Annotated in this window: 51 protein-coding genes, 1 tRNA gene and 2 CRISPR repeat arrays (1 of these 54 only partly in view); of the genes, 23 read left to right on the top strand and 29 right to left on the bottom strand. The window is 70.2% G+C overall.

Going from position 1 to position 56,649, the window contains the following annotated elements:
- Both ABZS51_RS12135 and ABZS51_RS12130 read right to left on the bottom strand, forming a co-directional pair.
- Positions 1-35, bottom strand: the beginning of a protein-coding gene (locus ABZS51_RS12135) for a hypothetical protein (protein WP_355439032.1). 169 nt of this gene lie to the left of the window's left edge; the window shows 35 of its 204 coding nt (coding positions 1-35); it begins with the start codon at positions 33-35; its stop codon lies off the left edge, out of view.
- A gap of 397 nt (positions 36-432) precedes the next feature.
- Positions 433-1,083: a TetR family transcriptional regulator gene (locus ABZS51_RS12130; protein ID WP_355439029.1), complete on the bottom strand. Its 651-nt coding sequence runs from the start codon at positions 1,081-1,083 to the stop codon at positions 433-435.
- An 81-nt stretch (positions 1,084-1,164) separates the two neighbouring features.
- On the opposite strand from ABZS51_RS12130, the gene ABZS51_RS12125 reads away from it, so the two are divergent.
- Both ABZS51_RS12125 and ABZS51_RS12120 read left to right on the top strand, forming a co-directional pair.
- Positions 1,165-2,055 (top strand): hypothetical protein, encoded by an 891-nt coding sequence (locus tag ABZS51_RS12125; RefSeq protein ID WP_355439026.1) that lies wholly within the window; start codon positions 1,165-1,167, stop codon positions 2,053-2,055.
- Positions 2,052-3,299 carry an isoprenylcysteine carboxylmethyltransferase family protein gene (locus tag ABZS51_RS12120; RefSeq protein ID WP_355439023.1) on the top strand — a complete coding sequence of 416 codons (1,248 nt, stop codon included), beginning with the start codon at positions 2,052-2,054 and terminating at the stop codon, positions 3,297-3,299. Before ABZS51_RS12125 ends, ABZS51_RS12120 begins: the two co-directional genes overlap by 4 nt.
- On the opposite strand, the gene ABZS51_RS12115 is transcribed toward ABZS51_RS12120, so the two are convergent.
- The 4 genes from ABZS51_RS12115 to ABZS51_RS12100 form a co-directional block, all read right to left on the bottom strand.
- Positions 3,265-4,026, bottom strand: a complete 762-nt coding sequence (locus ABZS51_RS12115; RefSeq protein WP_355439019.1) for a class I SAM-dependent methyltransferase — start codon at positions 4,024-4,026, stop codon at positions 3,265-3,267. The two genes, ABZS51_RS12120 and ABZS51_RS12115, sit on opposite strands and share 35 nt — an antisense overlap.
- A 128-nt stretch (positions 4,027-4,154) precedes the next feature.
- On the bottom strand, positions 4,155-5,648 hold the full coding sequence (locus ABZS51_RS12110) for an ATP-binding protein (RefSeq protein ID WP_355439016.1): 1,494 nt from the start codon (positions 5,646-5,648) through the stop codon (positions 4,155-4,157).
- A 51-nt stretch (positions 5,649-5,699) separates the two neighbouring features.
- Positions 5,700-6,347 (bottom strand): response regulator transcription factor, encoded by a 648-nt coding sequence (locus ABZS51_RS12105; protein ID WP_355439014.1) that lies wholly within the window; start codon positions 6,345-6,347, stop codon positions 5,700-5,702.
- On the bottom strand, positions 6,347-7,480 hold the full coding sequence (locus tag ABZS51_RS12100; protein ID WP_355439012.1) for a histidine kinase: 1,134 nt from the start codon (positions 7,478-7,480) through the stop codon (positions 6,347-6,349). The genes ABZS51_RS12105 and ABZS51_RS12100 overlap by 1 nt, the downstream gene beginning before the upstream one ends.
- Before the next feature lie 96 nt (positions 7,481-7,576).
- Here ABZS51_RS12100 and ABZS51_RS12095 point away from each other — a divergent pair, with 96 nt between their 5' ends.
- Entirely contained in the window at positions 7,577-9,340 is a 1,764-nt protein-coding gene (locus tag ABZS51_RS12095; RefSeq protein WP_355439010.1) for a gamma-glutamyltransferase family protein, read from the top strand.
- A gap of 167 nt (positions 9,341-9,507) precedes the next feature.
- Here the strand turns inward: ABZS51_RS12095 and ABZS51_RS12090 are convergent, their stop codons facing one another.
- Positions 9,508-9,690, bottom strand: coding sequence for a hypothetical protein (locus ABZS51_RS12090; protein ID WP_310709474.1), 183 nt, complete (start codon positions 9,688-9,690; stop codon positions 9,508-9,510).
- Positions 9,691-9,793: 103 nt separating this feature from the next.
- On the opposite strand from ABZS51_RS12090, the gene ABZS51_RS12085 reads away from it, so the two are divergent.
- Both ABZS51_RS12085 and ABZS51_RS12080 read left to right on the top strand, forming a co-directional pair.
- Positions 9,794-10,573, top strand: a complete 780-nt coding sequence (locus tag ABZS51_RS12085; RefSeq protein ID WP_355439008.1) for an SURF1 family protein — start codon at positions 9,794-9,796, stop codon at positions 10,571-10,573.
- 4 nt (positions 10,574-10,577) lie between these two features.
- Positions 10,578-10,898, top strand: coding sequence for a DUF3817 domain-containing protein (locus ABZS51_RS12080; RefSeq protein ID WP_355439006.1), 321 nt, complete (start codon positions 10,578-10,580; stop codon positions 10,896-10,898).
- A 27-nt stretch (positions 10,899-10,925) separates the two neighbouring features.
- On the opposite strand, the gene ABZS51_RS12075 is transcribed toward ABZS51_RS12080, so the two are convergent.
- Both ABZS51_RS12075 and ABZS51_RS12070 read right to left on the bottom strand, forming a co-directional pair.
- Positions 10,926-11,117, bottom strand: coding sequence for a hypothetical protein (locus ABZS51_RS12075; protein ID WP_310709471.1), 192 nt, complete (start codon positions 11,115-11,117; stop codon positions 10,926-10,928).
- A 129-nt stretch (positions 11,118-11,246) separates the two neighbouring features.
- Positions 11,247-11,903 carry a protein kinase gene (locus ABZS51_RS12070; protein WP_355439004.1) on the bottom strand — a complete coding sequence of 219 codons (657 nt, stop codon included), beginning with the start codon at positions 11,901-11,903 and terminating at the stop codon, positions 11,247-11,249.
- Between the two features lie 149 nt (positions 11,904-12,052).
- Between ABZS51_RS12070 and ABZS51_RS12065 the strand changes: the two genes are divergently transcribed.
- The 6 genes from ABZS51_RS12065 to ABZS51_RS12040 all read left to right on the top strand — a co-directional run bounded on the left by ABZS51_RS12065 (position 12,053) and on the right by ABZS51_RS12040 (position 20,308).
- Positions 12,053-12,736: a response regulator transcription factor gene (locus ABZS51_RS12065; RefSeq protein ID WP_310709469.1), complete on the top strand. Its 684-nt coding sequence runs from the start codon at positions 12,053-12,055 to the stop codon at positions 12,734-12,736.
- A complete protein-coding gene (locus ABZS51_RS12060) occupies positions 12,733-15,933 on the top strand; it encodes a DUF4153 domain-containing protein (protein ID WP_355439002.1) in 3,201 nt (1,066 codons plus the stop codon). Before ABZS51_RS12065 ends, ABZS51_RS12060 begins: the two co-directional genes overlap by 4 nt.
- 98 nt (positions 15,934-16,031) lie before the next feature.
- On the top strand, positions 16,032-17,579 hold the full coding sequence (locus ABZS51_RS12055; RefSeq protein ID WP_355439000.1) for an amidohydrolase family protein: 1,548 nt from the start codon (positions 16,032-16,034) through the stop codon (positions 17,577-17,579).
- Between the two features lie 44 nt (positions 17,580-17,623).
- Entirely contained in the window at positions 17,624-18,700 is a 1,077-nt protein-coding gene (locus ABZS51_RS12050) for an alanine racemase (RefSeq protein WP_355438998.1), read from the top strand.
- Positions 18,701-18,709: 9 nt separating this feature from the next.
- On the top strand, positions 18,710-19,090 hold the full coding sequence (locus tag ABZS51_RS12045; RefSeq protein ID WP_355438996.1) for a Rid family detoxifying hydrolase: 381 nt from the start codon (positions 18,710-18,712) through the stop codon (positions 19,088-19,090).
- Between the two features lie 21 nt (positions 19,091-19,111).
- On the top strand, positions 19,112-20,308 hold the full coding sequence (locus tag ABZS51_RS12040) for a hypothetical protein (protein WP_310709464.1): 1,197 nt from the start codon (positions 19,112-19,114) through the stop codon (positions 20,306-20,308).
- A gap of 10 nt (positions 20,309-20,318) precedes the next feature.
- Here the strand turns inward: ABZS51_RS12040 and ABZS51_RS12035 are convergent, their stop codons facing one another.
- Together ABZS51_RS12035 and ABZS51_RS12030 are read right to left on the bottom strand one after the other, a co-directional pair.
- Positions 20,319-20,867: a TetR/AcrR family transcriptional regulator gene (locus ABZS51_RS12035; protein WP_355438993.1), complete on the bottom strand. Its 549-nt coding sequence runs from the start codon at positions 20,865-20,867 to the stop codon at positions 20,319-20,321.
- A 4-nt stretch (positions 20,868-20,871) separates the two neighbouring features.
- Positions 20,872-21,489: a LysE family translocator gene (locus ABZS51_RS12030; RefSeq protein WP_355438991.1), complete on the bottom strand. Its 618-nt coding sequence runs from the start codon at positions 21,487-21,489 to the stop codon at positions 20,872-20,874.
- Positions 21,490-21,591: 102 nt separating this feature from the next.
- Here ABZS51_RS12030 and ABZS51_RS12025 point away from each other — a divergent pair, with 102 nt between their 5' ends.
- The gene (locus tag ABZS51_RS12025) at positions 21,592-24,357 is read left to right on the top strand and encodes an AAA family ATPase (RefSeq protein WP_355438989.1); all 2,766 of its coding nucleotides are present in this window, start codon (positions 21,592-21,594) and stop codon (positions 24,355-24,357) included.
- Between the two features lie 31 nt (positions 24,358-24,388).
- Here the strand turns inward: ABZS51_RS12025 and ABZS51_RS12020 are convergent, their stop codons facing one another.
- Positions 24,389-24,754, bottom strand: coding sequence for a response regulator (locus ABZS51_RS12020; RefSeq protein ID WP_310709460.1), 366 nt, complete (start codon positions 24,752-24,754; stop codon positions 24,389-24,391).
- Positions 24,755-24,891: 137 nt separating this feature from the next.
- Here ABZS51_RS12020 and ABZS51_RS12015 point away from each other — a divergent pair.
- From ABZS51_RS12015 to cas2, 8 genes are all read left to right on the top strand, one after another.
- Positions 24,892-24,963 (top strand) — tRNA-Arg (locus ABZS51_RS12015).
- Positions 24,964-25,253: 290 nt separating this feature from the next.
- Positions 25,254-27,027: a CRISPR direct-repeat array (repeat unit 37 nt; unit sequence GTTGCGATCCTCGGCCACCCCGGAGGGTGGCCGCCAC).
- 380 nt (positions 27,028-27,407) lie between these two features.
- Positions 27,408-29,582, top strand: coding sequence for a CRISPR-associated helicase Cas3' (gene cas3 / locus ABZS51_RS12010; RefSeq protein WP_355438987.1), 2,175 nt, complete (start codon positions 27,408-27,410; stop codon positions 29,580-29,582).
- A complete protein-coding gene (gene cas5c, locus ABZS51_RS12005) occupies positions 29,579-30,268 on the top strand; it encodes a type I-C CRISPR-associated protein Cas5c (protein ID WP_355438985.1) in 690 nt (229 codons plus the stop codon). Before cas3 ends, cas5c begins: the two co-directional genes overlap by 4 nt.
- Before the next feature lie 4 nt (positions 30,269-30,272).
- Positions 30,273-32,006, top strand: coding sequence for a type I-C CRISPR-associated protein Cas8c/Csd1 (gene cas8c, locus ABZS51_RS12000; RefSeq protein WP_355438983.1), 1,734 nt, complete (start codon positions 30,273-30,275; stop codon positions 32,004-32,006).
- A 36-nt stretch (positions 32,007-32,042) separates the two neighbouring features.
- Positions 32,043-32,903, top strand: coding sequence for a type I-C CRISPR-associated protein Cas7/Csd2 (gene cas7c / locus ABZS51_RS11995; RefSeq protein WP_355438981.1), 861 nt, complete (start codon positions 32,043-32,045; stop codon positions 32,901-32,903).
- A complete protein-coding gene (cas4, locus tag ABZS51_RS11990) occupies positions 32,900-33,565 on the top strand; it encodes a CRISPR-associated protein Cas4 (RefSeq protein ID WP_355438979.1) in 666 nt (221 codons plus the stop codon). The genes cas7c and cas4 overlap by 4 nt, the downstream gene beginning before the upstream one ends.
- Positions 33,558-34,586, top strand: coding sequence for a type I-C CRISPR-associated endonuclease Cas1c (cas1c, locus tag ABZS51_RS11985; protein WP_355438977.1), 1,029 nt, complete (start codon positions 33,558-33,560; stop codon positions 34,584-34,586). The genes cas4 and cas1c overlap by 8 nt, the downstream gene beginning before the upstream one ends.
- Positions 34,586-34,876 (top strand): CRISPR-associated endonuclease Cas2, encoded by a 291-nt coding sequence (cas2, locus tag ABZS51_RS11980; RefSeq protein WP_355438975.1) that lies wholly within the window; start codon positions 34,586-34,588, stop codon positions 34,874-34,876. The genes cas1c and cas2 overlap by 1 nt, the downstream gene beginning before the upstream one ends.
- Before the next feature lie 130 nt (positions 34,877-35,006).
- Positions 35,007-37,238: direct repeats of the CRISPR family, unit length 37 nt; unit sequence GTGGCGGTCGCCCTCCGGGGCGACCGAGGGTCGCAAC.
- Between the two features lie 92 nt (positions 37,239-37,330).
- On the opposite strand, the gene ABZS51_RS11975 is transcribed toward cas2, so the two are convergent.
- The 11 genes from ABZS51_RS11975 to ABZS51_RS11925 all read right to left on the bottom strand — a co-directional run bounded on the left by ABZS51_RS11975 (position 37,331) and on the right by ABZS51_RS11925 (position 46,431).
- On the bottom strand, positions 37,331-38,695 hold the full coding sequence (locus ABZS51_RS11975) for a tyrosine-type recombinase/integrase (protein WP_355438973.1): 1,365 nt from the start codon (positions 38,693-38,695) through the stop codon (positions 37,331-37,333).
- Positions 38,696-38,703: 8 nt separating this feature from the next.
- Positions 38,704-38,898 (bottom strand): helix-turn-helix domain-containing protein, encoded by a 195-nt coding sequence (locus ABZS51_RS11970; protein WP_221497104.1) that lies wholly within the window; start codon positions 38,896-38,898, stop codon positions 38,704-38,706.
- Between the two features lie 174 nt (positions 38,899-39,072).
- Positions 39,073-40,251 carry a DUF3631 domain-containing protein gene (locus tag ABZS51_RS11965; protein ID WP_355438970.1) on the bottom strand — a complete coding sequence of 393 codons (1,179 nt, stop codon included), beginning with the start codon at positions 40,249-40,251 and terminating at the stop codon, positions 39,073-39,075.
- A 23-nt stretch (positions 40,252-40,274) separates the two neighbouring features.
- The gene (locus tag ABZS51_RS11960) at positions 40,275-41,345 is read right to left on the bottom strand and encodes a bifunctional DNA primase/polymerase (protein WP_355438968.1); all 1,071 of its coding nucleotides are present in this window, start codon (positions 41,343-41,345) and stop codon (positions 40,275-40,277) included.
- 98 nt (positions 41,346-41,443) lie between these two features.
- Complete coding sequence (locus ABZS51_RS11955; RefSeq protein WP_355438966.1) at positions 41,444-41,890, bottom strand: single-stranded DNA-binding protein; 447 nt, start codon at positions 41,888-41,890, stop codon at positions 41,444-41,446.
- Between the two features lie 27 nt (positions 41,891-41,917).
- Positions 41,918-42,136 (bottom strand): hypothetical protein, encoded by a 219-nt coding sequence (locus ABZS51_RS11950; protein WP_355438964.1) that lies wholly within the window; start codon positions 42,134-42,136, stop codon positions 41,918-41,920.
- 140 nt (positions 42,137-42,276) lie between these two features.
- Positions 42,277-44,508 carry a cell division protein FtsK gene (locus ABZS51_RS11945; RefSeq protein ID WP_355438962.1) on the bottom strand — a complete coding sequence of 744 codons (2,232 nt, stop codon included), beginning with the start codon at positions 44,506-44,508 and terminating at the stop codon, positions 42,277-42,279.
- Complete coding sequence (locus ABZS51_RS11940) at positions 44,505-44,909, bottom strand: hypothetical protein (RefSeq protein ID WP_355438960.1); 405 nt, start codon at positions 44,907-44,909, stop codon at positions 44,505-44,507. The genes ABZS51_RS11945 and ABZS51_RS11940 overlap by 4 nt, the downstream gene beginning before the upstream one ends.
- Entirely contained in the window at positions 44,909-45,829 is a 921-nt protein-coding gene (locus tag ABZS51_RS11935; protein ID WP_355438958.1) for a DUF2637 domain-containing protein, read from the bottom strand. The genes ABZS51_RS11940 and ABZS51_RS11935 overlap by 1 nt, the downstream gene beginning before the upstream one ends.
- A 91-nt stretch (positions 45,830-45,920) precedes the next feature.
- Entirely contained in the window at positions 45,921-46,241 is a 321-nt protein-coding gene (locus ABZS51_RS11930; RefSeq protein WP_355438956.1) for a WhiB family transcriptional regulator, read from the bottom strand.
- Positions 46,242-46,263: 22 nt separating this feature from the next.
- Positions 46,264-46,431 carry a hypothetical protein gene (locus ABZS51_RS11925; protein ID WP_355438954.1) on the bottom strand — a complete coding sequence of 56 codons (168 nt, stop codon included), beginning with the start codon at positions 46,429-46,431 and terminating at the stop codon, positions 46,264-46,266.
- Positions 46,432-46,720: 289 nt separating this feature from the next.
- Between ABZS51_RS11925 and ABZS51_RS11920 the strand changes: the two genes are divergently transcribed.
- On the top strand, positions 46,721-48,130 hold the full coding sequence (locus ABZS51_RS11920) for a hypothetical protein (protein WP_355438952.1): 1,410 nt from the start codon (positions 46,721-46,723) through the stop codon (positions 48,128-48,130).
- Here ABZS51_RS11920 and ABZS51_RS11915 read toward each other — a convergent pair.
- From ABZS51_RS11915 to ABZS51_RS11905, 3 genes are all read right to left on the bottom strand, one after another.
- Complete coding sequence (locus tag ABZS51_RS11915) at positions 48,127-49,035, bottom strand: aminoglycoside phosphotransferase family protein (protein WP_355438950.1); 909 nt, start codon at positions 49,033-49,035, stop codon at positions 48,127-48,129. The two genes, ABZS51_RS11920 and ABZS51_RS11915, sit on opposite strands and share 4 nt — an antisense overlap.
- Positions 49,032-49,724, bottom strand: a complete 693-nt coding sequence (locus ABZS51_RS11910; protein ID WP_355438948.1) for a GntR family transcriptional regulator — start codon at positions 49,722-49,724, stop codon at positions 49,032-49,034. Before ABZS51_RS11910 ends, ABZS51_RS11915 begins: the two co-directional genes overlap by 4 nt.
- A gap of 790 nt (positions 49,725-50,514) precedes the next feature.
- Positions 50,515-50,883, bottom strand: coding sequence for a hypothetical protein (locus ABZS51_RS11905; RefSeq protein WP_355438946.1), 369 nt, complete (start codon positions 50,881-50,883; stop codon positions 50,515-50,517).
- An 80-nt stretch (positions 50,884-50,963) separates the two neighbouring features.
- Here ABZS51_RS11905 and ABZS51_RS11900 point away from each other — a divergent pair, with 80 nt between their 5' ends.
- Entirely contained in the window at positions 50,964-51,773 is an 810-nt protein-coding gene (locus ABZS51_RS11900; protein ID WP_355438944.1) for a GntR family transcriptional regulator, read from the top strand.
- Between the two features lie 464 nt (positions 51,774-52,237).
- Here the strand turns inward: ABZS51_RS11900 and ABZS51_RS11895 are convergent, their stop codons facing one another.
- Both ABZS51_RS11895 and ABZS51_RS11890 read right to left on the bottom strand, forming a co-directional pair.
- Positions 52,238-52,801 carry a hypothetical protein gene (locus tag ABZS51_RS11895; protein WP_355438943.1) on the bottom strand — a complete coding sequence of 188 codons (564 nt, stop codon included), beginning with the start codon at positions 52,799-52,801 and terminating at the stop codon, positions 52,238-52,240.
- A gap of 14 nt (positions 52,802-52,815) precedes the next feature.
- Positions 52,816-54,306, bottom strand: a complete 1,491-nt coding sequence (locus ABZS51_RS11890; protein WP_355438941.1) for an RNA-directed DNA polymerase — start codon at positions 54,304-54,306, stop codon at positions 52,816-52,818.
- Between the two features lie 786 nt (positions 54,307-55,092).
- Between ABZS51_RS11890 and ABZS51_RS11885 the strand changes: the two genes are divergently transcribed.
- A complete protein-coding gene (locus ABZS51_RS11885; RefSeq protein WP_355438939.1) occupies positions 55,093-56,019 on the top strand; it encodes a hypothetical protein in 927 nt (308 codons plus the stop codon).
- 102 nt (positions 56,020-56,121) lie between these two features.
- Here the strand turns inward: ABZS51_RS11885 and ABZS51_RS11880 are convergent.
- Positions 56,122-56,649 (bottom strand): cytochrome P450 (locus tag ABZS51_RS11880; RefSeq protein ID WP_355438937.1); only part of this gene is annotated, 528 nt, incomplete at its 5' end.

The following is a 56,649-nucleotide window of genomic DNA, read 5'->3' as shown; positions in this document are numbered from 1 at the left end:
ATGTCCTTCATGTCGTCCACGAACTCGTAACGCATGCGCAGGCCGTCACCGTCGTCATCACCGGCGCCTCCGCTGCCCGATCACCATCCGCGCCGCGGCGGGCCGGTCGGGCTCCGGCCCCGAGGGGCGGCGGTCCGTCAGGCCCACGAGGAGCCCGCCCTGGACCGCCGTACACGATGCGGTGCCCGCGAGCAGACCGGCGGCGAGTCCGGTCGCGAGCAGAGCGGCCGCCTGCACGCTCAGCGGGCGGGGGCGGCGAAGAAGGCGAGGGCGCGGGGCGCGGCCGGGTCCGCGGCGTGCGGAGCGCGGTGCGCCGGCCGGGCATGGGATCGGGTGGGCTGCCGCATTCTCGTCCCCCCACTGTCGGCGGCGCCGCCACGGCGCCGCTCTACCGGCAACCTAACGTGGCGTCCCGGATGCGGCCAGTGACACTTATGTCCCCCCGGTCCCGGTCTCGTCCTTCGCGCCGCCGCCGCGGCGGCGGGGGAGGCGCACGGTGAGCAGCTTGGCGCGCGGCGCCACCCGTTCGGCCAGCGCGAACAGCGCCTCGGTGCGCGACCGGTCGGCGTCGAGGTGGGTGAAGAGGTTGACGCCCAGGTAGAACGTGATCGACGCGTACGCCAGGTCGCGCGGCGGCAGCAGCTTGGCCAGCGGGGAGCCGCCGATGACCCGCTCCAGGCTGCGCTCGACGAACGCGATCCACGGCTCCGACCGCCTGACGATCTCCTCGCGCAGCTCGGGCCGGGCGATGCTGGCCCCCACCAGCTCCGAGAACAGCGTGATGTGGCCGCCCTCCAGGTCGGCCCGGTAGATCTCGGTGGCGACCGCCACGAGCTCCTCCAGCGTGCGGACGCCGGCCACGGCGGCCTCGTAGGCGGCCATCCGTTGCCGGGAGGACCGGTCGAGCGCCGCGAGCAGCAGCGGGTCCACGCCGCCGAAGTGGTAGAAGACCAGCGCCGAGTTGACGCCCGCGGCCTTGGCGATGGTGCGGGCGCTGGTGCCGGCGTAGCCCTCCGTGCGCAGTGTCTCCGCGGCGGCCTCGATGAGCCGCTCCCGCGTCTCCGCCCCTGCCTGCTTCGTCATGCGCCTTCCCTCTTGCACGTTCCGTCGGGCTCATCATACGGTTTAATCACTTGATTAAACCGATCGCTCAAGGAGTGGCCGATGTCCGCCGAGCCGGATCCCGTTCATCAGCGCAGGTCGCGACGCGTGCTGGCCGGCGTGCTCGCGGCCCTGTTCGCCGCGTTCCTCGCCTACCGGGTGCTGCACCCCGGCCACCTGGAGCAGACGGCGGTGTTCTACGTGGGCATCCCCGCCGTCATCGCGATCACGGTGGCGCTCGCGGCCCGGCCGAAGAGCGCGACCGGGCTGATCATGGCGGTGATCACCATCGGGCTGGCCGTCTCCGGGCCGTTACTGGGCGAGGGGATCGTCTGCCTGGTGTTCGCCGCGCCGCTGTTCTACCTGGTCGGGCTCTTCGTCGGGCTGCTCGTCGACTGGGGCCGCCGGCGGGGCACCGGGGTGAACCTGCTGGTGGCGCCGTTGCTGCTGGCCGTGGTCAGCGAGGGCGCCACGGGGGCCACCTCGCTGCCCAGGGAGAACGTGGTCAGCGCCACCCGCGCCACCGGCGGCGCGGACGTCGAGGCGGCGCTGGCGGCGGCGCCGGTGTTCCGGGGGGTGGAGTCGGCGTTCCTGCGCCTCGGCTTCCCCCGCCCGCTCACGGCCGAGGGGCAAGGGCTCCAGGTGGGCGCGACGCGGCGGGTGACCTTCACGCCGCGCCGGTCGCTCGGCATCGGCGCCGCCCTGGAGCCGCGCTCGATGACGCTGCGGGTCAAGGAGCGGGCCGCCGGCGTGGTGGTGTTCGACGTGGTGGCGGACAGCACGCTGGCGCGGTGGCTGGAGCTGGAGGAGGCCCGGTTCGCGTGGACGCGCTCGGACCTGACCGTGTCGCTGCGCTACCGGCGGACCTTCGACCCGGCCTGGTACTTCGGTCCCCTCCAGCGATACGGACTGGGCGAGGCGGCCGGCTACCTGGCCGAGACGTTCACGCGATGAGCGCCGCGCTGATCAGGGCGGTCGCGCTCATGGGCCCGGTCCTGGCCGTGGCGGCCGTCGTCGCCGTGCGGCGCCCCGAGGAGCCGCGGATCGCCGGCGCGCTCCTCGCCACCGGCTGGAACGTGCTCGCGCTGAGCGGCGTCAACGCGCTGGCCCTCCACCTCGGCTGGTGGAGCTTCCACGCGGAGGGCGCCGTGGCGCTGGGCGTGCCGGTCGACCTGCTGCTCGGGTGGGCGCTGCTGTGGGGCGCGGTGCCGGCCCTGGCGGTGCCCGGGGCGCCCGTGCCGCTCACCGCCGCCGTTCTGGCCTGGCTCGACCTGGCGCTGATGCCCATGGCCGGGCCGGTGCTGGTGCTCGGGCCGGACTGGCTGCTGGGGGAGTCGGCCGCGGTCGCCTGCGCGCTGGTGCCGGGGCTGCTGGTGGCCCGCTGGACGTGGACGAGCCGCCGGCTGCGGGCCCGGGCGGCGGCCCAGGTGGTGCTCGCGGGCGGGCTCGGGGTGGTGCTGCCGCTGCTGCTGACGGGGGCGTGGCGGCAGCCCGCCTGGGCGCTCGCCCTGCTGGCCCAGGCCATGGCGGTGCCGGGCCTGCTCGGGCTGGCCGCGGTGCGCGAGTTCGCGGTCTCCGGCCGGGGCACGCCACTGCCGTACGATCCGCCGCGGCGGCTGGTGACCGGCGGGCCGTACGCGTACGTGCGCAACCCGATGCAGACCGCCATGACCGGCGGCTACCTGCTGCTGGCCACCCTCGACGTGGCCTTCCTCGGCGCGGCGGCGATCGCGTTCGCGTACGGCGCGGGGCTGGCCGCCTGGCACGAGGGCGAGCAGCTCGACGCGCGGTTCGGCGAGGAGTGGCGGGCGTACCGCCGGGCGGTCCGGCCGTGGCTGCCCCGCTTCCGGCCGGCCGCGCCGCCGGCGGCGGTCGTCCACGTGGCCGCGACGTGCGGGCAGTGCGCGCCGGTCGGGCGGTGGCTCGCCCGCCGGACGCCCGTCGCGCTGGCGGTCGCCGCCGCCGAGGACCATCCGCGCGGGCTGCGCCGGATCACCTACGAGCGGGCCGACGGCGTCACGGCGGAGGGGGTGCGAGCGCTCGCGTCGGCGCTCACCCACATCCACCTGGGCTGGGCGCTGGCCGGATGGCTGCTCGGGCTGCCGGGCGTCGCCTGGTTCGCCCAGCTCTGCGTGGACGCCCTCGGCGGCGGCCCCCGCACCCTCACCCAGGAGCGACGGCTCTACGAGCCTCGATGAGGAACCTGCTGGAGTGGGCCACGAACGGGCCCTCGGCCTCGATGCGCTCGTGCAGGTCGCGCAGCCGCGCGCGGTGGCGGGCGACCGTGAAGCCGGGCACGATCCAGATCACCTTGCGCAGGAAGTAGACCACCGCGCCGACGTCCCGGAACTCCATCCGCAGCCGCTCGGCCCTGAGGTCGACGACGGTGAGCCCGGCCGCCTCGGCCTCCGCCCTGGCCCGTTCCGGGTCGCGGCCGGAGCCGTCCAGCGGGCCGAGGAAGAACTCGGCCAGCTCGAACACCGTGCGCGGGCCCACCTGCTGCGAGAAGTACGCGCCGCCGGGCCGCAGCACGCGGGCGATCTCCGCCCACCACGTCCGCACCGGATGGCGGCTCGTCACCAGGTCGAAGACACCGGTTCGGAACGGCAGGCGCGGCTCCTCGTCGTCGGCCACCACCGCCGCGCCCCGCTCGCGCAGCCGGGCGGCGGCCAGCCGGAGGTTCGGCGGCCAGGACTCGGTGGCGACCGTCACGGGCGGCAGCACGGGCAGCCCCGCCAGGATCTCGCCACCGCCCGTCTGGATGTCGAGCGCCGCCGCCGCCCGCGCCATGCGCTCGGCGAGCAGCCGCGAGTAGCCCCAGGAGGGGCGCTCCTCACTCGCGCGGCCGTCGAGCCAGGAGAAGTCCCAGCCGTCGACCGGCGCCGCCTCCGCCTCGGCCACCAGATCATCGAACGAGCGTCCCATCCACGCAGCCTCTCAACCCCCCGGCCCGCACCTCAACCGCTTTTGCCCGCGTACGGCCGAGGGGCGATGCAACACGAAACCCCGCCTGGCTGATCCGTCACCGCACCCCACGAGCACTCAAACCTTCGTCAGCAGGCTCTTACTGATGCGTCCCCGTACAGGCTGTCCAGGTCGAGCAGATGGACCCGTTCCGAGGCGGCGGCCCCGCGCAGGTCGGGCGAGAAGCCGTTGCGTGAGAACAGCACGAACCGCGTCTCCGCGGCGTTCCAGCCGGCCGCGGTCAGGAGATCGCGGATGTGCTCCAGCCGCAGGAGATCTCCGAGCGTGCGCTGCCTGGCCGTGCACTTGGCCTCGCCGAGCACCGTGATCCGGCCTCCTCGCGCGCGTGCCACGGCTGAGCGGCTGAGCGCGATGACGTCCACCTCGTGGCCGCGGTGCTCGCGGCAGGCCACCTCGGTCGTGCCCACCTGGCCGACGTCGTCCAGTCCCGCCTCGGCGCCGTGCCGCCGAACCCAGGAGCGCGCGATCTCCTCGAAGTGCGGCCCGAGAATCTTGTCCGAGAACGTCTTCCTGGACCGCTCCCACGCGGGGCGCGCGTGGCGCAGCTCCATGTCGATCAGGTTGGGCTGGACGATGAGGTTGTGGAAGCGGACCGCGGGGTCGGCGACGGTGATGACCGGCTGGCGTTGCAGGAGGAGGTCCTGGCCGTAGGAGATGAAAGCGGCATCTCTCATGATGTTCAGGTGGTACGTCAGGGCCTTGGCATCCATCCCCACCAGCCCCCCGATCTGCGTCGGGGACGAGGCGCCGCCGGAGACCGCCTGCCAGATCGCGTGAGAGATGGCGCGGTCCCCGATGCGGGGATCCTCGGCGAGCAGGTAGTCCGGCTCGGTGAACAGGATGTGCGACGGGTTGAGCACGGTCCGCTCCAGCCAGCGGAAGAACGCCTCCGCCCCCGTTCCGGGAGCATCGCCCACGATGTCGCGGTAGCCCGGAGCCCCGCCCAGCACGGCGTCCACCAGGAAGGCGGTTCCGGGCTCCGCCTCCCAGTAGTCAGCCGCGTCCCGGAAGCCGAACGGACCGATCCGCAGATCGAGCACCGCACGTCCCCGTAGAGCCTGGTCCCCGGCGAGGAGCGTGGACATCACGGAGATGGCCGGGCCGCACAGGATGAGCTTGGCCGGGGGGTGCCCCTTGCGCGGGCCGCGCCGGTCGTACAGCGCCTGGATCGCGGACGGCAACTCGGGAGAGTGGTCCACCAGGTAGGGGAACTCGTCCAGCACCAGTAGCGGGGGGCCGTCCTGAGCTCCGCGTGAGAGCACCTCCACCGCCGTGTCGAGCGCCTGCACCCAGTCGGAGAAGACACCGAGGCGGTATCCGACGGTCTGCGCGAGGGATTCGGTGAACCGGGCCAGAGCCATCGTCCTGCTCTGCCTGAGGGCCAGCGTGTGGAGGCCGCCGACCGCTTCGCACAGATGCTCCAGCAGGAAGGACTTCCCGTGGCGGCGCCGGCCCCGTACCACGCCGATCTGGAGCCCCGGCGTGGGGTCGGTCGCGAAACGAGTGAGGTCGTCCCACTCGTGAGTGCGGCCGAACACCGCGTCCGGCTTGGTGATGCTCACCCCCACCTGCTAATCAAAATCCCGTTAGCCTAACTGGGTTTGGGCTGACTGTCAGATCCAGCCCGGTCGGACCAGGCCCGACTCGTACGCGATGACCACGAGCTGGGCCCGGTCGCGGGCGCCGAGTTTCATCATGGCGCGGCTCACGTGGGTCTTGGCCGTGGCCGGGGACATGAACAGCTTGGCCGCGATCTCGTCGTTGGTCATGCCGGTCCCCACCAGTGCCAGCACCTCGCGCTCCCGGTCCGTGAGCTGGCTCAGCCGCTCCGTCGCCATCGGCTCCTTGGCGCGCGAGGCGTACTCCGCGATGAGACGCCGCGTCACGCTGGGCGACAGCAGGGCCTCGCCCGCCGCCACCACCCGGACCGCCTGGATGAGCTCCGCCGGCTCCGTGTCCTTGACGAGGAAGCCGCTGGCGCCGCCGCGCAGCGCCTCGAAGACGTACTCGTCCAGCTCGAACGTCGTCAGGATGATGACGCGCGGCCCCTCCGGCATCTGCCGGGTGGCGGTCAGCCCGTCGGTGCCGGGCATGCGGATGTCCATGAGCACCACGTCGGGCCGGTGCTCGGCCGAGAGCCGCACCGCCTCCGCGCCGTCGGCTGCCTCGGCCACCACGGTCATGTCGGGCTGGGCGTCCAGCAGCGCGCGGAAGCCGGCGCGCACCAGCGCCTGGTCGTCGGCCAGCAGCAGGCGGATCATCACGTGTCCTCAGAGGGTGTCGGGCCGGGGAGCGGGGGGACGGGGAGGCGGGCGGAGACCTGGAAGCCGGTGCCGGACGGGCCGGCGACCAGGGTCCCGCCCAGGGCGGAGGCGCGCTCGCGCATGCCGGGGATGCCGTTGCCGCTGCCGTGGGCCGACAGCACCGGGGCCGTCGTCGCGCCGGTGTCGGTGACCGTGAGCGCCAGCTCGCTCTCGCCGTACTCCAGCCGGACCGTCACCCGCGCGCCGGGAGCGTGCCGCGCGGCGTTGGTGAGCGACTCCTGCACGATCCGGTACGCCGCCCGATCCACCTGCGGCGGCAGCGGCCGGGCCCCCTCGCGGCGCACCGTGACGTCGAGCCCGCAGCGCCCGGCCAGCTCGTCGATCCGGTCGAGCCCGGCCGTGGGGGAGCGCGGCGCGCCCTCGCGCAGCACGTTGAGCACGGAGCGCAGCTCGCCGAGCACCTCCTTGGAGGCGGTCTTGATCGTGGCCAGCGCGGTGCGGGCCTGGTCGGGGTTGTCGTCGATGAGGTGCAGCGCGGTCGACGCCTGCACGTGGATGAGCGAGATGTTGTGCGCCAGCACGTCGTGCAGCTCCTGCGCCATGGTCAGGCGCTCCTCGCTGGCCTGCCGCCTGGCCTCCTCCTCGGCCGCGCGCTGCTGCTGGGCGCGGCGTTCGCGCACGATGCCCACCAGCTCGGCGACCACCATGACGAGCAGGATGAACGCGGTGATGGCCAGGTCGTGGAAGAGGCCCGGCCAGCGGGCGGGGCCCAGGTGCCCGTACGCCAGGAACACCACCAGTGTGATCGCGGCCAGGGTCCACGCCGCCGGCCGCCGTCCGCGCAGGACCAGGGTGAACAGGACGATCGTCGGCGCCAGGTAGACGGGGCCGAGCGGGTAGTCGAGCCACGTGTACGCGTAGGTCGCGACCAGGACGACGACGGACGACGGGACGAGGAACCTGCGGTGCACCACCAGCGCCGCCGGCCCCGCCAGCAGCAGCGCGTACGCCAGCGCGTCCAGCGGTTTTCTGGTCTCCATCTGCCCGTACGCCGCCCCCTGTGACATCACCACCTGGGCCACCGCGACGACGAGCCCGAGCAAGGGGGCGTATTCGGACGACTTGCGCACGGGATCCACGCTAGGGCAGCCGGTCCGCCGCCCGCGTCCGTCCACCGGGGGAGGGGGCCCTACCGCGACGGGCGTACCTGGGCCATCGTGGAGAGCATGCGCCGTGTGATAGCTCCAGCAGCAGCGATCGTCATCACGCTGGTCACTGCCGTGCCCGCGCTGGCCACCGCAACTCCGACCATCGACTCCAGAGCCACCTCCACAGCCCCCCGCAAGACGCCCGTCGCCGAGGGGTACGGCGGGGCCGTCTCCACCGTCGACCTCGACGCGAGCCGAGCCGCCATCGCCGTGCTCAAGAAGGGCGGCAACGCCGTCGACGCGGCCGTGGCGGCCGGCGCCGTGCTCGGCGTCACCGAGCCGTACTCCGCCGGCCTGACGGGCGGCGGCTTCATCGTGTTCTACGACGCCGAGCACCACAAGGTGCACACCATCGACGGCCGCGAGACCGCGCCCAGGGCCATGACCCCGACGACGTTCGAGGGCATCCCCTTCGAGGAGGGCGTCACGAGCGGCCTGTCGGCGGGCGTGCCCGGCGCGGTCGCCCAGTGGGACCTGGCGCTGCGCCGGTTCGGCACGATCTCGCTCAAGCAGGCGCTCAAGCCGGCCATCGAGGTGGCGTCCCAGGGCTTCGTCGTCGACCAGACGTTCTTCGACCAGACCCAGGCCAACCTGGCCAGGTTCAAGGACATCACCTCCACCGCCGCCCTCTACCTGCCGAACGGCGCGCCACCGCCCGTCGGCTCCGTCTTCAGGAACCCGGACCTGGCCGCCACCTACCGTGAGCTGGGCAGACGCGGCCCCGACTGGCTGTACGGCGGGCAGCTCGGCAAGGAGGTCGTCGCCACCGTCAAGCAGCCGCCCGTCGCCTCCGGGGTCACCCGCAAGGTCCGCCCCGGCCTGATGGAGCTGTCGGACCTGCGGGACTACCGGGCGCTGCTGCGCGAGCCGACGCGCGTGGACTTCAGGGGCCTGCGCGTGTACGGCATGGCACCCCCCTCCTCCGGCGGCTCGACCGTGGGCGAGGCGCTCAACGTCGTGGACGCGCTGCCGGACACCGGCCTGCACGAGTACCTGGAGGCGTCCCGGCTCGCCTTCGCCGACCGCAACAAGTACGTCGGCGACATCCCCGGAGTGCCGCTGAAGCAGCTGCTGTCCGACGGCTTCGCCAAGGAGCGCGCCTGCCTCGTCGGCTCGCTGGCGATGACCTCGCCGGTCGCCCCCGGCGCCCCGGACGGCGACTACCAGGCGTGCGCGAGCCCCGAAGGCACGTCCACGCCGACCGCCGCCGAGGGGCCGGAGACCACGCACCTGGTCGTGGCCGACCGCTGGGGCAACGTCGTCGCCTACAACCTGACGATCGAGTCCACCGGCGGCAACGGCATCGTGGTGCCGGGCCGGGGCGTGCTGCTCAACAACGAGCTGACCGACTTCACCTTCGGCCCCGCCCCCGGCGACCCCAACCTGCCCGGCCCGGGCAAGCGCCCGCGCTCGTCGATGGCGCCCACGATCGTGTTCGACGACGGCGAGCCGATCATGGCGGTGGGCTCGCCCGGCGGCGCGACGATCATCACGACCGTGCTGCAGATCCTGCTCAACCGGTACGTGTGGGGGATGAGCCTGCCCGAGGCCGTGGCCGCGCCCCGCGCCTCGCAGCGCAACACCGCGCAGACGCAGGCCGAGCCCGCCTTCCTGCAAGCCCACCAAAGCGAGCTGGAGGCCCGCAGGCACAGCTTCGCGAGCGTGGCCGAGATCGGCGCGGCGACCGCGCTGGAGTTCACCGGGAAGGGCAGGGTGAAGGCGGTGGCCGAGCCGGTCAGGCGGGGCGGTGGCAGCGCCCTGGTCGTCCGGCCGGCCGACTAGCGGATCAGCTCGCGGGCGCGGGGGGATCACCTTCCGCGCCCGGGGCTCGAAGCCGCCTGCCCCCCATCCTGTCGCCGCCGGCCGGCGAAGTGCTCGCGGGCGCGCGAAAAGCGCCGAGGGCCGTCGTCGTCGGCCGGCCGTCGGCGCCGTGCGGGAGAGCCGCCGGGCTAGCGCAGGAGCAGGAAGGCGGCGACGCCGATGACCACGATGGCCGCGACCACCGCGATGATGGGTACGAGAGGGGACTTCTTGGGCGCGGGGGCGGCCTCCTGCTCGGAGCGCTGCGCGAAGGCACGGAACTGCTGCGTGGTGCCCGCCGGGTCGATGGGCTGCTGGTGCTGCTCAGACATGGGCAGCAGCCTAGCGGGATCACCTGCGGCATTTTGCGCCTTTTACGTGATCGGTAGGCAGCCTGAGTACGGGACCGGTCCCATCGCCGGATAGCGTTGAAGCATGCTCAGGACCGTGCTCTCGCCCCGCATGCTGGGGCTCCACCTGTTGACGGTGGCGGTCCTCGTGTCCTTCATCCTGCTCGGCCGCTGGCAGCTCGGGGTCTTCCAGGAGTCCGGCAAGCCGCACGTCGCCAACGACCCCGCCCCCGTCTCCGTCACCACGCTCGCCCGGGTCGGCGCGCAGATGGACGGCATGTCGGCCGGTCGGCGCGTCACCGCGACCGGCGTCTACGACGCCTCGCTCCAGCTTCTCGTCGTCGACCGCGAGCCCGACGTGGACGCGCCCGGCGGCAAGGTCTCCCGCGACCGGGGCTACTGGGTGCTCACGCCGCTCCGCCTCGACGACGGCACGCTGATGCCGGTCGTCCGCGGCTGGACGGCCCGGCCCGGCGGCCCGGCCATGGCCGTGCCGACCGGCCAGGTCACCGTGGCCGGCCGGCTCCGGCCGTCACAGGGCACCGACAGCGTGCAGAGCAGGCCCGACGAGCTGCCCGCGGGGCAGGTCGACACCGTGTCGACGGGCCAGCTCATCAACGTGTGGACCGGCCGTGAGCTCCGCGACGGCTTCCTGGTCGCCCAGCCCCCGTCGGGCGCGCTCACGCAGGTCAAGATCGCGCCGCCGGTCGTCGGCGGCACCCTCACGTGGCGCAACCTCGCCTACGCCGCCAACTGGTGGATCTTCGCCGGGTTCGCCGTGTTCATGTGGTTCCACTTCGTCCGCGACGCCGTGCGTACGGACCGGGAACACCGCAAGTCCCCTGAGATGGTTCTGGAAGGTTGAAACGGTGGAATCGGCTCTGAAGCCTTTCCGGGTGCTCGCCTACTGCGTCGGCGTGATGCTGCTCATCCTGTGCGCGGCCATGGTGCTGAGGTACGGGTTCGGCATCGAGGGCATCTCGAAGTTCGTGGCGCCCATCCACGGCTTCCTCTACATGATCTACCTGGTCGCGGTCATGAACCTGGGCATGAAGGCCCGGTGGGGCTGGCCGTACATGCTGGGGATCATGCTCGGCGGCACCGTGCCGTTCCTGTCGTTCTTCGTGGAACGGCGCGTCACCCACCGGGTGCACGCGCAGCTCGCCGCGGCTCCGGCGGCGGGGGCCTGAGACCCCCGCCGCCCGCGCCGGGCCGGCTCAGTGGCCGATGCCGCGCCTGCGGGCGCGCTTGAGCCTCTCCCGCTGCGAGGGGTCGAGCATCAGGTAGCCGACCACCGGGGCGGCCACCACGCCCAGGACGACCAGCAACGTGAGCCACCCCGGCAGGAAGATCAGCGAGAGCAGCACGGCGGCGCCGGCACCGATGGCGTACTTCTGGACTGGCGACATCCCCTACATCCTCCGAACGCGGAGCGCGCGCCCCGCCTCTTCCACATATTCTGCGTCGCCGGTCCAACGAGTGGGAGCGCATCGGGGTTCCGAATCGCGATGTATCGCAAATCGTTCGGACATCGTGCTCTACGGGGACCCGTCCACGGCCAGGCTCAGCAGCGTCTCGGCCGTCTCCTCGGCCGGGGGAGGCCCGGCCGGGTCCAGCATGGCGCGGATCAGCGACCGCAGCGGGTCGGTGCCCGGGGCCGGAGCCGCGCCCGGCGGCCTGCCCTCGACGGCGAAGTGCAACGTGGCCGCCAGCGACCACAGGTCGGCCGAGGGCCGCAGCTCCGGCTGCGGCAGCCCGAACCCCGTCAGCAGCGCCCGGCCGGTCGGCGTGAGCAGCACGTTGCCCGGATTGACCCGGCCGTGGACGATCCCCGCCGCGTGCGCCGCCGACAGCGCCGCCATCGCGCACACCCCGGCCCGGGCGGCCTGCGTCGCGGGCAGAGGGCCGCGCGCCATGACGGTCCGCTCCAGTGACGCCCCGGAGACGAACTCCATGACCACCCAGACCGCGTCGTGCTCGACGACTGCGTCCACGGTCGGCACGAGGCAGCCGTGCCGCAGGCCCGCGACCCGCCGGGCGTCGCGCACGGCCCGGTCCAGCAGTCCCGGCGGCACGCGCACCTCGCGGACGACGACGTCGCGGTGCGCCGGCTCGTCGAAGGCCAGCCGGACGGCGCCCCCGCCGAGGGGGTTCAGCAGCCGGTAGCGCCCCGCGAGCCTCGTGGTCTTCCCCATCCCGAGGTGGACGATAGCGGCCAGGCGGCGCCCCCGGCCATCATCCCGGTGAGCCGGGTATGAACAGCTGGGACCGCGCGGGGTGTCTGCACCGGATGTGCACGTTTCAGGGAGTGCTGTCTGCACGGGGCACTCCTAGGCTTTCGTCCGTGGCAGAGCGGCGACGGGTCCTCCTGGTCGAGGACGACGAGACGATCGGGCGGGCCGTCCGCGACCGGCTGGCGGCGGAGGGCTTCGACGTCCGCGTGGCCGGGGACGGGGAGACGGCCCTGACCGAGTACGGCAGGGCGGAGCCCGACCTGGTGATCCTCGACCGGCTGCTGCCGGGGCTCGACGGGCTGGAGGTGTGCCGCCGGATGCAGGCCGCCCGGCCCGTGCCCGTCCTCATGCTGACGGCCCTCGGCGAGGAGACCGACGTGCTCGTCGGGCTCGGCGTGGGCGCCGACGACTACCTCACCAAGCCGTTCAGCATGCGCGAGCTGGTCGCGCGGATCCACGCGCTGCTGCGCCGGGTCGAGCGCGCCACCCAGCTCGCGGCCGAGGACACGGTCATCCGCGTCGGCGAGGTCGAGATCGACACGGCCGCGCGCCGGGTGTTCGTACGCGGCACGGAGGCGCAGCTCACCAGGACCGAGTTCGACCTGCTGCGCCGGCTGGCCGAGCGGCCGGGGCAGGTCTTCGAGCGCGACCGGCTGCTGTCGGACGTGTGGGGCTTCTCCGAGGCCGCCGCCACCAGGACCGTGGACAGCCACGTGCGGGCGCTGCGCCGCAAGCTCGGCTCCGACGTGGTCCGCACCGTCCACGGAGTCGGGTACGCCCTGGTGCGCCGATGAGGCCGCTCGACTTCCTGGGCCGGATCAAGGTCAAGCTCGGCATCGTGATCGTGCTGGCCGTCGGCACCGCGTTCGTGGTGAACGAGGTCGGCATCAACTCCGGCCTGTCCCGCGAGCTGCGGATCGCCGTCGCCGTGGTGCTCGCGCTGATCATGGTGCAGCTGCTGGCCATGGGCATGACCAGGCCGCTGCGCGAGATGGCCCGCGCCGCGCAGACCGTCGCCAAGGGCCGCTACGACCTGAGCGTCCGCGCCACCTCGCGGGACGAGGTGGGGGAGCTGGCCAGGGCCTTCAACGCGATGGCGGCCGACCTCGGCGAGGTGGACCGGCAGCGGCGGGAGCTGGTCGCCAACGTCAGCCACGAGCTGCGCACGCCCATCACCGGCCTGCGCGCCGTCCTGGAGAACGTCGTGGACGGCGTCTCCGCGGCCGACCCCGACACCATGCGCACCGCCCTGGCCCAGACCGAGCGGCTCGGGCGGCTCGTGGCCCAGCTCCTCGACCTGTCCAGGCTCGACTCCGGCGCCCGTCTCATCGAGCCGGAGCCGATCGAGCTGGCCCCGCTGCTGGAGCAGGCCGTGCGGGAGGCGGCGCTGGCCCGTGAGGACGTCCGGATCGTGCCGCGGACCGCGGCCGGCCTCGTGGTGCGCGCCGACCCCGACCTGCTGGCCCAGGTCCTGGCCAACCTCCTCGACAACGCCGTACGGCACAGCCCGCCCGGGGGCGTGGTGACGGTGGCGGGGACCGCCCGCGGGGACGGGGCCCGGATCACGGTCACCGACCAGGGGCCGGGCATCCCGGCGTCGGCGCGGTCGCGGGTGTTCGAGCGGTTCTCGCGGCTGGACGCGGCGCGCGCCGCCGACGCCGGCGGGGCCGGTCTGGGGCTGGCCATCGTCAAGGAGATCGTCGAACTGCACGGGGGCGACGTCCGTATCGCGGACGGCGCGGGTTGTCACATGATCATCGAGCTGCCAGGGAGAACCACGATGGGGGACAGACGGGGCGCCACCGGACCGGACCGGGCCTCGGGGGGCTTCGAGGCCGCGGCGCCCGTACCGGCTCCTGGGGGTGCCGGGCTCGGCCCGGCGTCCGAGGGCGGCGGGACGGGCGCGGTCGCGGAGGTCGGGGCGCCGGTGCCGGCGGGGGCCGGTACCGGCGCGCCGGAGCCCGTACGAGCCGGGGTGTCCGGGCCGCCCGGGGCGTCCGGGCCGCCCGGGCCGTCCGGGCCGCCCGGGCCGCCCGGGCCGTCCGGGTCCTCGGACGGGCCGGTCGCGGCGCCCGCGCCTCTCCCCGTGCCCGTGCCCGGAGCCGGAGCCCTGGCCGGGGCCGGGGCCGGGGAGAGGCTGGCGCGGCTTGTCACGGGCACCCTCCTCGGGTTGCTCCTCGGGTTCATGGTCGGCGTGGTCGCGGCCGTGTTCGTCAGCTTCGCGGTGGGCGGCGGGTTCGCGCTGGCCACGCTGGCGTTGTGCACGCTCCTGGCCGGAGCGCTGGGCGCGTCCATCGGCGGCACTCCCCGGCGCGGCGTCGCCGCCGCTCACCCGAGCGGGCCGTACGGCACCACGGCCTCCCAGCCCTCTGGCCGGCCACCCGCGGCAGCGCCCCCACCTTCCGGGCACGCACCCGCGATTCCCCAGCCCTCCGGGCACGCGCCCGCGACGCCCCAGCCCTCCGGGCACGCATCCGCGACGCCCCAGCCCTCCGGGAGCCAGGCGCCGCCTCCCGCCTACGTCCCCCCGCCGCTCTTCCCTCGTCCCGAGCTGCCCGAGACGCCGCGCTGGCTGCTGCCCGCCGCCGCCGGCGCCGGGGTGTTCGGCGCTGTGGCCCTCCCCGGGGCCCAGATCGGCCTCGGTGTCGTCCTGGTCGCGGTGGTGCTGGGCGCGGCGGCCATGCCCGCCGTGCTGCGGCGGATGACGCCGTGGACGTGCGCGTACGCCCTGGTCGCGTACACGCTGATCGCCATGGCGGCCGTGCGTGACGCCGACTGGCTGGTCGGCGTGCTGCTCGTGGCCGGCGCCGGGCTGGCCGCGCTGGCGGTGTCCGGGGCCGGGGCCGGCTGGCTCGGCGCGATCAGGGGCGTGCTGTCGGTGCTGCTGGCGCTGCCTCCGGTGCCGTGGTTCCTTGCGGAGCCGGTGAAGCGGCTCACCTCCCGCCGGCGGATCCTGCCGGTGCTGGGTGGGCTGGGCATCACGGTGGTGCTGCTGGCGGTGTTCGGGGTGCTGTTCGCGTCGGCCGACCGCGTGTTCGCCTCGTACGCGCGGCGCCTGACCGCCACCCCCGACTGGGCCGACACGCTGCCGCTGCGCGTCGTCGTGTTCGCGCTCGTGGGCGCGCTGCTGACGGCCGTGGTGCTGGTGGCACTGCGGCCCGTCAACGACCCGGCCGGTCCCGGGGCCAAGCTGACGCTGAGCCGGAGCGTGTGGCTGCTGCCGCTGACGGCCGTGAACCTGCTGTTCGCCGCGTTCGTCGCGGTGCAGATCACCGCGCTGTTCGGCGGCAACGCGTGGGTGCTGAGGACGGCCGGGCTGACGTACGCGGAGTACGCCAGGAAGGGGTTCTTCCAGCTCGTCGTGGTGAGCGTGTTCGTGCTCGGCATCGTCGCCGTGGCGGCCGGGGTGGTGCGGACCGGGCGGCGCGAGCGGTGGCTGCTGGCCGGGCAGCTCGGGGTGCTGTGCGCGCTGACCATGGTGGTGCTCGCCTCCGCGCTGCACCGGCTCGCCCTCTACACCGACGCGTACGGCCTGTCCCGGCTGCGGCTGTCCGTGCAGGCGACGCTGTGGTGGCTGGGCGCCGTGTTCGCGCTGGTGCTGCTGGCCGGGGCGGTACGGCTGGCGGGCCGCGGCTCGGCCTGGCTGCCCCGCACGGTCGTCCTGGTCACCGGGCTGGCCCTGGCCGGCTTCGCGTTCGTCAACCCGGACCTGCGGGTGGCGCAGACCCAGGTGGCGGTGCGTGGGGTGGCCAAGCTGGACTCCGACTACCTGGGCGACCTGGGGGCCGAGGCGGTGCCCGCGCTCGACCGGCTGCCCGAGCCGCAACGCAGCTGCGTGCTGGCCGACCTGGTGGCCGCCGACGACCTGGCGGACCCGGACCCGTGGAACGGCTGGAACCTCTCCCGCGCGCAGGCCCGCGCCCTCCTCGCCGAGCACCCGATCCGGCCTGCCACCTCCTGCCCCCAGGTCTCCTCCCGGACGTCCGACTGACCTCCTCCCCGGCTCCCCGGCCCGCGTCCGCGGTGAGGGCGACGGATCCGCGATCGTGGTGCGGGCCGGAGGGGCCGGAGATCGGGTTTAATCCTTGGGTGGCTTTCGATGTGATCATCAGCGGTGGCCGGGTGCTCGACGGCACCGGCGCCCCGCCGTACCGGGCCGATGTCGCGATCACCGGCGACAGGGTCGCGGCCGTGGGGCGGCTCGACGGAGCTCAGGGCGCGAGCGCCGCCACCGTGATCGACGCGACCGGCCGGCTCGTCTCGCCCGGGTTCGTCGACTGCCACGCGCACGGCGACGCGACCGTCTTCGACCCGTCCGTGCAGCTCGCGGCGCTCCGGCAGGGCGTGACCACGTTCGTCCTCGGGCAGGACGGCCTCTCGTACGCCCCCGGCTCCGCCGGGACCGTCGCCTACGCCGCCCGCTACTTCGCCGCCGTCAACGGACCCCTGCCCGGCTCCCTGGCCGGCGGCCCGCTGAGCGTGGCCGGCCTGCTCGACGCCTACGACCGGGCCGTCGCCCTCAACACCGCGTACCTGCTGCCCCACGGCACCATCCGCTACGACGTCATGGGTCCCTCACCGGACGCCCCGGCGCCGGACGAGCTGCGCCGGATGCTCGCCCACGTCGAGCGCGGCCTGTCGGAGGGTGCCGTCGGGCTGTCCAGCGGCCTGGAGTACCTGCCCGGCCGGTACGCCTCCGCCGAGGAGCTGGCCGCGCTGTGCGTGCCGCTCGGCGGCCTGCCGTACGTGACCCACATGCGCGCCTACGGCGCCCGCGCCGGGGTCGGCATGGCGGAGGTGAGCGAGATCGCCGCGCGGTCCGGCGCGGCCGTCCACGTCTCCCACCTGCACGGCCCCGCGGACGTGCTGCTGCCGCTCGTGGAGGAGGCGCTGGCCGCCGGGGTCGACCTGACCTTCGACACGTACCCGTACCTGCGCGGCAGCACGATCCTCGCCATGGTGGTGCTCCCGCCGGACGTGCCCGCCGCCGAGACCGACCGGGCCCTGGAGATGCTCACCTCCGGTGAGCTCGACGCCTGGTGGCCCGGCCTCGCGCAGACCTGGCCGCGGCTGACCGTCTCGCACGCGCCCGGCCTGGAGTGGGCCGAGGGCCTGAACATGGTGGAGGCCGCCGAGCGGGCGGGCGTGGAGCCGGCCGAGTTCTGCCGGCGCCTGCTCGTCGAGACCCGGCTGGAGGCCGGCTGCGTGTCGGCCCGGCCGGACGAGGGGCCCGAGGGCGAGGAGTCGGTGCGGCGGATGCTCCGCCACCCGGCCCAGACCGGCGGCTCCGACGCCATCTACGTGGGCGGTCATCCGCATCCGCGCGGGTTCGGGGCGTTCGCCCGCTTCCTCGGGAGGCACGTGCGCGAGCTGGGGGACTGGACGTGGGAGCAGGCCGCCGTCCACCTCGCCGCGCACCCGGCGCGCCGCTTCGGGCTCGTGGACCGGGGGCTGCTGCGGGCCGGGTTCGCGGCGGACGTGGTGGTGTTCGACCCGGCCACGGTGGCCGACCGCGCCACGTACGAGGCACCCCGTACGCTCGCCGGAGGGGTGGACGATGTGCTCGTGTCCGGCGTGCCCGTGCTGGCGGGCGGCGAGCCGACCGGCGCGACGCCCGGCCGGGCGCTGCGCGCCTGATGGCGGCGCCCGTGACACCCGAGAACGTGGACAGAGGAGACGTCGTGCAGCAAGCCCCAGGCCGGTCGATCTTCGACGGCGGCCTGCCCTTCCCCCTGATGGTCGTGCACCGCGAGGCGCTGGAGCACAACGTCGCCACCATGGCCGCGTTCGCCCGCGACCACGGCATGGAGCTCGCCCCGCACGTCAAGACGCACATGTCGCCCGAGATCGCCGCCCTGCAGCTGGAGGCGGGCGCGTGGGCGCTCACCGTGGCGACGCCGCGGCAGGCCATGGCGGTCCGCTCGTTCGGCGCCTCGCGGATCATCGTGGCCAGCCAGCTCGTCGACCCGGCCGGGCTGGCGTGGGCCGCCGCCGAGCTGGCCCGCGACCCCGGCTTCGAGCTGCTGAGCTTCGCGGACTCGGCCGCCGGGGTGGACCTGCTGGCCAAGCACGCCGGCCCCCGGCCGTTCAGGGTGCTGGTGGAGCTGGGCCACCACGGCGGGCGGGCCGGCTGCCGGTCGCTGGAGGAGCTGCTGGAGGTCGTCCGGTACGTCCAGGAGAGCCACGGTGTGGAGCTGGCCGGCATCGCCGGGTACGAGGGCGGGCTGGCCGGCGCCGACGAGGTCCGCGCCTACCTGCTGAAGCTGCAGGACGCCGTCGAGCACGTGCGTCTCAGGCAGCCGATCCTGTCGGTCGGCGGCAGCCAGTGGTTCGACGTGATCGGCAGGGAGCTCGTCGCCACCAAGGCCACCGTCGTGCTGCGCAGCGGCGCCTACGTCACCCACGACGACGGCTACTACCGCGAGCGCACGCCGTTCAACCGCATCGACGGCGAGCTGCGGCCCGCGCTGGAGGTCTGGGCGCACGTGCTGTCCGCCCCCGAGCCCGGCATGGCCGTCGTCGGCATGGGCAAGCGCGACGCCCCCTACGACGAGGGCCTGCCCGTCCCCAAGCGCGGCGGCGTCGCCGTGACGCGGATGCAGGACCAGCACACCGTCGTGCAGGCCGACGGGCTGCGCCCCGGTGACCTGCTCGCCTTCGGCATCTCGCACCCGTGCACCGCGTTCGACAAGTGGCGGGTGCTGCCGGTCGTCGATCGTGACTACCGTATCGTCGGCGAGATCACGACTCACTTCTGAGGAGCACCCATGAAGAGCGAGCTGCGGACCACCGAAGGCGCCGCGCCCGTCGGCGCCTACTCCCAGGGCCTGGTCGTCGGCGACTTCGTCTACACCTCCGGCGCGGGTCCGTTGCACGCGGACACCGGCGAGATCGTCGGCGACGACGTGGCGGCTCAGACGCACCAGACGATGCGCAACCTCGGGGCGATCCTGGCCGCCCACGGGCTCGGGTTCGACGACGTGATCAAGGCGACCGTGCATCTGCAGGAGCTCAAGCGCGACTTCGCCGCCTTCAACGAGGTGTACCAGTCGTATTTCTCCCGCCCGTACCCCGTGCGGACCACGGTCGGATCGGACTTGATGGACATCCTTGTGGAGATCGACTTCGTCGCGCACAAGAGCGCCTAACCAGGATTGTAAGGTCGGCTCGTGGACAGTTCGGTGTACGTCTTCGTCGAGGATCTCCGAGGCGAGGGCGTCGAGCGGGTGCTCGACAGGATCAGCGGCTACGGCGTCACCGGCGTCACCGTCGGCGCCGTGCACCACGCCTGTCAGGACATCACCCCGCACGGACTGTCCCGGTTGACCGTCCGCCACGACGCCGCCCACTTCACGCCGCCGCCCGAGCTGTTCGCGGGGCTGCGGCTCAAGCCGCCCGCCGGCCACCAGGACGCCCTGTCGGGTCTCGCGCAGGCGTGCGCGCAGCGCGGGCTGAAGCTGCACGGCTGGACGGTCTTCCTGCGCAACGCCACACTCGGCCTGCGCCACCCGGACGTGACCGTGCGCGACTGCTTCGGCGACCGCGGCTCGCCCGCCGACCTGTGCCCGGGACACCCCGACGTGCGCGACTACGCCGTGGCGCTGGCCCGCGCCGTCGCCCGGCTCGGCGTCGAGAGCGTGGTGGCCGAGGCGCTGCACTTCAACCCGCTGCGGGCGCAGCGGTCGTTCGTGCCGCTCGGGCCGATGGACACGTACCTGTTCGGGCTGTGCTTCTGCGACTACTGCATGCGCCGCGCCGCGGACCTGGGCGTCAACGCCGAGGCGGCGCGCGAGGAGTGCGCCGGCATCGTCGGGCGCGTGCTCGACGGCGACGCGCCCGCGCAGGGCGAGGTGACCCGGGCCGCGCTCACCGCCTACGCCGGGCCCGAGGTGGTGGCCTACGCGCGGGCCAGGTCCGAGACCGTGACGACGCTGGTGTCCGAGGTCGCCTCTGCCGTGGAGGCCGAGGGGGCCCGGCTGGTGTTCGTCGACTCGACCGGCGCGGTGAAGGGGTACACAGACGGGCTGCCCACCCCTGGGCTGGCCGCGCACGACGCCTGGCAGCTCGGCGTGGACCTGGTCGCGCTCGGCGACCTCGTGCCGGCCTTCGGGGTGCTCGCCTACGCCCGCGACGCGGCCCGCGTGGCCGACGACGTGGGCGCCTACCTGCGCTCGGTCGGCAAGGACCGGGAGGTGCGGGCCGTGCTGCGGCCGGGTCACCCCGACAGCGACTCGGCCGACCGGCTCGTGGCCAAGGCCCGCGGGGCGAAGGCGGCGGGCGCGGCGGCGGTCGACTTCTACGCGTACGGGCTGGCGCCCCACCCGGTGCTGGACCGGATCCCGGCCGCCCTGGCGGAGGCCCACTGACGCGGGCCGGTCACCGGGACGCCAGCCCGTCCAGGACCGCCGACACCGCCTCCTCCGCGAAGCCGTCGTCCACCGGCAGTCCCCGGAACACCGCCCGCATCCACACCGCCCCGGCCAGCAGGTCCACGATCAGCATCGGGTCGGCTGTCTCCTTCAGCTCGCCCCGCCGTACCGCCCGCTCGAACACCGCGCGCTCCCGGGCGAACCGGTCGGCGAAGAACCGGTGCGCGTCGAGCTCCGGATGGCGTACGGCGGCGCCCAGCGCCGTCACCGCGACGTCCCGCGCGGGGGGCCGCGTCAGCAGGCGCACCACGCCCTCGGCCAGCGCCACCAGGTCGCCCCGCAGGCTGCCCGTGTCCGGCGGCTCGAATGCCAGGACGTCGGCCTCCACCAGCGCCGCCCCGAGCAGCGCGGCCTTGGACGGCCACCAGCGGTAGATCGTCGTCTTGTTCACGCCGGACCGCTCGGCCACCCCCTCGACGGTCAGCCCGTCGTAGCCGCGCTCGGCGACCAGCCGGAGTGTCGCGTCGAAGATCTCCTGCTGCTTCCTGGGCGCCATGCCGTCATTTTCTCCCGGTGAACGCGGTGACGACGCCCAGCCCCAGGTACACCACGCCGCTGACGTACCGCAGGGTGCGGGCCCGGCGGGCCAGCCGGGTGCCGAGCGCGCCGGCCGTGAACGCGTACACGATGTCCGACAGCAGCCCCAGCGCGAGCAGCGTGACCCCGAGCACCACGATCTGGAGGGCCGGCGAGCCCGCGTCCGCGTCGACGAACTGCGGCAGGAGCGCCAGGAAGAACAGCGTGACCTTGGGGTTGAGCACGTTGACCACGACGCCTTCGAGGAACACCCTGGGCAGCGGCTGCGGCCGCAGCGCCGTGCCGCCCGCCTCGTCCTTCGAGGTGAGCGCGCGGACGCCGAGGTAGACGAGGTAGGCCACGCCGGCCCACTTGACGATCCCGAACAGCGTCGCCGACTTCGTGATCAGGTACGACAGGCCGGCCGCGGCGGCGGCGATGTGCACGAGCGTGCCCGTCTCCACACCGAACGCGCTGGCCAGCGCCGCCGCCCTGCCCTGGGCGAGGCCGCGGGCGGCGATGTAGAAGTGGTTGGGGCCGGGGATGAGCACCAGGGCCAGGCAGGCGCCGGTGAAGAAGAGGTACGTCGACCAACTGATCACGAAATATCAGCGTAGACATGGCTTTATGCCGATAAGAAGGCCAATGGCGGGTGGTGGCGGTGGGCCAATGAGTGTCGGCGAGGCATGGCATAGTTGCTGACCGTGAAGGGTCTTCTGGTGGGGCGCGGTGCCGAGCTGACACGGCTCGTCGGCGTGCTCGAGTCCGCCGCGGCCGGCACCGCCGGGGTCGCGCTCGTCGGGGGCGACGCGGGCATCGGCAAGACCCGGCTGGTCACCGAGCTGGTGGCCGAGGCCAGGGAGCGCGGCTTCCACGTGCTGTCCGGGCAGTGCGCCGAGCTCGGCGACGCCCTGCCGTACCTCCCGCTCGCCGACGCCCTGCGCGGCGCCGAGCCCGCAGTGCGCGAGAAGGCCGCCGCCCACCCGCTGCTCGGCCAGCTCCTGCCCGGCGTGGAGAGCGTCCCGTCGGCCGGGCTGACGCAGCAGCGGCTCTTCGGCTCGCTGCTCGGCCTGCTGTCCGGCATCCAGCCCGTGCTCTTCGTCATCGAGGACCTCCACTGGGCCGACCGCTCCACCCGCGACCTGCTGGTGTTCCTCAGCCGCATGGTGCAGACGGAGCGGGTCTGCGTGGTCGGCACCTACCGCACCGACGACCTCCACCGGCGCCACCCGCTGCGCTCCGTGCTGGCGGAGATGAAGCGGCTGCCCACGGTCACGGCGGTGGAGCTGGGGCCGCTCGACCCGGGCCAGATGTCCGACTACGTCGCGACCATGGGCCGGGTCGACGCTCAGGGGCTCGGCATGATCGTCACCCGCGCCGACGGCAACCCGTTCTACGCCGAAGAGCTCTTCGCCGCCATGACGGAGGGCGACAGCCTGCCCGAAGGCCTGGCCAGCCTCCTGCTGTCCCGCGTCGAGGTGCTGTCCGAGCCGGGCCAGCGCGTGCTGCGCGCCGCCGCCGTGGCCGGCCGGCGCGTCGAGGACGAGCTGCTGCGCGAGGTCTCCGGGCTGCCGCTCGCCGACTTCGAGGAGGCCGTACGCGAGATCGTCTCGCGCGGGCTGCTGCGCGTCGACGGTTACGGCTACGCCTTCCGGCACGCCCTGCTCCAGGAGGCCGTCTACACCGACCTGCTGCCCGGCGAGCGCACCCGCCTGCACGCCGCGTTCGCCCGGCTGCTCACCGCACCCGCCGAGCTGGCCCACCACCACCTGGCCGGCCACGACCTCGCGGGCGCCCTGGCCGCCTCCGCCGAGGCCGGCCGGCTCGCCGAGCGGCTCGGCGCCCCGGCCGAGGCGCACAGCCACTACGACCAGGCCCTGTCACTGTGGGAGCGGGTGCCCGAAGCCGAGCGGCTGGCCGGCGAGAGCCGGGCGAGCCTGGCCTTCCGCAGCGCCGTCATGGCCGCCGACAGCGGAGACAACCACCGGGCCATCACCCAGCTCCGCGCCCTGCCGCCCACCTGCGAGGTCAGCGAGCGGCTCGCCTACTACCTGTCCGAGATGGACGACCAGGACGGCGCCATCGCCGCCGCCGAGCAGGCCGTCGCCACGGCGGCCGACGATGCGTCCCTGGCCCGCGCCCTGGCCACCCACGCCCGCACGCTCACGTGGGGCCCTCGGCACTCCGAGGGCCAGGCGCTGGCCCTGCGCGCGCTCGACGTCGCCCGCGCCGCCGGGGCGCGCGACGCCGAGGTGGGCGCGCTGCTCACCCTCGCCATCCACGCCGAGCTGCAGGGTGACACCGCCAAGGCCCACGACCTCGTCACCGTCGCCTCCGCCGAGGGCACCGGCGACCTCGCCATGGACCTGCGCGCCCGCTTCCACCACGCCCGCATCCACTATGAGCAGGGCTACCTCGCCCACGCGGCCGAGGTCGCCGACGAGGGCATCCGGCTGGCGTTCGAGACGGGGCTCAAGTGGAGCACCTACGGCACCGACCTGCAGTTCCTGCGCTTCCTCATCCATTACGTCGCGGGGGAGTGGGACCAGGCCGAGACCGTGGCCGCCTCCTTCGGCGCCCGGGTGGGCACCGCGCCGGAGGCCACCCTGTCGTCGTTCGCCCTGTTCCTGGAGGTGGCGCGCGGGTTGCCCGCCGTGGACAGCAGGCTCGGGTGGCTGCGGCCGTTCTGGTCCGACGGGCTGGTGGCGTACATGTCGCGCGGGCTCGCCGCCGAGCACGCCCTGTGGCAGGGCGACCCCCAGACGGCGCTCACCCACGTACGCGCGACGCTCGACGTGCTCCAGGCCGGCGAATCGGGCATCCTGCGCATCGCCGCCGTCGGCCTGTGGGCGCTCGGCGACCTCGGGGTCGTCGAGGACGCCGACGAGATGGCCGATCTGGCCCGTTTCGCGGTGAAGTCCGGCCCGGTCGGACAGCGTGGCCAGCTCGGTCTTGAGGGGCGCGCGTGGGCGCTGCGGGTCGAGGCCGAATGGCACCGCGTCCACGGCCGGCTCGACCCGGAGCTGTGGCGGGCCGTGGTGGAGGCGTTCGACTACGGCTTCGTCTACGAGACGGCCCGCGCCCGGTGGCGCCTGGCCGAGGCGCTGCTCGCCGCCGGCGACCGGGAGGCGGCCCAGAGGGAGTGGACGCTGGCCCGGGAGACCGCCACCACGCTCCGCGCCGCTCCCCTGGAGAGGGTGCTGGCCGACTTCGGCAAGCGGGCCCGCTTCACCGCCGTCGCCGGGGCCGGCTCGGCCGCGCAGGAGTCACCCAACGGCGGGCTGACCGCCCGCGAGCTCGAGGTGCTCACGCTGGTCGCCGAGGGTCTCACCAACAGGGAGATCGCCGAGCGGCTGTTCATCGCCCAAAAGACGGTGAGCGTCCACGTCTCCAACATCCTCGGCAAGCTCGACGCCTCGACGCGCACCGAGGCGGCCGCCACCGCCCGCGCCCACGGCCTACTGACCTGACCCCTTACCGGGGGCTGGTTACCAGGGGCCTTCAGCTTCTGGCGAGCGCGGCCAGATCCCGCACCACCTGGATCAGCTCTGCCGGATCGAACGGCTTGGTGAGATAGGCGTCCACCCCGATGCCCATCCCGCGCCGCTTGTCGTCGTCCTGCGCCCGGGCGGTGATCAGCACCACCTTGATGTGACTGGTCGCCTCATCCGCCCGCAGCCGCTCCGCCGTCACCCACCCGTCGAGATACGGCATCATCACGTCCAGCGTGATGACATCCGGCATGACGTCGAGCACCCGCTCAAGGCAGTCCTGCCCATCGGTGGCGGTCGACACCTCGAACCCTTCCAGGCTCAGGTTGACCGCGATGAGCTGACGGATGACCTCGTCATCGTCGACGACCAGCACTTTCCCAAGAACCTCACCCACGGCGGCAAAGCTACCCGTAGTGGCGCGGTCACGTGCGGTTTTCCGGCGATGTGTGATCGGAGGTTTATCGTGGTGCGGAGTGGTGGCCGAATACTGGTAGCCTTGTCACACGTTCGGCCCCCTTAGCTCAGGGGATAGAGCACCGGCCTCCGGAGCCGGGTGCGTAGGTTCGAATCCTACAGGGGGCACACGATCCTGACCGGCGGCTTCGGCCGCTGACCAGGGCGAACGACACAGGAACGGGCGGGTATCCAGTCTCACGGAGCCCCGCCCGTTCTCGTTGCCGCTCACTGCTTGTGGACCAGCTGTGGACCACGAGAGCTCCGTCCAAGCCTCGAACGGCGAGGCGCCACTTCGTCTCCCCGGCATACGATCGAGATCGGCGTGAGTCGGCAGGTCGGCCGCATCAACCAGGTGCTTTGAACAGCCGGCGGGGGCGATCGTTCAAGGCCAGATATGGCAGAGCGAACAGTCCCTCGTTGTGATGCTCGGCCACCCCAGAGGGTGGCCGCCACCAGCAGGCGCTCATCGAGCGAGTGCCGCTCGCTGTTGCGGTCCTCAGCCACTCCGGAGGGTGGCCGCCACCACGTGGATGCCGTACGTCCCCGAACGCGCCCCGGTGTTGCGATCCTCGGCCACCCGGAGGGTGGCCGCCACCTGCGACGGCGCCGATCGCTTCACCAGCTCCAGGCGGTTGCGTTCCTCGGCCACCCCGAGGGTGGCCGCCACTCGAACCAGTGACCCCTCGCTTGTAAGGATCGCCCGCAGGTTGCGATCCTCGGCACCCCGGAGGGTGGCCGCCACCGTCGTCCGAGACGAGCCGGCTGGCGGTTTCACCGTTGCGATCCTCGGCCACTCCGGAGGGTGGCCGCCACTCAGGCATGAGCCGGTCGACGTCGGGGCGGTGGAGGTTGCGATCCTCGGCCATCCCGGAGGGTGGCCGCCACCTGCGCCGGATGGGCGCTCACGTGCTGGATCTGTCCGGTTGCGATCCTCGGCCGCCCCGGAGGGTGGCCGCCACTGACCGACCCGGGAACCGAGATCCCGCTTGTCCAGGTGTTGCGATCCTCGGCCACCCCGGAGGGTGGCCGCCACGCCCACGCGGCAGGGTCGAGAGGCGGGGTGCCAGTGTTGCGATCCTCGGTCACCCCGGTGGGTGGCCGCCACCGCCCAGGAACCGCGCCGCCTGGTCCTCGCCCGTACCGTTGCGATCCTCGGCCACCCCGGAGGGTGGCCGCCACTCCGCGATGGCGGCCCCTCGCTGACGGGAGAGGTTGTTGCGATCCTCGGCCACCCCGGAGGGCGGCCGCCACCGCGGCCCTCAACAGGCTCGACATCGACCTCGCCGTTGCGATCCTCGGCCACCCCGGAGGGTGGCCGCCACCTGAACGTCGGCCATGTGCGCGTCGAACTGCTCGTTGCGATCCTCGGCCACCCCGGAGGGTGGCCGCCACTGCTCAACGCCAACCAGCGGCTGCACTGGAGGAAGTTGCGATCCTCGGCCATCCCGGAGGGTGGCCGCCACTGGTCGCCTACGGCAAGTTCACCTTGGCCGAGATGGAGTTGCGATCCTCGGCCACCCCGGAGGGTGGCCGCCACGGCCCTTGTCCCCGCCGCTGAGGCCACTCAGGCACAGTTGCGATCCTCGGCCACCCCGGAGGGTGGCCGCCACCCCGACTGGACAAGGCCACCGTGCTTGATGCCCTCATGTTGCGATCCTCGGCCACCCCGGAGGGTGGCCGCCACCACGCGAGTCAGGCCGCGAGGGTGCCGGAACGGCAGTTGCGATCCTCGGCCACCCCGGAGGGTGGCCGCCACCGACCGCGTCGGCGATCGACTGGAGCGACAGCAGGTTGCGATCCTCGGCCACCCCGGAGGGTGGCCGCCACTGGACCTCCTTGGACGGCATACCGATGATCCGGAAGGGGTTGCGATCCTCGGCCACCCCGGAGGGTGGCCGCCACCGTCAAGGGATGGTGCGTTCACACGGCACGCAGGCGTTGCGATCCTCGGCCACCCCGGAGGGTGGCCGCCACGATGATGCGGATCGTGACTGTGTTGGCCGCGGACACGTTGCGATCCTCGGCCACCCCGGAGGGTGGCCGCCACTCCGCCCACACCTCGCTCAGCCACTGCGGGAAGGTTGCGATCCTCGGCCACCCCGGAGGGTGGCCGCCACGCCAGCCACGAGCCAATAACCGGCCCGGCCGGGGTCGTTGCGATCCTCGGCCACCCCGGAGGGTGGCCGCCACCGCATCTGAGTAGGCAATATGCCCCCTCGACACCGACAGGACGACTTGCGAATTCACGTATCAAGGAACATTGCGGGTGATAACTCCTTAGGAACCTACCGCGTGTCGCATGAGCACTCCAGGTTCCGAAGCACAGGCACGGCAAGCACAACAGGCGTAAGGCTATGCCGGGAGTGTACGCGGATCGAGCAGCTCCCCAGGGATCACGTTATTGATCATGACTTGTCTACGCGCATAGGGTCGTCTGGCCGAGACGGCCGCCCTGTCCGACATGAAGCGATCAGGGTTGTTGAGCGCCGATTTGGTGGAACTTCGCGAAACTGTCGGCGGCATCTCCTAAAGTTCAGCTCTCGCAGGGATCCTCCGACCAAGGGGTGTGCGTGAGCGACCGCTTGTGGGCGCACAGTGCTCGGGACAGTGACAGGCTTCGCCATGGTCTCGCCGACCATTTGCGGGGAACCGCATGGCACGCAGGCGCCTTCGGCGAGGTCTTCGGCGCAGGCTCGCTCGCTGCTCATTGCGGTCTGTTGCACGATGTGGGGAAAGGCTCCTGCCAGTGGCAGCGCGGCCTGATCGATGCGGAGCGCCTGGGCGGCCGGGTGGGCATTCCGCACAAGCATGCGGGTACTTGGCTGCTGGACCAGCACGGCCTGGGCATCATGTCCGCCGTGGTGTTCGGTCATCACGGAGGGCTGCCGGACGCGACGCGACTCAAGAAGGAGTTGCGCTTCGCGGACACCGATCCGCTGGTCGCCGAGGCAATTCGGCGGGTCGGGGAAATCGTTCCGGAGATTCATCCGTCGGAACCGATCGCACCACCCGCCTGGCTGCACGAGGCCGCGGCCGATGACCCTTATGCGTTGGATCTCCTGGTTCGCATGGTCTACAGCACCGTGGTTGATGCGGACTTTTTGGACACTGAGCAGCATTTCGCTGGCGTCGCGCGCCCTTTTCATCCGGTTTCTGCCGCTGATCTGGCTGAGCGTTTCGAGCGGGGACGCCAGAATCTGCTCGAAAACAAACCGGAATCGCCGATTGACGGGTTGCGTCAAGAGGTCTACCGGCAGTGCGTGGAGGCTTCGCAGGGACCGCGAGGTATTTATCGCATTCCGGCGCCCACTGGCTCAGGGAAGACGCTCGCGGCGGGCGGCTTCGCCCTGCAGCACGCCCGGCAGCACGACATGAAACGCGTCATCGTCGCCGTGCCGTTCATGTCGATCACCGAGCAGAACGCCTCGGTCTATCGCAACCTCTTGGACATCGAGGGTGAGGATCCGGTGGTGCTGGAGCACCACAGCGGCATCGATCTGGACGACGGAAGGGCAAGCAGGAGGTGGCAGCGGCTGGCCGCGGAGAACTGGGACGCCCCCTTCGTGGTGACGACCACCATCCGGCTGTTCGAGTCCCTGTTCTCTCACAAGCCCGCGGCGATGCGCCGCGTGCACCGACTGGCCGGTTCGGTGATCGTCCTGGACGAGGTGCAGGCGCTGCCGGACCGCTTGTTGATCCCCATCGTGTCCGCGCTGCGCAGCCTCACCCAGTGGTTCGGTGTGACGGTGGTACTGGCCTCAGCCACTCAACCACCGTTCGAACTGCTCAGCCCCTTGCAGGGCACGCGCATCAGGGACGTCATCGCCGAGCCGAAGCCGCTGTACAAGGCTCTGAGCCGAGTGCGGTACCGGTGGCTCCTGGATCCGAAGCCGACCATGGCGCAGATCGCCGAGCAGGCCGCGGCGGAGACTCAGGTCCTCGTGGTGGTCAACACCACCAGGGACGCCGCCCGGATGCACGAGCTCGTGGAGGAGCATCGGCCGGCGCTGCACTTGTCCACACGGATGGCAGCCGCGCACCGGCGCGCTGCTTTGGACGAGATCACGCGGCGTCTCGCCGACGAGGAGCCGGTCGCGGTGGTGAGCACCCAACTGGTCGAGGCAGGAGTAGACCTGGACTTCCCGGCCGGTTTTCGGGCGATTGCCTCCGCCGACTCCCTTCAGCAGGCAGCCGGCCGAGTCAACCGAGGCGGGCGGCTGCCGTACGGACAGGTCACCATCTTCGACCCGGAGGACGGCAACAAGGCGGCCGACAGGTTGTACGGCGCTGCGCTGGAGGCCACCCGCGCCAGGTTCGGCCCTCGCTGCCCTCCCGACGATCTGGACGCGTTGGAGGCCTATTACCGGGCCAGGTTCGACTTCCACAACGTCGAGGCGGCAGGGCACGAGATCCAGCAGGGCCGCCAGACCCATGACTTCCCTCGCGTGGCCGAGCTGTTCCGCATGATCGATGAATGGACCGTTCCCGTTGCAGTGCGCTATGGCGACACCGAGAAGCTGGACGGGATCCTCGCCCACCTGCGTGCTGGGCATCCTGGAGCAGGCGCCCAGCTGCGTGCTCTGCGTCCCTATCTGGCCACCCTGCCTCGGGGTGCCGCGCGCAAGGCACTGCAGGAAGGACTTGCCACCCCCGTCGTCGGTGACCTCCTCGAATGGCTCGGCGACTACCACCCGCGGCGAGGCATCGAGATGACCTCCCCCGACCCCCAGGAGCTGGTGTTTTGACCACCCGTCGTGTTCACCATCCGCCTCCGCCGCTCGTCGTGGAGGTCGAGGCGCCGTACGCCTGTTTCACCCGTCCCGAGTTCAAGACCGAGCGGATGAGTTACCCGGTCATGACCCCGTCGGCTGCGAAGGGCGTGCTGGAGGCGATCTTCTGGAAGCCGGAGTTCGGCTACCAGGTCACGCGCATCGAGGTGCTCAAGCCCATCCGGTGGGCGTCGATCCGCCGCAACGAGGTCTCCTCCATGCTGACCATGGCTTGGGTGCGCGAGGCGATGGCTGACACCAGCGTGCGTTTCGATGCGGAGGCCGACCGTGACCAGCGCAACATGGTGTGCCTGCGTGACGTCGCCTACCGCATCCACGCCCAGGTCCGGCTGCGCCCGCACGCCACCGATCCCGAGGCCAAGTACCGCGACCAGTTCCGCCGGAGAGTCGAGCGTGGCGCCTGCTACTCACAGCCGTTCATGGGTGTCCGTGAGTTCTCCGCCTCCTTCCGACCCAACACCGGCTGCGAGCCGATCCTCCACGACGAGAAGCTCGGCGTGATGCTGCACAGCATCGTCTACGGTCCCGAGGGCGAGAGCTACCGCTGGTTCCAGGCGGAACTCCAGCGAGGCGTGCTGGCGATTCCCCGCGAAGGCATCGAGTTGCCGGGCGCCGACACGCGTACCGGCGGCAGGCGGTGACCCCGTGCTGATCAGACAGCTCGCGGCGCACGCCGGCGACAGGCGCGACCTCCCACCGCCGTACTACCGCACCCGGAACGTACGGTGGGCGATCGACCTGGACGGGGACGGACGCCCCCGCGGAGGTCGCCTGGTGGACCTCAGCACCGCTGAATCCAAGTCAGGAGTGCTGCTGGACACCCCCTACGTGCAGCGCTCCGGCACCGGATCCCTGCCGTTCCTGCTCACCGACACCTTGCAGTACGTCCTGGCGATGCCCAAGGACGACAGCGACAAGCAGATCGCCGATGCCCGCCGGCGTGCCGAGGACTTCGCCGAACTGGTCCACCGGTGGGCGAAGGACGAGCTGCTGGCCGAGCCTGTCGTCCGTTTCCTGCGAAGCGGCGCCTTCTCCGAGGTGGAGATCCCTGCGCAGGCCAAGCCGTCCGACGTGGTGGCGATCCGCACGGATCAGGGATGGGTGCACGCCCTGCCGTCCGCCGTTCAGGTGTGGGGGCAGATCGTACGGGAACGCAAGAGCGCGGCCGGCGGCCAGGGAATCTGCCTGTCCTGCGGAGAGGAAGGGCCGTTGCTGGCCACCATTCCCGAGCCGGTGAAGCCTGGCGGCATCCCGGTAGCAGGTGGCCGCGGCAGGGACGCGCAGCTCGTGTCCATCAACAAGACCGCCCAGGGGCGCGGCGGCATCACACAACTGGCCAACACGCCGCTCTGCGACACCTGCGGCGGGCAGGCGATGTCCGCACTGAACGCGCTCCTGGCAGACCGGCAGCACCACTACCGCGGCACCGACAGCGTCCTGGTGTGGTGGCTGCGCCGTCCGGCTCCGTTCTCCCTGCTCGGCGCCGTCCGAGACGCTCAGCCGCAGGACGTCAAGGGCATCATCGAGCAGGTGCACCTGCCGCCCGCTCGGCGCGCGGACTGGCTGGACGACAACGACTTCTACGCGGTGACGCTGTCGGCCAACCAGAGCCGCGTGGTGATCCGCGACTGGATCGACGTCCCGCTGATCGAGCTGTGTCAGCACCTGGACACATGGTTCGCCGACCACGAGATGGCAGACCTGTGGGAGGACGGGCCACAACGAGTTCCGCTGTGGCGGATGACAGCCGCACTGGGCAGACACGGCAAGCAGGGCTACGTCAGGGACACCGCGCCCCGCTCGGCCGAGCGGGACCTCATGGCGGCCGCTTTGCACGGCACGCCGCTGCCCGCAAACCTACTGGCCCGCCTGATCCAGCGCGTCCGTGCCGACAATCGCGTGGACCTGCCGCGCGCCGCGCTCCTGCGCCTGCTGCTCGTTCGAGCCACCCCGGCCATGAAGGAGATCCTGTTGGAGCAACTCAACCTCGACACCCGCGACCCCGCCTACCTGTGCGGGCGCGTCTTCGCGGTCCTGGAGGACATCCAGCGCACCGCCCTGGACAACATCAACACCACCATCGGTGACAAGTTCTTCGGCGCGGCCATGGCCAGGCCGCTACCGGTGCTCACCATGCTGCGCAAGAACGCCACCGGCCATCTACGGCGGCTGCGCGGCAGCAGGAAGGCCGCCGGGATCGCCCTGGACAAGCGTCTTGACGAGATCTTCCAGAGGTTCGCCGCCGAGCTGCCGGCCACCCTGGACCTCGCCGGTCAGGGACGGTTCGTCCTCGGCTACCACCAGCAGAGATCGGCCGACCGGGAGGCGGCCCGCGCCGCCGCTGCCGCGCGCAAGGCAGCCGCACCCGAGTCCGCCTGACCCGTCGTCCCTTCCCTACGAAAGGAATTCCTCGGCATGTCCGTCCACCTGGACCCCGCCCGTAAGCACGACTTCGTCTTCCTGTTCGACGTGCGCGACGGTAACCCCAACGGTGACCCCGACGCCGGCGGCATGCCGCGGACCGATCCGGAAACCGGCCATGGCCTGGTCACCGACGTGGCGATCAAGCGCAAGATCCGGAACATGGTGGCGCTGATCAACGAGGGCGTCGCCGGTTACGACATCTACGTCGAGGCGGGAGTCGCGCTCAACGCCCAGCACGAGCGGGCCTACGCCGCGCTGAACCTGGACCCCAAGCAGCGGCGCAAGTCCGAGTTCGAGGCGCAGCAGTGGATGTGCCAGACCTTCTACGACGTGCGGATGTTCGGCGCCGTCATGACCACCGGCACCAAGCCGTGCGGACGCGTCCAGGGCCCGATGCAGCTCACCTTCTCCCGGTCCATCGACGTGGTCCTCCCTCAGGAGCACGGCATCACCCGCATCACCCAGACCCGCCAGGACGACATCGACAAGGGCGAGTCGACCGAGATGGGCAACAAGCACATGATCCCCTACGCCCTCTACCTCGGTTACGGGCACTTCAGCGCCCCTCTGGCCCGCCGCACCGGCGTGACCGGCCAGGACCTGGAGACGTTCTGGAGGGCCATGACGCTGATGTTCGAGCACGACCGCGCCTCCACCCGCGGCGAGATGGCGTTGCGCGGCCTGCACGTGTTCAGCCACGACGATCCCTTCGGCCGGGCTCCGGCTCATCAGCTGTTCGACCGCGTCAAGGTCGCCGCCAAGCAGCCGATCCCGCGCTCGTTCGCCGACTACACCATCTCCGTCGGGAACGACCTCCCCGAGGGGGTCGCCTTCACCTCCGTCGTCGGGTGACCGACACCGCTCCGAAGGCCGACGGCGTCCCCCTTCAGCAGGTGACGCTGTCGGCCCTGGAACATCACGCCTACTGCCCGCGCCAGGCCGGCCTCATCCTCCTGGAGGACGGATACGCCGATGACGCGGCGACCATCCGCGGCACCCTCCTGCACCAGCGCGTCCACGAGCCGGGGCACGAGACCCGCGGCGCCGTGCGCACTCTGCGGGCCCTTCCGGTGTGGCACGACGGGCTCGCGCTGGTAGGAGTCTGCGACGTGGTCGAGATCCACCGCGACGGGCGCATCATCCCGGTAGAGCACAAGTCCGGCTCGTACACGCCGGGCGGACCCGCTGACGTACAGATGACCGGCCAGGCGATGTGTCTGGAGGCCATGTTCGGGTGCTCGATCCGTCAAGGCGTGATCTACTCTGCGGCCGATCGGCGCAGGCACACCGTCGCGGTCGACGCCGCCGCCCGGGACCGGGTCCTCACCCTTGCCGACGAGGTACGGCGCACGCTTGCCACGGCCACGCTTCCCGGCGCCGCCGCTGATCGGCGATGCCGGCGCTGCTCGATGCACGACATGTGCATGCCCCGCGTCCTCGCCCGCAAGGACGCCATCACGCGGGCCGCGTCCAAGCTGTTCACCCCTCAACCTGAAGCGGCATGGGATGACTGAACTCCTCAACACCCTCTACGTCCAGACCCAAGGAGCAAGCCTCCATCTCGACCACGACAGCCTGAAGATTGTCATTCCGGAGACTCCCAAGAAGACACTGCCTCTGCGCCGCCTGGACGGCATCGTGGTCTACGGTCACGTGTCCCTGTCCGCCGAACTGCTCGCCCGGTGCGCCGAAGACGGCCGGTCCGTGGTCTGGATGAGCCTGTCCGGACGCTTCCTCGGCCGAGTCGACGGGCCGACCCGCGGCAACGTCATGCTCCGCCACGCTCAGCACCTCTCGCATGCCGATCCCGTTCTGCGCCTGCAGATCGCCGAAAGTTGCGTCGCCGGCAAGCTGCAGAACTCACGGCAGATCCTCCTCCGCGGAGCCCGCGACGCCACCGATCAGGCGCAGGTCACGCTGCGGTCGCTCGCGCAGGACATTGAGGACCTCCTGGCCCGCACCGAAGACGCCGGAACCCTCGACGAACTCATGGGACTGGAAGGCCAGGCGGCCCGCCTCTACTTCGAGGGACTGACCCACATGCTGCGCCCGCCGTCCGACATCGCCACCTTCACCAACCGGACGCGGCGTCCTCCCACCGATCCCGTCAACGCGCTGCTGTCGTACCTGTACGGCCTGACCCGGGCTCTCGTCCACGGAGCTGCCGAGCAGGTAGGCCTCGACCCGTACCTCGGCTTCCTCCACGGCATGCGCCCCGGCAAGCCGGCTCTTGCCCTGGACCTCATGGAGGAGTTCCGTCCCATTCATGCCGATCGGCTCGCGCTCAACCTGCTCAACCGCAAGCAACTGCGTAAGGAGCACTTCGAGACCCTGCCGGGCGGGGCGGTCCAGATGACGGAGGACGGCCGGCGCCTCGTCCTCAGCGAGTGGCAGGCGTGGAAGAACAAGGACTGGCCACACAAACTGCTCGGGCGCAAGGTCTCCGCCTCGCTGCTGCCGGTCGTGCAAGCCCGCCTGCTTGCCAGGCACATCCGCGGCGAACTGCCTGCCTACATCCCTTGGACGGTCGGCTGATGCAACTGCTCCTCGCGTACGACGTGGTGACCACCACACCGGAGGGCCGTCGCCGGCTGCGACAGATGGCCAACCTGTGCGAGGGCTACGGGCATCGCGTGCAGAAGTCCGTGTTCGAGATCACCTGCACGGACGCCGAGCTACTCACCCTGCTCGACTCCGCAACCCGGATCATCGATGCGTCCGACGATTCGGTGCGGGTCTATCGGCTGCCGAGCAACGGCTTCGATACGGTGCACCGCCTGGGCGTGGCTGAGCCCGCACCCCATCATGATCCACTCATCCTTTAGTTCGGAACCTCAAGTGCTCACACGACACGCGGTAGGTTCCTAAGGTGTTATCGCCCAATACGTTCCTTGATAAGTGAATCCGCGCATCTTTCTATCGGTACCGAGAAGGCATAACACCTGCTCAAGTGCCGTGGCGGTCGCCCTCCGGGGCGACCGAGGGTCGCAACCTCGCCCGCCTGACCGAGCTGATGCCGACCGGCGGCGTGGCGGTCGCCCTCCGGGGCGACCGAGGGTCGCAACCTGAGTCAGCGCGGCGTAGGTATCGGCTCTGACCCAGTGGCGGTCGCCCTCCGGGGCGACCGAGGGTCGCAACACGGCTACGGACTGGGACTTCCTCCTCGACACGGCGGTGGCGGTCGCCCTCCGGGGCGACCGAGGGTCGCAACACCAAGCAGCCCAGCGGCGCCGTACCGAGGCCCAGTGGCGGTCGCCCTCCGGGGCGACCGAGGGTCGCAACCTAGTAGTCACACTTCGGGCACTTGCCGTTGCTGACGGTGGCGGTCGCCCTCCGGGGCGACCGAGGGTCGCAACTCACCGTTGGGCCAGGTTCCGTCCTTGCGGCCGTGTGGCGGTCGCCCTCCGGGGCGACCGAGGGTCGCAACCGACTCGCTGAGCAGGGCACCCGTGTGCTCTACCTCGAGTGGCGGTCGCCCTCCGGGGCGACCGAGGGTCGCAACGCGTAGGCGACGGCGGCGGTCTCGGCCGCCTCGTCCGTGTGGCGGTCGCCCTCCGGGGCGACCGAGGGTCGCAACGTGTTCGACTGGCGGGCTATTTTCACGCCCAGTGCGGGTGGCGGTCGCCCTCCGGGGCGACCGAGGGTCGCAACACCGGGGCCTGGCCGGAGTCGACGGGACCCTGCGTCGTGGCGGTCGCCCTCCGGGGCGACCGAGGGTCGCAACCACGGAGGTACGCGTTGCTCAAGCGCCTGCTCGTCGTGGCGGTCGCCCTCCGGGGCGACCGAGGGTCGCAACGGTCTAGGATCGCCTCGCACCACACGCACCACCTCGGGGTGGCGGTCGCCCTCCGGGGCGACCGAGGGTCGCAACCCTCATGCGGGCGAGTCGAATTAGGAGGTCCTGGGTGGCGGTCGCCCTCCGGGCCGACCGAGGGTCGCAACTACATCTGCGGATGGCGGTGCACCACCTGCACCCCCGCCGGTGGCGGTCGCCCTCCGGGGCGACCGAGGGTCGCAACCCCCTCTCTGGGCATGCGAAGGGGGAGCCACCCACGGGGTGGCGGTCGCCCTCCGGGGCGACCGAGGGTCGCAACACCGAGCCGCAGCTGGACATCCTGGCCGAGGCCCAGTGGCGGTCGCCCTCCGGGGCGACCGAGGGTCGCAACTTCGCGTCCGACTCTGAGATGCCGTACGCCTCGGCGTGGCGGTCGCCCTCCGGGGCGACCGAGGGTCGCAACATCCACGTCAAGAACGGGTCCGGAGGGTCCATCACGGGTGGCGGTCGCCCTCCGGGGCGACTGAGGGTCGCAACTTCCGCACCCAGCACCAAGTCATCTACAGCGCCATCGTGGCGGTCGCCCTCCGGGGCGACCGAGGGTCGCAACCAGAAGGAGAAGGGCCTGCCCGCCACCGGGAACGTGTGGCGGTCGCCCTCCGGGGCGACCGAGGGTCGCAACCGGACCAAGCGGTGCAACCAGTGGGTCTCCTCCGCGGGTGGCGGTCGCCCTCCGGGGCGACCGAGGGTCGCAACACGAGCGGCTCCAGGGCGTGGCGTGCCCGGGATGCGGTGGCGGTCGCCCTCCGGGGCGACCGAGGGTCGCAACCATATACACGAGCCGGCCGCCGGGGATGTTGCGCTCACGTGGCGGTCGCCCTCCGGGGCGACCGAGGGTCGCAACACTCTGCTCCCAGAACTCGGCCTCATCGACCGGCGTGGCGGTCGCCCTCTGGGGCGACCGAGGGTCGCAACACGATCAGGGTGTTGCCTGCGACGTCCACGACGAGGTGGCGGTCGCCCTTCGGGGCGACCGAGGGTCGCAACCGCGTCGAGTCCACCGAGGCCGCGCTGATCCTGTGGGTGGCGGTCGCTCTCCGGGGCGACCGAGGGTCGCAACCCTCAAACGTCGGGCGCTGACGGGTGCGTCATCATCGCGTGGCGGTCTCCCTCCGGGGCGACCGAGGGTCGCAACGCGGCGATGGGCAAGGCCTCGCCGAAGGCGCGCGGCGGTGGCGGTCGCCCTCCGGGGCGACCGAGGGCCGCAACAGGTAGACGCGGAACAGCAGCCCCGGCAGGCTCTCGAGTGGCGGTCGCCACGGGGCGACCAAGGGTCGCAACTGGCAGCGTGGTGCACCGATCAAGGACTCCACGGGTGGCGGTCGCCCCTTAAACTAATCGAAGACGCCACCTCGATCTTGTCGCCGTCCGGGAGGGCGACCCTTCCGTGGTCGCCCTCCCGGACGGCGAAGACAGAGTTCAAAACCGTGCAGGTTGAGCTCGATCAGGTTTCAAGGGCGGCCTCGATGCGGCGGTTGATCTGGCTGTCGCGTCCATCGAGGCACTTGGCGTACCGCTTGAGCAGGACCTCCACACTGTTGCCCGCTCGCTCGGCTACCACCGTGGCGTCCACACCTGCGTTGAGCCAGGTGGACAGGGCGGCGTGACGCAAGTCGTAGGGTCTTCCGGCAAGGGGTGAGGCGACCTGTTTCGGCGTCAAGGCCAAGCGACGCGCCTCCTCCCAGGCCCGCGCATAGGTGGAGGCGCCCAGGACCCCACCACGCTCGTTGCGGAACAGGCGTCCGTCCGTGGCTGTGCCGAACTCCTCAAGGTGCGCCCGCAGGATATGAACCAGTTCCGGCGGGATCGGCACGGGCCGGACCTCTCGTTCCTCTCGCTGCTTGAGCCCGCGCTGGTCATGCACGGTCCCGCTGTCGGTCCACTGTTTGCCGCTGCTCGGGCGGGTGACTTCGAGGGTAAGAAGTCCCCATCCTTCCTCTGGTAGAGCACAGTCCGTTTCCCTGAGCCCGATCGCCTCGGCCGGGCGGAGGCCGGCGAAGTAGAGGGTGGCGAAGAACGCCACGAGGCGGCGGCCTCGTCCGCGATGCCAACTGCCGACATAGGAGAGGCTGACGAGGAGTTCTCGAGCTTGGGCGGGGTTGACCACACAGCGCCGGTCGATGCTGTTGTCCCTGGCCACTTTCTTCTGCTTGACGCGTTTGAGCGGGTTCTCGGTCAGTTCGCCGAGGTCAATGGCGTATTCAAGTGCGGTGTTGAGACCTCGGCGCCGGCGCGCCGTCGTGTCGGCTGCCGCACGCTTGCCGTCGCGTGTGAGCGTGAGCTCCTCGCACACCTGACGCGCCACGATCGGATCGGCGAGACTACTCACGTTGATGGTGCCCTTTTCGAGCAGGCGAACGGCGTAGTCGAGATGGCGTGGCGCCGCCTCGTCATCCTGGCGCGGGATGAGAGCCCACTGCATCGCGGCTCTGATCTCCTTCTTGGAGAGGCGGGCGGCGTCTTCGGTGAGCATGCCGAAGGTGGCCACCGTCAGACTGTCCACGATGCTCTCGCGAGTCTTGGCGGCAGCACCATTCCAGCGCATACGCACGTACCTGCGGCAGAAGCTGTACCAGCTCAGGGCGGCCTTCTCCGTCTTAGCCATGGAGGCGGGCAGGCCGGTAACCGTGTCGAAGAGCTCGCCCTTCTTCGCGGCCTTGAGCAGATCGGCCCGGAAGTTGTCGGCGAGTGCCTTGGTCAGGAACGTTTTGGACTTCGGCTCAGTGCCGACCTTCCATCGAAGCTGGTACGGCTTGGCGCGGTCCTTGCGGTTGCGGATACTCCAGATCACGACGTCGTGAGTCAGCATCGTGCCTCCTAGGCTGCGGTCTGCTCGAAGGTGCTGAGCCAGGCGTCCAGGTCGCAGCGGCGGACCTTGCGCTTGCCGTTGGGGAGTTTCAGGGACCTCGGGCCGCGGCCGGTGTTCAGCCAGCGGTAGAAGGTGGACTTCGGCACATCGATCTCGTCGAGGACCTCGGCGATGGTGAGCATGGTCTTGGGGCGCGTAGGCATGGTCGTCACTGCCTTTCAGGCATCGTGATCGGTGCGGGTGATGTCTCGGCGGTTGTGCTTGGCGGCTGGTCGCCGAGGGTGTTCACGGGGGGATGTGGCGGGGGGAGCCGTCCCAGCCGTCCCAGGGTCATTTCCGCAGGTCAAACGCGGGACGGCTTGGTTGGGTGGGACGGGTCATGCCGTCCCGGCGATCGGAGCCGTCCCGCTCTGACCTGCGGTGACGAGGCTGGGACGGCTGGGACGGTTATCCCTCTCGATCGGCACCACATCGGCCTCCGGGACGGGCCCCAGGCTCGGGCAGTAGCGCGCCCAGGCGTCGGCGAAGTCGCCCCGCTGGTAGCCCTTGGCCTGCATCCCGTTGGGGAAGCGGATGTTGCCCGAGCGGATGTCGTACTCGCGCAACATCGTGCCGAGCTTCACCGCGGTCAGTCCGGAAGGGCCGTGGTCAGCCCATTCACTCTCGGGGTCGCTTCTGAGTCGCTCCAGCAAGACGGCGGTAGGCAGTGCGGTGTCCGATCCGAATGCGGTGCGGCAGGCGGCGAGAAGGCGCACCCGTACCGACGACTGTCCGCTGTCGTCGGCCTCGGCCGTCAGCGCCAACGCCGCTGCACGGGCGCGGTCGGGCCAGCCGTCCCCCGCGCGGTCCGCAACGATGACCAGGGGTTCCCAGGTGTCGGCGGCGCGATCCTCCACCGGCATGGAGGGTTCCGCCGCTTCCAAGGCCAGCAGGTCAGTGCGGAGCCACCGGTTCAGGTCCGCGGCCAGGTCGCGCAGCGGGGGCCGATCGCGGCGGTGCCGGTACGGGGCGGCGGTCTCTCCCGGGGCGCGGCGGCGCATGCGGACGACGACGGCGCGGTCTTCGATGGTGTCGGGCATCGCGCCGATCCCGGCCAGTGCCGCCATGGCGAACGTCGGGATGCTCTCCACCCGGTTGGTCGCGGCGTCGTAGCGTTTGGCCGGGCGGTTGCGCTGGTGGCCGGCGTTCAGCAGGCCGCGCAGGTCCTCGTTGCCGTCCGCCTTCGGGCCGAAGATGGTGTCGGCCTCGTCCACGAGCATCGTCGGCGGGTCCTCCGTGATCGAGCGGTAGACGGCCGCAGAACTGGAGTTGACGGTGATGAACGGGTCGTGGCAGGTGGCCTCGACCACGTCCAGGAGTCGGGACTTGCCACATCGCTTCTCGGGTCCACGGATGACCAGGCGCGGAGCGTGCGCCCACGCGGGCTGGGCGTGGGTGGCGGCGATCCAGAGGGTGACGGCGTCGGTGGCCTCCGGGCTCGGCAGGATGACGTAGCGGGTGAGTGCGGCGCGTAGCCGGTCGAGCAGGGCGGCGCCGTCAGGTGTGCGGTGGTTCATGGGTGGTGCTCCTTGATCGGTGTTCATGCCGCCCGGCGCCGGCGGGGCTGGGCTTTCATGCCTGCGGCCAGCCCCGAGGCGATGACGGCGGCGATCTCGCGAGGCGGGTTCGGGTCGCCTTCGGCGTTGGCGGCCTCGGCGGCGGATTGGAGAGAGGCGATGACCACATCGGCGGGCAGCGCGCCACGTGCGACGAGCTGGCCGAGGTTGAAGGCGGCGGTGTTCAGGCTGTGGTTGCGGGTGCCGCGACGAGCGGTGGCCACGCGTTTCACCTCGCCGAGGAGCGCTGCCTGGCCATAACGGCTGAGGCGGTGATCAGGCAGGCCGGCCAGCAGGTCGGCGGCGCTCGGCGGTGGCGGCGGTGTTGTGGGTCCGAGGGCCTCGGCGAGCCATGCCGGGAGCGGCGCGGGTGGCACGTCGAGGGTGATCTCGTAGTGGCCGGTGCCGTCCGGCTGGCTGACCTGGCTGCCGGGGCCGACGACATAGCCGCCGCTGGCGCGAGTGTCGATCAGCCAGCCGAGGCCGCCTTGGTGGCCTGCGCTGTTGCGCAGTTCCACGTCCTCCGGCGCGATGAAGTAGAGATGGGTGCCGCCGCGCCGGGTGCGGACGGTGAACGTGTCGACCGGGTAGGGCTGGCCGTGCTCCGCGCAGAGCAGGCGGAAGACCTGCTCGCCGTCGGGCGGATGGTGCTCGGCATAGCCGGCGGGTGGCTGGTCGCCGGGCTTGGGCTGGTCGAGGTCGATCACGACCAGGCGGGACGGGCCGCAGGCGATGCCGATGTTGTACGGCCCGCGCGACCAGAACGCGGCGATGCGGTCGGCGTCGCTGGTGGCGTGCCGTTCCCAGCCCGTGAACCCGCGCAACGGCTTCTTGCCGCGCGGCGTGAGCGGGAAGACACGCCAGCCACGGGCGGCGGCCTTCAAGGCGTGGCGGGTCAGGTCGCTTCCCCCATTGGACGCCTTCTTGGCCGCAGGGAGCCGTAGACGATCGGACTCGGCGAGGTCCTGCCCGAAGGCGTCCAATGGGGTGGTGACGACGCCATCCCGAAAGCGTGGCGTTCTGGGTGGGAGGCGGCGAGTGTCGGTGGGTGTCATGCAGGCAGTGCCTTTCCTCGTGATCGGGGTGGGTGGCCTCGGCGGTTGTGCTTGGCGGCTGGTCGCCGAGGCCATATCCCGGTGCTGTGCGGACGGCGTCAGAACGGCGGCGTGTCGTCTGCCGGGCCGGCGGTCGCCCACCGGTCAGGTGCGCCGCGGTCGTGGCTGCTCCCGACCTTGCGCGCCGCCCTCACCGGCTTGGCCGTGGCGAACCGCAGGGACGGGCCGATCTCCTCGACGGTCATCTCGAAGACCGTGCGGTGGTCGCCCTCGCCGGTCTCGTACGTACGCATCCGGAGCTGTCCCGAGGCGATGACGCGGGCGCCTCGGGCGAGCGACTCGCAGACGTGCTCGCCGAGGTCGCGCCAGGCCGAGCAGCGCATGAACAGGGCTTCGCCGTCCTCCCACCGTTCGAGCTGCTTGTTGTAGACGCGCGGGCTTGAGGCGATGGTGAAGGTGGCGACAGCGGTACCCGTCTGGGTGAAGCGCAGTTCGGGCTCGTTGGTCAGATTGCCGATGATGGTGATGCTGGTCTCGCCGGACATGCGGGATTCCTTCCGTCCGAACGGGGATCAGTGGGTGCCGTCGCGGTACAGGCGGCGGGCGTAGACGTAGAGCTGCCAGCCGAGGCGTGGCCGCATGCCGGTGCCGTCGCAGGCGCGGCAGGTGCGGTTCCGGCCGCCGGGGCGGCAGCGCAGGCAGGCGCCCCAGGGCGACGCGAGGCAGAACAGGCCGTAACCAAGAGTGACGATCGGTAGGCAGATGACGAGAAGGGTGATGGCGATAGCCATGTGGGCCTCCAGGGCCGGTTTCCGGCTTTTCGCAGGTCAGGGTCTAGGTGCTAGATCGCTGGTAGAGCGCTGTTCGAGGCTCTAGGAGGGCCTCTAGACCTAGAGGGATCTGCCTCTAGGTCTAGAGGCGATACGGGGTCCTACGAAGCCCGTCCTCGATCACGGTGTGTGATTGCCGTGGTGATGTCGTCGCGGGCCACGCCGATGCGGTTCGCGCCCCTGCCGCCGCCTTCGGACGTGCCCCACACCTGCATGGTCTTGATCCCGTACGGCTTGAGGGCGGTCGTGAGCTGGGCGGTCTTCGCGCCGCCCCCCAGACCCGCCCATGCGCCGTAGACCTCGGGCCGCAGTTCGGCCAGGCGATCCACGATGATCTCGTTCCACACCTTCGCCTCCGACGGCGGGACCACGGCCAGGACATCGGCCAGCAGGTCGAAGCTCGGCGCGACGCGCTCAGGTGTCTCTCCGAGGGCGTGACCGCCCAGCAGCCCGGCACCGGCTCGCAGGGCGTGAGCGCGCTTGGCGATGCGCTGCGTGGCGGGCGTGTCCAGGTAAGCGGTGCGCACTACCTTCGGCATGGGAGTCGCGCCGAGCAGGTAGCCGATGCCGGCGTCCACCTTCGGCTGGAACACCGTGGCCCTGATGCCGTTCTTGTAGGCGGACGTACCGAGGATCATGTCGTTCTCGAGCTGGCCGGCCACCCGCAGGCAGAACCGGATGGTGACGTTCGCGCTGATTCCGGTGGGCAGGCTGTCCTTGTCCGGCCGCTGGGTGGCCAGCACCAGGACCACGCTCAAGGCTCGCCCCAACTTGATGACGAACTCGGCGTCCTCCCCGGCCTTCGCTCCGAAGTCGGGATGCGCGAATAGGTTCTGGCACTCGTCGAAGACGGCCACCAGCGGGTGGAGCCCGAGCGAACGCCGGTCGGCGATCTGCCGGGTGACCTTCTTGTCCGGGCACAGATCTGCGGGCAGGGCCTTCAGGGCGGCGGCACGGCGCATGACCTCCTTGCGGAGCAGCGCCAGCGAGTCGGCGGCGTAGGCGATGGCCTCGTCCTCGATGCCCGAGACGTAGCGGTGGCAGTTCTGCTCGTGCGGGTCGAGGTCGCCGGTGCCCTTGAGCTCGTGAATCCACAGCTCTGCGGACGGGTCGAGGGCCACGGCGGACGCGAGCACCCGCACCGAGGCGGTCTTGCCCTGGCCAGGCTGCGAGCCGATCAGGATGTTCTGCTCGATGACCGGCACCACGATGGCGCGACCTCGCGGGTCGCAGCCGAACGGGATGCCCTTGAACACATCATGCGAAGCGGCCTTGACCAGCGGAGACTTCACCACGGTCTTGGACAGGTCCTTGTCCCCCACCCAGAGGACCAGCCGCCCCTCGTGGACGGAGCTGTCGCCCTCGGGCCAGATGCAGCCCAGCGGACGGCGCAGCGCCGAGGCCATCCTGTCGCGCTTGTCCATCACGTCCGCCACGGTCACCCCGTACGGCAGATCGATGTCCGCACGCCAGCCGGGACCGTCCCGCGTGATCGGAGCGACGAACCGGATGGCGTCCTTGGGGTTCTTGGCCATCGCCTGATTGATGCCGCCGATGCCGAGCACGGTCAGGGCGCGGATGACGATGTCGCTGGTCAGCTTCTCCACGGTGGACGGCACCACCGCCCGGTTGATCAGCGGCCGGTCGGCGGGCTTGCCGAGGATGCCGAGCGCGCCGATGGCGGCCGCGAGCGCCGCCCACTGCGCCGTGGTGGTCTGCTCGGCCATCATGAGGCCCACGACCAGCAGCGTGACCAGGGCAGCGCTGGAGATCAGCACGCGTAGCCGCACGCGGGAGTCACGTTGCCTGCTGAGCTTGAGGTACACGTCCGGGTCGGCCTTCTGCACGGCGGCCAGCCGTACCGGCTCACCCTCCAGGTCGAAGGTCCATTTAATGACACCGCCGACCAGGCGGAGGAGCCCACGAGGAGCGCGGGCCGTCAGCCGTCCTCCGTACAGCGGCAGGCGGACGACCTGGTATCCGGCCACGTGCAGGTAGTGGAGGGTGACCCACTTGAGGGTCTCGACAGCTTCGGTACGGGACCGCAGCCACAGCGGGACGATCGGCTGCCGGCTGCGTGCCTTCGCCTCCAGCGCGGTCCGCCAGCCGCCACCGGTCGGACCGGGTCGATCGACGCGGACCGCCTCGCCTTCAAGGACCGGTCCGTCCGCCGTACGGTTGTCCGAGTCCGGCCGGTCGGCATCGGGCTGTTGCGGCTGGCGTCCGGCGCGGGCGACGTCCAGGTGGACGACGTCCGCGTCCTTGCCCTCGGGAGCGGACGGGGTGGTCCTGTCCTCGTCCTCGTGGTTGGGGTCGTCTTGGTGATGGGTCATGATGAGTGCACCTCGTCTGACTTGCTGGTCACGGGGTCGTGGGACGCGGTCGCTGTCTTGGCGGATGAGGCCGCGTCCCATGTGGCGGTCGGGGACGATGCGCGGTCGGATCGCTGCTCGTCCGGTCGGTCTGCGGGAGTGCCGGCGGCGGTCGGGATGTGCGGTCCGTCCGCCTCGGTGATGCCGAGCTCGGCGCGCCAGGTGGCGGCGAGCAGTTGTGTCCGGCCCTCGGGGAACGTGCGCTGGGTCAAAACCTCGGCCAGCAGCATCGCCGTGATGGCCTGGTGGCGGTCGAAGGTCCGTCCGGGGTAACCGGTGACGCTCCATCGGTCGTCGTGGAGTTCGGCCACGTTCATGCAGGCGTCGGAGGTCATGCGCGTGTCGGTGATGTTCAGCGTCATCAGGCCGCCTCACCGTCCGGCACGGGCTCTGCCTTCAGATGCGCCAGAAGCGCTCCCGCCCGATCGGTCGAGATGCTCCGCCCGTGGCTGCGGATGGCGTCGCGCAGCCGGTCACGGGTGAGAGGCTCGCCCAGAGCTTCGAGGTCGGCGGCCACGCGCCGTCCTAGCGGTACGAGATCGCTCACGTTCGGCGGTGGTGTCTTCCTGGGCGCACGGAGACTCCGAGGCTCGGGCGGCAAAGCCGGCGGGTGATCGGGGACAGCCGGAACCGGTGCTGGGACGTCGCCCGGTGTGAGTTCGCCGAGGCGGTACAACGCTCGCTCGCGGCGGGTGGCCTTCCAGCGCCAGAGGCGGCCGTACCGGTCCTGCAGCTCCGTCTTGGCCAGGACGCGTTCGCGTTCCCGTCCGAGAGCCTCCGGGTAGCTGCGGATCTCCCAGAGCACCATGCGCCGCCACAGCACGGCGGTGGCGAGCGGCGCCAGCAGCCATCGGGAGCGGCGGATGCCGTCCATGTGATCGGGCCGGGCCAGGTCCGCGCGCTTCCTGACGACATGCGCGCCGACCTCGACGGCGATGACCCACAGCAACGGAAGCAGCGCGTGGGCGACGACGGCGAACCAGTCCGCACCGAGGTACGCGGCCACGTTCAGGTAGACGGTCGCGCCGGTCAGTGCCCACGGGATGAACCGCAGCCAGCCCAGCCGCATGCAGAGACGGGCCAGCACGATGTCCAGGGCGGAGAACGCGGCGATGCCCAGGTCGATGCCGAGCGGCACCGTCCAGGCGAACCACCCGAAGGACGGTTCGGCTGCGCCGGCAACCCTGTCGAAGCTGTTGACGAAGCCGAGCACGCCCAGTGCTCCGGTGACGGAAGCCGTGATGGCGATCGCTGTCCGCTCGCCCCTGGTCAGGGCGTTCATGCGGCCACCTCCTTCGCGCGGTCCAGGCGGCTGCCGATGCCGTACCGGTCGTCGGCCAGGCCCCAGAAGCGGGCACGGATGTGGCTCGCCATCAGGCCACCTCCCGGTCTTCTACTTCGGCCACGAGTTCGTCGGGTGTGCGGCCGGCCCAGACACCCGAGGTCGGGCGGGCCTTCAGCGCGTAGAGCGCGCAGGCGTGCAGGGCCGGGCAGGAGGCGCAGACCTCCCGGGCGACCGCCTCCCGGGCAGCGCGTTCCTCGCCGGTCTCGATCGTGAGCCGCGGGCCGACGTGCAACTCGGGGTCGTACGTGCACTCGGGGAGCGGCGTCTCGCCGTCCACCTGCCAGGCCGCTTCGACCTCGGCGAGCGACATGCGCGCCGGGTGAAGCGGGCGGTTGATGCTGCGTGTCATTGGCAGATCTCTCTTTCTGCGGTCAGTTGCTCATGGTCTGGACGAACCGCGTGAACGACTCGGACGCGCTCATGAGCAGGTGCACAGCCGCCTTGATGACGGTTGCCGCTCCCTCCGGGTCCTTCATGGCGTAGAGGACGGCGCAGATGGTGAGGACGGTCGGGAGCACCTTGCGTGGACGGACGAGCATGCTGAGCCCTCTCGGTTCGCGGACCTGACCAACAGGTCCTAGGAGACATAGAACATGTACAGTCACGGAGAGTCAAGTCACAGGCGCTGAAGGTCTTGGGTTTCGCCGGGCTCGACTCGCTCGTTCCTGCTGACTCAAGCCTTCCTCGTGGCGCGCCCCGGCAACACTGTGCTCACTCCTGGGACTGAAAGCGCGGGGGGTGCATATCGGGGGTGATTACTTCCTTGACCAGGTGAAACAAGGGGCGCAGAATCTGCGAAACGAGGCCCCTGCGACTCTCAACCGCGCCATGATTGCCGAGGCCGTGCTTTTCATGGAGGTGAGAATGTCCCGTATGCCCAATGTGGCGCTCGCACACGCTATGCGACGCGCCGATTGTTCAAATTCCGGACTTGCCTCACGAGTGCGGCAGATTGCCAGCGAAGAAGGCGTAAGTCTGAGTTGCACCCATGTGGACGTCAAGCGATGGCTCGATGGAGTGAGACCGCGCACGGCCACCGCGCGATTCATCGCAGAGGCGCTGAGCCGGAAAGCCGGCGTGACATTCACTCTCGACGACATCGGCCTGGCCGGTGTCGTCACCCCGGAGACGCTCGAGGCCGCCCTGGCGCCTGGCGGCGGAGTATCTGATGTCGGCAGCCGGCTTCTGAGCTTGACGCGCCGAGACCTCGCCGACGATCCTGCAGCGATTCAAAGTGTGGTCGTCCCTGACGCGTGGGGAGAGGCTCTCATTTCCTGGCTGCTCTCCCGTCCCGAACCGCTGAAGACCAGACAGACCGCCAGACCATCCGTGGGGCAATGGGACGTCCAGGCCATCCGCTCGACCACCGAGCTGTTCGCCAACATGGGCTTCCAATTCGGCGGCGGCCACGCGCGCTCCGCTCTTATCCAGTACTACAACCGCGAAGTCGTCCCAATGCTCGATGGCAAATTCACCGAGCCAGTAGGTCGTGCGCTCTATGCTGCCGCTGCGGAGATCACAGAACTGGTGGCCTGGACCGCCTACGACCTCGGGCGTCACGGCCTGGCGCAGCGGTATTTCCTCCAAGGATTGCGTCTCGCGCAGGAATCGGGCGACCGCATGATCGGCGGCCTGCTGCTCGCTGACATGAGCCATCAGGCCAACTATCTCGGACGCTACAACGAGGCGATCCGGCTCGCCCGCGCCGCGCAGGAGGGCTGCAAGGACGTGGCGACCGCCACCCCCATGGCGTTGTTCCACGCTATGGAGGCACGAGCTCACGCCGGCAACGGGGATGAGGCGCAGTGCGCTCGTGCCCTGCTTGCGGCGGAGAAGTTCTTCTGCAAGCGCAACGTCGAGGACGACCCTCCATGGTCGCGTTACTTCGACGAGGCCGAACTGGCCAGTGAGGGCGCGCACTGCTACCGCGACCTCAGGATCCCGTCACAGGCGATGCAGTTCGTGGGCCAGGCAGTCGATCTCTGCGACCCTATGTACGTCCGCACCCTGGCCTTCGACCGCCTGGTGCAGGCGGCCAGCTACGTCCACAGCGGCGAACCCGGAAAGGCGGCCCTGGTCGCGATGGAAGCGGTCGATCTCGCCGGCCCCCTCAAGTCCGAGCGTTATCTGCGGTACATCCGAGACCTCATGGCCGAGCTGGCGGACTATGCGTGCGAGGACTCGGTGCAGGCATTAAACGCCGTCATCGGTGAGAAGTACCCTGCGCGGGGCACTTAGAAGGGCCGCCACCGCCGGGGCGCCTCCGGGTTCTGAAGACAGAAAAGGCGGTTACGGAACTCTTGCGCGATGGTCTCGTCTTCATCGACGTTCTGCATCAACCAGGTCGTCATCTTCAACTCGTTGATGTCGCTGAGCACGGAATAACCCTCCCATGCCATGACATCGAACCCGTATAGCTCGGCGAACTGCTCATATGCGGCACGACTGCCCCAACCCAGGGTGTGTTCGATGGCCGTGACCGCGAGATCGGTCTCGGGAGGACCGAAAGCGAACCGTTCGAAGTCAATGAGGACCACCGTGCCGTCAGCGGCTTTGATGAGGTTGTCCGAATGGGCGTCACCGTGAACCGCGCACGAGGCCAGAGGGAAGTTCAAAGTTGCGTAGGCCACCTGCAACTCTTCATACCTCGTGAGCAGGAATCGACGTTCATCGTCCGAGAGGACGTCAGTCGCTGAGATACGTTCGGACACGCGGCCGAGGATCTTGAATTCCGGTAACGCCAGTTCTGCGGGAACCGGCATCTGATGGAGCATGCGAAGGACTGCAGCCAGGTCGTTGAGGTCCGCTGGAGTTCCGCAGTCCTCGATGAAATGCCACAGCGTGACGGGCTTGTCCCTCACGACAAGTGGTTGCTCGTGAGCAGTCGTTCTCGCCGCCGGAAGGCCTGCCTCGTTCAGCCAGGCCGACACAGCTACCTCTTTGTGAGCGTCGGCCAGTACGTCCAGGCTGCGGGCGATTCTCACCACTACTCGCTCGGTCGGCAAGACGTACAGAGCGTTCTCGCCGAGACGTATCAGCCGAGCGCCATCGCTTCTCAGGCCGGTGACCTGGCATGCCTCTTGAAGGGTCGCCTGCGCTTCGCCCGAGGTGAAGGGGATGGTGGGCGGCTGGGATACCGTCACGAGAGGCCCGGCGGTTGCGACCTGACAACACGGCCTCTTCCGGCCCTCTTTTCGATGACCCCTTCGGTTTCCAGCAGGGCGAGAGCGCGCCGGACGGTGACACGGGCGACGCCCCGCTCCTGGGCAAGCACGTTCTCCCCGGGAAGCATGGCGCCTATGGACAGTTGCCCGCTGGCTATTTCGTGGCGTAGTGCGTCGGCAACGTCGTCGGCACGCGTCTGCGCATGGTCCGGCCCTCCGACGAACCATCCTCTGCCATGAACAGCGGCGATCATCTGCTCGGAGGCCAGCAGTTGAAACGCTTGACGGACAGTCCCCTTCGACACGCCCAACTCATCCGCCATCGCCGCTTCACTGGGCAGCTGCCGGCCGGGAACGAGTTCACCGCTCTCGATACGCTTGCGTAGCTCCTCGGCGACGGTCTCGTACTGCGTGGAGGCTGCACGGCGGGCACCCGGCGGCCCCTCACCCATGACGCGACGCCCACGGCCGGCCTCGCTGGCCACCAGTCCTACGCGCTCCAGCTCGGCGACCGCCTGACGAACCGTTCCTCGCGCCACGCCGTAGGTACGAGCGAGAGCGGCCTCCGAGGGCAGCAGCGCGCCGGCGGGAGGATCGCCTTGGCGAATACGGCTACGGATGTCCTCAGCTATGCGTACGTAGGTTGGACCGTCCTTCGCCTTGCTCATCACGCTCCCTCGCCGAGGCACTCTGCCTCCAGAGTAGGCCGGACAAGCCCGAACCTGCGAGGCATTGGAGCCTCACGCTTCTCGGAGTCCTTCCGCAGAGCAGCTAGGGAACGGCGCTGACGAATCGGCACCGTTGGCCTTTATGAGCGGACGCACTGATCCTTTTGGAAGCCGGACAGGCCCGACTACGCCGCCGGATCGCTGCTTACTTTCCGGCGGCGGCTCCTGGGCTTGGCGGCAGTGGGGCTCATGTTCTTCCGGTCATGTTCGTTCTCGTGCTCGGCAACGAGGGCATCCCAGACCAGACGTGCTTGCTTATGGAGCCCTCTACCGGTCTCCTCGAAGCCCTTGATGTCTTTGGCGCGAAGGATGAGGAACTGCCCTCCCTGGCAGGCCCACTCGTACGCACCGCAGCATGACGTCTCGGTGATCCGAAGGCGATCTCGTGCAGGCCGCATGTACGGCTCCCACTCCGGGCCGGACATATCAGGAGCCACGGGACGGCCTTTCGAGGGCGTACCTCTGTAGGTAGCGATGGACGTTGCGGCGGCTGCGCTGCCACGTGCACACGAGCGCGAGTTCCAGCAGCGTTTCGGCCGTGAGCTCTTGCCTGACGCCGAAAGTGATCTCCTTGACAGTGAGCTTCGGCAGCGGCCTCGCACACCAATCACCTTGAGCGTCGCGCCAGACGTAGAACCGTCTGAACGCGCCCCGCAGGTCGTTGAGCAGCGCATACCCCGTTGATCCTCTGGCGCCTACGCCCGGCTCCTGCCTTGCCCTGCTCTGATCCTCATTTCTGGAAGCCATGACGCGCCTCCCAGCGTTCGCGGAGGACGACCCATGTCCGATGCCCACTGTGATCGCCGGATGCGCCGAAGGACGTTGTGACGCTGGACAGTTCCGCGGTCTCGAAGCCGCCGGCGTGGTCGCAGCCGCCCGGATCGTGAACCTCGATGCGCAGGCTGTCGTGCATCACGTCGATTCGCGTGTGGATGCGTTCGCCGCGTTTGGTCCGTCGGATAGCAGCGGACATCAGTGCGCGGGCCACCCGCTCGGCGTCGCTCGCCAGATCTGGGCGTTCGGCCTGAGCGATGCCACGCGCCCAAACGGCCGCGCTTTCGATGCTGTCCGGGATGGGTGGTAGGGATTGCCGATACATCAAGCGCTAACCTTCTCGGGTAGGTTTAGCTGTATCCCGATAAGCTTGAGGCTTACCGGTAAGGCTGTCAAGCTACCCGCGTGAACCGAGAAGACGAGCGCCACTTGTACCTGCGAGTCGCCGACCAACTGCGCGAACGCATCAGGGCAGGAGAGCTGCGGGAAGGAGATCGCCTGCCTTCCGTGCCGGGGCTCGCGGCCGATCTCGGCATCTCACGCTCCACTGCGGCTGAGGCGCTGAAGGTGCTCATCTCCGAAGGTCTCGCCGTCGCACGATCCGGGGCGGGCACGTTTGTTCGGCTCCCTCGCGAGCCGCAACGCCTCATCCGCGCGTGGTGCCGAGCGACGCCGTACGGCTCGCCCTTCATGCAGGACACGGACCGTCAGGGGCGCGAGGCCAGTTGGGCCTATGAGTCGCGAACGCTCCAGGCCCCACCGGAAATCCGCGACCGCCTGGGCCTTGGCGAGCCCGCACGCGACGAGGAAGACGTGGTTCGGACCGACTACGTCCTCTCGGCCGACGGGGAGCCGGTCATGCTCTCGACCAGTTGGGAACCGCTGGCAGTCACACGTGGGACGCCGATTGTTCTGCCCGAGGACGGCATGCTGGCCGGCCGCGGAGTGGCCGAACGCATGCTGAGCATCGGCATGCCCATCGACGACTGGGTGGAAGAAGTCGGCGCACGGCCCGGGACGACAGAGGAATGCGAGAGGCTGCGATACGTTCCCGGCACCATCGTCGTGACGATCCAGCGCACGTACTACTCAGGGGAGACGCAGGTGGAGACGGCCGACATCGTGGTCCCGGCCGACCGGTTCACGCTGGTTTACAGCGGCAAGATAGGACACGTCTCCAGCCCTGACAAGCCATCGCCCGAGGAGAGCGCCTAGTACTACAGCTCTCGTGATGCTTGAACGAGCGTCAGTGCCTGGCTCGGGCACGCGCTAGATGATCTCGCTGCGCTCAGGCCAAGCCAGGCTGGGGTGAGTGGGCATGATCGTAATGGTTAGGGCCTGTACGGAGTTGGGATCAGAAGGATCGCCCGCGGTATGGCCAGCGGTCCTGGTAGGCCATCGGGCATGGCGCGTGGGGCGTTTTGGCCCGTAACAACGGTGCAGGGCGACTTCCGCGGGCAGCGGTGGGAAATAGACCTCTACCGGACACTGCGCTCATTCAACTGGACTGGTTGAGTGATAATTGGCCGTCGATTTTAAGGTGTGAGCCAGTAACCATGCCTGTTGGCGATCAGATGAGAGTCTGTCAAGGATGCGAAGTGCGGCATAGAGTGCACTAATATCGAACAACTAGTGGTAGCGTTAGTGAGAAATCTATAGTTGCCCAACTGTATGTCCCCTTAGAGCAGGGTGATGAGCTCCTGTTCGATATCAAGCACGAAACGTCGGCATCCCGCAGCTAGCTTCGAGACGGTCGTCACTGTGGGATGCATTCTGTTTCCACTCACGCTTACATTGATGTGTTTCATACGCACGCCTAGGGCTACTTCAGATAGCAGTAGCTCGGTGAGATTTCCCAGGCCATGGGCCAGGCAATTACGGAGGTCGATGCCTGCTTTTACCTGATCCCAGCCATCACGTGCTTCAAGGTCGATCGAGTGTTGGTTTTTGTAGTGCTTGATGCGTTGTGGCCATGTAAATGGGGTTTTGGCTGGGGGCAACGACTTCATGGTGAAGAACATCTCGGAGGCAGCATTTGTGTATGCCTCGACTGTGGAAATGAGGCGAAGAATTGCAGTCTCTCGTAGCCACGACTCGTCCGCCATCGTTCCGCCCAGTTGTCCAATCCTCATCCCGGAGAGCGGCCGATGGGTGGACATCGTCTCATTAATATCGTTCTCCGCATGAAGGATGAGGACCAGCGCGTCGTCCGTGAGCGACCAGGAGGGCTCCAAATCATTCACTTCGGGGGTACTCCTTAAGGCTTGTGCAGCATGATGTCAATGAGTCCGTGACTGTCCTTAAGCGCTTGGAGCCGGTATTGGTTAACGTTGGGGATGGCTTTAGCTGCCAATGCATACCAGGGGATGAGCGCTTCGGGTTCGGCCCGGACTGCGCGGTCGACCTCCTCAAACGTGGCCAACTTGTGCGGAGCCAGAGCCAGGACCGCTTCGGCCCGCAGCAGTGGATCCTTGTCCGCTCGCTGCGACAGGACCCAGTCATGACGGCTGGGATTGGTCAACAGGTTGCCGACACGCGCGATGTAGACCAGCCACACCCGCTGCCAGGCGTTGAAGACGTCAGTCTTGGCGACCAAGGCCTCCCAAGTCGGGCCCACGTCGATGCCCGCCTCATGCAGCGCTACGAGGTACGTCCCGAGTTGGTGACTGAGGTGAGGCGCGTATTCGAACAGCCCTGCGACGTGGGTGAGGCCCGACGGGTCAGCTTGCTTGGTGAGGATGCCGATTGCGCGCCTGAGGGCGTAGTTGTCATCGGAGGACGGGTTCGCCGGGTCTAGGTGATCGGGGGCGCTGGGCGCGGAGCTAAGGCGGGCCAATGTCTCGTACGCAACCTTCGCGAGGTCGTCATCGTCCAGTTCGCCGTAGTCGCTCGAAATCTTGATTAGCTCAGGCTTGAACTCGACGTCCCCTTCGCGCGGGAGCTCCGTCCAGTTCTTCCAGAAGTAGTTGATGAACTTGATGACCCGGGTCTTGCGTTCGTTGAGGACGAGCCCCACAGCACCGGCCTCGTGCGCAAGGGCCTCTAAGTATGCTTGAGCCTCGTCATAGGTGTCGGCCGTCAGTCGGAAGTCGTCGTTGTAGCGCCACACCTCGATCCCGCGTCGGCGCAGTTCGCGCTCAACGATGCGCACGTAGATCTCGGAAAGCTCGTCTGACGGTTCGAGTAGTTGTGGGAGCCCGTACGGGCGGCCCTGCACTTCGGTCAACAACTGAATTAGGTGTCGGGGGAGTTCGACTGTGGAGGTACGCAGTTGTAGTTCGTCGAGCAGACTGGAGTGATCGACATATTCGTAGAACGCGGTGATGTCGGACTCGACAACGTACTGGGTGCGAGTTTCGCGCGGCCGCATGACCGGCTTTCCCTCGAACGCGGCTCGAATGGGGCCTGCGATGAACTGCTGATATGCCTCCGAGGATCGGTCGGCGGGAGTCTTCGCAGCAAGCACCCTATCGCACAGCGCGCGATAGGCGATTCGCTCAGGAATTCCGACTACCGGTACTGGACGTGTCTGTTGATGAGGTTTGCGGGCGCGAGACACCACTGACGGCGAGCTCGCAATGCCGGCTTCAAGCCGGAACCGGGCGTAGTCCGCAAACCTCTTCGGATACTTGCCGACGACCTCTAGCCATGGCTCGGGCGGTAGCAGATTGCGCCAGGCCCGTGCTTCCGCGACGGCCGCTTTCTCGAAGTCGAGCGCGTCTAACGTTGACGGGTTGACGGGATTCATCAGATCCTCACACGGTAATTTCTGCGGATCGGTACTGCTCTGCGGGCCAAGTGTAGGTCTGCCGGAATCGAGCCGTCACGTTTTGCTTGTAGGCCGAGTGTTAGCCGCGCATGGTGCAGCGCCCTCGGGCGGTAGCGCGAGCGGAGAGACCGTTTCAGTCCCTGTGTGTGGACCTACTGTGGACCAGAGCGGTAGTCGGACGCTGACCTCACGCATTCTCCCTGCTCAGGGAGATGCGAGGCGCGAATGTGACGCCCTCTCCGGAGCCGGGTGCGTAGGTTCGAATCCTACAGGGGGCACACGATCCTGACCGGCGGCTTCGGCCGCTGACCAGGACGAACGACACAGGAACGGGCGGGTCTCCAGTCTCACGGAGCCCCGCCCGTTCTCGTTGCCGCTCACTGCTCGTGGGCCATGACAGAGCTCCATCCAAGCCCCCGCGTTCGATCGGGGTCGGCGTGAGTCAGCAGATCCGCCGTACCGACCAGGTGTCTGGAACAGCCGGCGAGGCCGCCCGCCCAAGGGCGGCCGTTGGGCAGAGCGAACAGCCCTGGTTGCGATCCTCGGTCGCTTGAGGCGGCTCGACTCCGCTTGTAGACGGCGCGGATACCGGCTGCCGAAAGGGGAGAGCCGGGCCGTGCAGCGATCGCCATCCGAGGTTGCTAGATGGATGCGTGGCGCGCCCGGCGCCGGGCGGCAAGAGCCCCATGACGCTCATCCCGGCGTGATCACATGTACATTCACTCCACCTGAACTTGATCTTCACTCACCACCAGGATGTACGGCATGCAACCCCTCATCATCGCCTTAGCCCTCGTCGCCGCCGCTCCCACCACAGCCCACGCCCAGACAGCCGAACCCGACCCGGTGGCGGGTCTGCGCTCGCTGCTCGCCCGCGGTGCCGGCGCGACGGCCGAGTTCTACGGCCAGGCCTCCACAGACCTGTCCAAGGAGGTGCAACTGAGCAACGGCAGGCGCACCTTCATCGGGAGCGGCATGGGAGTGAGCGGAACCGGCAAGGTCAAGCTGGGGCGGGCCGGCGTGATCGCCTCGGAGCACGTTCGGCGGCTCAGCGTGAGCAACAAGGAGCTGATGGTGGAGGAGGCGCCCAAGGACCCCTACTTCGCCGGCGTGCTCCGCACGGTGGGGACGCTACGCACGATCAGCGTGGGCGGCTGGCAGTACCAGCTTGCGCCGCGGGCGAAGACCTGGGTGCGCACCGGCCGGGCCGGCGGCGCTGCCGCCGCGTATGGCGATCAGCTCATCAACGTCCTGGAACCGGCCACGCTGAGCAAGCTGCTGTCCACCAGGAGCCGCAAGAGTGTCGCGCCCTGGCTCAAGGACCACACAACCGGCCGCAAGCAGCGGATCTACACCCTGACCGGGATGATCAAGCTCAAGGAGCTCTATCGCGTCTCGCCCAGCTTCCGCGAGGCCGCGGGTACCTCGGCTCTCGGGACCTCTGAGGTGACGTGGACGTACATGTACGACGACCGCGGATGGCCGTACCGGGTCGGCTGGCGGTTCTACGCGCACCCGCGGCCCCAGGTCCCGGGGCTCGGGCACGACCGGATCCTGCGGGGGCACCTGGCGACGCAGTACCGGAACTGGGACAAGCCGATGACGATCACCGCTCCGCAGGCGAAGCCGGGCCGGGGACTGCCGGTGGACGACCTCGCCGACGTCCTCAGCGCCCCCGAACGCCGCGATTGACGAGCGGCGACGTTCCCACCTCATCCGTTCCGCGACGGCAGTGGTGTCCTCGCGTGCTGCGGGCAGCCGGAGGCGTGGAGCCACGCAGTCCCCGGCTCGGGGTCACACGTCCCAGGTGACCGGGAGGCTCTTGACGCCGTAGATGTCCGCGGTCTCCGGGCGCAGGGCGACCTCTTCGGCCGGTACGGCCAGCCGCAGCGTGGGGAAGTGGTTGAGCAGTGCGGGGAGCGCGACGCGCAGCTCGACGCGGGCCAGCTGCTGGCCCAGGCACTGGTGGATGCCGTGGCCGAAGGCCAGGTGCCCGCCGTCCCGCCTGCGGAGGTCGAGGACGTGGGGATCGGCGAAGCGCTCGGGGTCGCGGTTGGCGGTGTTGTACGACAGGATGATCGTCGTACCGGCCTTGACGGTCTGGCCGCCCAGCTCGACGTCCTCCAGCGCCGTCCTGAGGAACTGCTTGGCGACGGTCAGGTACCGCAGCAGCTCTTCCACGGCCATGTCGGTGAGCGCCGGGTCGGCGCGCAGGGCGGCCAGTTGTTCCGGGTTCTGCAGCAGGGCGAAGGTGCCCAGCGCCAGCATGTTCGCGGTGGTGTCGAACCCGGCCGACAGCAGGATCAGGGCCATCCCCTGCAG

It is taken from the genome of Nonomuraea sp. NPDC005501 (assembly GCF_040605905.1).
Taxonomy (GTDB): Bacteria; Actinomycetota; Actinomycetes; order Streptosporangiales; family Streptosporangiaceae; genus Nonomuraea.
The sequence above is the reverse complement of the archived record's forward strand: the minus strand, read 5'-3'. Positions and strand labels throughout refer to the sequence as shown.

Coding starts and splice junctions, on each gene's coding strand:
- ABZS51_RS12105 (WP_355439014.1), bottom strand. CDS start 6,347: ATGATCCGCCTGCTGCTGGCCGACGACCAGGCGCTGGTGCGCGCCGGC.
- ABZS51_RS11970 (WP_221497104.1), bottom strand. CDS start 38,898: ATGCCTACGCGCCCCAAGACCATGCTCACCATCGCCGAGGTCCTCGAC.
- ABZS51_RS12075 (WP_310709471.1), bottom strand. CDS start 11,117: ATGTCGCCAGTCCAGAAGTACGCCATCGGTGCCGGCGCCGCCGTGCTG.
- ABZS51_RS12045 (WP_355438996.1), top strand. CDS start 18,710: ATGAAGAGCGAGCTGCGGACCACCGAAGGCGCCGCGCCCGTCGGCGCC.
- ABZS51_RS12085 (WP_355439008.1), top strand. CDS start 9,794: ATGCTCAGGACCGTGCTCTCGCCCCGCATGCTGGGGCTCCACCTGTTG.
- ABZS51_RS11930 (WP_355438956.1), bottom strand. CDS start 46,241: ATGACACGCAGCATCAACCGCCCGCTTCACCCGGCGCGCATGTCGCTC.
- ABZS51_RS12060 (WP_355439002.1), top strand. CDS start 12,733: ATGAGGCCGCTCGACTTCCTGGGCCGGATCAAGGTCAAGCTCGGCATC.
- ABZS51_RS12035 (WP_355438993.1), bottom strand. CDS start 20,867: ATGGCGCCCAGGAAGCAGCAGGAGATCTTCGACGCGACACTCCGGCTG.
- cas7c (WP_355438981.1), top strand. CDS start 32,043: ATGTCCGTCCACCTGGACCCCGCCCGTAAGCACGACTTCGTCTTCCTG.
- ABZS51_RS12130 (WP_355439029.1), bottom strand. CDS start 1,083: ATGACGAAGCAGGCAGGGGCGGAGACGCGGGAGCGGCTCATCGAGGCC.
- ABZS51_RS12095 (WP_355439010.1), top strand. CDS start 7,577: ATGCGCCGTGTGATAGCTCCAGCAGCAGCGATCGTCATCACGCTGGTC.
- ABZS51_RS11965 (WP_355438970.1), bottom strand. CDS start 40,251: ATGAACCACCGCACACCTGACGGCGCCGCCCTGCTCGACCGGCTACGC.
- ABZS51_RS11955 (WP_355438966.1), bottom strand. CDS start 41,890: ATGTCCGGCGAGACCAGCATCACCATCATCGGCAATCTGACCAACGAG.
- ABZS51_RS11890 (WP_355438941.1), bottom strand. CDS start 54,306: ATGAATCCCGTCAACCCGTCAACGTTAGACGCGCTCGACTTCGAGAAA.
- ABZS51_RS11885 (WP_355438939.1), top strand. CDS start 55,093: ATGCAACCCCTCATCATCGCCTTAGCCCTCGTCGCCGCCGCTCCCACC.
- ABZS51_RS11960 (WP_355438968.1), bottom strand. CDS start 41,345: ATGACACCCACCGACACTCGCCGCCTCCCACCCAGAACGCCACGCTTT.
- ABZS51_RS12120 (WP_355439023.1), top strand. CDS start 2,052: ATGAGCGCCGCGCTGATCAGGGCGGTCGCGCTCATGGGCCCGGTCCTG.
- ABZS51_RS12090 (WP_310709474.1), bottom strand. CDS start 9,690: ATGTCTGAGCAGCACCAGCAGCCCATCGACCCGGCGGGCACCACGCAG.
- ABZS51_RS11950 (WP_355438964.1), bottom strand. CDS start 42,136: ATGGCTATCGCCATCACCCTTCTCGTCATCTGCCTACCGATCGTCACT.
- ABZS51_RS11905 (WP_355438946.1), bottom strand. CDS start 50,883: ATGTATCGGCAATCCCTACCACCCATCCCGGACAGCATCGAAAGCGCG.
- ABZS51_RS12070 (WP_355439004.1), bottom strand. CDS start 11,903: ATGGGGAAGACCACGAGGCTCGCGGGGCGCTACCGGCTGCTGAACCCC.
- ABZS51_RS11975 (WP_355438973.1), bottom strand. CDS start 38,695: ATGCTGACTCACGACGTCGTGATCTGGAGTATCCGCAACCGCAAGGAC.
- ABZS51_RS12115 (WP_355439019.1), bottom strand. CDS start 4,026: ATGGGACGCTCGTTCGATGATCTGGTGGCCGAGGCGGAGGCGGCGCCG.
- ABZS51_RS11940 (WP_355438960.1), bottom strand. CDS start 44,909: ATGACGCTGAACATCACCGACACGCGCATGACCTCCGACGCCTGCATG.
- ABZS51_RS11925 (WP_355438954.1), bottom strand. CDS start 46,431: ATGCTCGTCCGTCCACGCAAGGTGCTCCCGACCGTCCTCACCATCTGC.
- ABZS51_RS11945 (WP_355438962.1), bottom strand. CDS start 44,508: ATGACCCATCACCAAGACGACCCCAACCACGAGGACGAGGACAGGACC.
- ABZS51_RS11935 (WP_355438958.1), bottom strand. CDS start 45,829: ATGAACGCCCTGACCAGGGGCGAGCGGACAGCGATCGCCATCACGGCT.
- ABZS51_RS11920 (WP_355438952.1), top strand. CDS start 46,721: ATGATTGCCGAGGCCGTGCTTTTCATGGAGGTGAGAATGTCCCGTATG.
- cas2 (WP_355438975.1), top strand. CDS start 34,586: ATGCAACTGCTCCTCGCGTACGACGTGGTGACCACCACACCGGAGGGC.
- ABZS51_RS11910 (WP_355438948.1), bottom strand. CDS start 49,724: ATGAGCAAGGCGAAGGACGGTCCAACCTACGTACGCATAGCTGAGGAC.
- ABZS51_RS12125 (WP_355439026.1), top strand. CDS start 1,165: ATGTCCGCCGAGCCGGATCCCGTTCATCAGCGCAGGTCGCGACGCGTG.
- cas1c (WP_355438977.1), top strand. CDS start 33,558: ATGACTGAACTCCTCAACACCCTCTACGTCCAGACCCAAGGAGCAAGC.